This is a genomic window from Flavobacterium stagni, assembly GCF_004122105.1.
GTDB classification, from domain to species: Bacteria; Bacteroidota; Bacteroidia; order Flavobacteriales; family Flavobacteriaceae; genus Flavobacterium; species Flavobacterium stagni.
Map to the genome: position 1 here is coordinate 57,672 of NZ_SBKN01000001.1, position 57,671 is coordinate 115,342.

The window sequence follows — 57,671 nt, forward strand, 5'->3', positions numbered from 1 at the left end:
GCATTAAAGCAGGTGACCAACGCGCACTTGAAAAATTAACAAAAGCCAATTTACGTTTCGTTGTATCCGTAGCAAAACAATACCAAAACCAAGGTTTAACACTTCCTGATTTAATTAATGAAGGAAATTTAGGTTTGATCAAAGCCGCTCAACGTTTTGATGAAACCCGTGGTTTCAAATTCATTTCGTATGCGGTTTGGTGGATTCGTCAATCGATTTTACAAGCTTTGGCCGAACAATCTCGTATCGTTCGTTTACCGTTGAACAAAATCGGTTCGATCAATAAAATCAACAAAATGTACGCTTTATTAGAGCAATCTAATGAACGTCCACCTTCTGCAGAAGAAATTGCTAAAGAATTGGACATGACGGTCAATGATGTGAAAGAGTCGATGAAAAACTCTGGTCGTCACTTATCGATGGATGCTCCTTTAGTTGAAGGTGAAGATTCCAACTTGTACGACGTTTTGCGTTCAGGTGAATCTCCAAATCCCGACCGTGAATTGATTCACGAATCATTGCGCATCGAAATCGAGCGTTCGTTAGAAACCTTAACACCAAGAGAAGCAGATGTTGTGCGTTTGTATTTCGGTTTAGGCGACCAACATCCAATGACGTTAGAAGAAATTGGTGAAACATTTGACTTAACTCGTGAACGTGTACGTCAAATTAAAGAAAAAGCTATTCGTCGTTTAAAACATACTTCGCGCAGCAAAATTTTAAAAACCTATTTAGGATAAAAAAACTATATTTGGATTCTTGAAAATAAGACACTCCAAGTTTACGATAACAACAGTTTCAAACTGTTCGTTTTTTGATTGATGATTGAAACTCCGGCTGATTACCGGAGTTTTGTTTTTTGTAGGGCAAACAAAACCCGGTCTGTTCGCTTTCGCTCGAGTGCCCGGAGTTTTGTTTTTTGTAGGGCAAACAAAACCCGGTCTGTTCGCTTTCGCTCGAGTGTTCAAGGATTTGATTTGTATTTCTATCAACTCATATTTCATAACTCATAATTCATAACTATAATTAACTACTTTTGTACCACAACACAACAAATTATCTTTTCTCATGAAAAATACCCTAATTGCGCCTTCTGTTTTGGCAGCCGACTTTGCCAATTTGCAACGTGATATCGAAATGGTCAACGCCAGTGAAGCCGATTGGTTTCATATCGATATTATGGACGGCGTTTTTGTTCCCAACATTTCATTTGGTATGCCTGTCTTGGAAGCCATTCAAAAACATGCTAAAAAAACAATCGATGTCCATTTAATGATTGTCGATCCTGATCGTTACATTACCACCTTCAAAAAATTAGGCGCCGATGTTCTGACGGTACATTATGAAGCTTGTACGCATTTGCACCGTACTCTTCAAGCCATTAAAGCAGAAGGAATGAAAGCAGGTGTAGCTTTAAATCCGCATACAAATGTTGATTTGTTAGAAGATGTTATTCAAGACATTGATTTGGTATGCATCATGAGTGTGAACCCTGGGTTTGGCGGACAATCTTTTATTGAAAATACTTATTCGAAAGTGAAAAAGCTGAAAGCCTTAATTCAAAGAAAAAATGCGGCTACTTTAATCGAAATTGACGGTGGCGTAACCAATAAAAACGCAAAACAATTAGTCGATGCAGGCGCAGATGTTTTGGTCGCAGGCAGTTATGTGTTCGGGGCTGAAGATCCCATTGCAACGATTCAAAATTTAAAATCCATTACCCAATAAAAAAGGCTTCTTCGGAAGCCTTTTTCAATACTGTGCCAATAAATACTTAATTAAATCGGTGGTGGTGACAATACCTACCAATAATTCATCCATAACAACAGGCAGTGCATGAAATTCTTTGGTTGCTAAAATCTCAGCAACTTCTCTAATGGACGTTTCCGGTGAAACTTTTACTAAATTTCGAGCCATTACCTGCTCAACCGTAAACATATTATACACCGTAACATCCACTTCTTGAGCTTCATCATCAACGGCATCCGCGAAAGAGATACGTAACAAATCCGTTAAACTCAACATCCCAACGATTCGGTTCCCATTCACTACAGGGATATGTCGAATATGATGCTTCTTGAAAAGCGTTTCCGCCTTGGTCAAATCATCGGTAACATTAAGTTTGATTACATTTTTGGTCATTATAGAAGTGACCGGTACATGCTGTTTCATAAGGCATTATTCTTTAGTACTATAAAGTTACTGCCGAATAAAAAAGGAAAACATGACATTCATCACCTATAAGGATTGTCGCTCAATTAACCGACTCGGATTTTCTTCCTGAATGCGTTGTTGTTCCCAAACAAGTGTCGCCAAGCGTTGCCCCATCGCTGCAAAGTCAGTCGAAATCGTCGTAATTCCATTAGCTACAACTTTCTTTAACGGCGTATCATTATAAGAGATAATTCCAACATCGCTTCCGATTTTCCATCCTAATTGTTGTGTCTTTTCAACTACATCAACCAAATCACGGTCATCAGGGATAATATAAACGGTACCTTTTTCTGGTTGGTAGGCAGCAAATGATTGTAGAATTTGGTTCTCAAATTGATAATCGGTACAAAATCGTTCAAAACCATGCACCATCCCCAAAGGTTCTTTATTCCCGGGAAATAACAAGATAAGTCGGGCATACTTTTGAATTCGTTCCCAACCCAAAACCAATGCTTCATACATGGCTTGATCAAAATTTTGATAAATAGAAGGATAGTGTTGTAATGAATCCCGCATTTGATCCAAAATATACACCTCATTTTCGGGAAGCAATCCAATAACAGGTTCTACTCCTTCTAAATTGGAAGGCATGATAATATATTTGGAATAATTTCCCTGCGCATCATGAATCAATTTGCGAAACATTCCTAAATTAAAATGATGAAAGTAAATGTCAATTTGAGCTTTTCCTTCTAAAGCCGTCACAAAAGCATGATAAACATCTTCTTTAAAGGCATTTAATTCATCAAACAATAAAAAATACCGCTGTTCATAATCGAACTCCTCAGTCTTCACATAATACCCTTTTCCTGTAATCGCGTAAATCACGCCTTTCTTTTTTAACTCTTCGTAGGCCAACAGAACCGTATCCCGTGACAACTGATTCTCCAAACAAACTTTATTCACCGAAGGCAATCGATCATTTTTAAATAACTTCCGATTCATGATTGCTTGTTCAACCTGACCTACAATTTGCTTGTAAATCGGAGTAACTAATTGCTTATCAACCTGTATTATTCGCATGTTCTAAAAAACCGGTAGGATGTTTACGAAAACCGGTAGGTACTGGTATGCAATTTACAACTTTGTCGCTTACTTTTGATAAATCCAAAAAAAATTAGGGATGAAAAATGAAAATTCGCAATTAACCTCACACTCTATTGCTAGATTGTTTGGTTTCACCCAAAAAGAAAAAGAAGTGTATGTTCGCACGATTCGTAACCAAAACGGCATGGAACTAACTGTGAGTGATTTGGGGGCGACGATTACTTCACTAAAGATTCCGGTGAGCGACTATTCCAATGTCGATGTAGTCCTTGGCTTTGATAATGCAGAAGACTATGAAGCATCATTCTCATTACCGAGTCCACCCTTTTTAGGAGCTGCAGTTGGCTTGTATGCGGGCAGGATAAATAAAGGAATAGTGAAATTCAATGGCCGTGTAATCCAATTGGAGACCAACTTAGGCATGCACCATATTCATGGGGGCAATCGCAACTTGAGCAATCAGGTGTGGCGCTTTAAATCGGCAACTTTGGATGAAAACCCGAGTTTGACTTACACCTTTACCACGCCCGAAAATCATGGAAATTATCCCGGATCGACTACCGTTACCGTAACCTATCAATTGCTTGAAAACAATGCATTAAAAGTTACATTCCATGCGACTGCAACTGAAGATACGCCGATTAATTTGACCCAACATAGTTACTTTAATTTGAACGGACATGACCAAGCGGTGGAAGGTATGCAACTCAAACTGTATGCAGATACCTTCTTGGATACCGATTACGAACTTATTCCTTCGGGAAAATTTATTCCCGTTAAAGGTTCGATCCACGATTATTCCTCCATCGCCGAGTGTCCAAAATCAATCGACACGACATTTGTATTGAACCAACCGCTTGCCGCCACCCTTTTTAGCCCAAAAAATCAGTTGCGTATGGATGTTTTTACCAACCAACCCGCCGTCCATATTTATGTAGGCGGTAACTGCTTCAACCAAATCAAAGGAAAAGAACAATCCAATTATCACCCGCTGAGCGGAATTTGTTTTGAAACCCAAAATTTTCCCGACGCTCCCAACCATAAGCATTTCCCAAATGCCCTATTAAAAAAAGGAGAAGCGTACCTTCAAGAGACATTATTTCAATTTAAAAAAACTACGGCACTATGAAAAAGTTCTTTTTTATTCTAATAACCATTTCTCTAGTTGGTTGTTCAAAAAATGAAGAGTCAACCTCACCCACGCCAACGCCAACACCAACGGAAACTTTTATTCGGGCCGCCGACATGTCGTACCTCCCATTAATCGAAAGTGAAGGCACACAATACAAATACAACAATACCGTACAAGACCCCATTCTTACGCTTAAAAATGCGGGGTGCAATACCATTCGTGTTCGCCTTTGGCAAAACCCCTCTGACGGACATTGTGGGCTGAATGAAGTAAAGTCCTTTGCCCAACGTATTAAACAAGCGGGATTGAAAGTGTGGTTATCCGTGCATTATTCAGATACTTGGGCCGACCCAGGAAACCAAACCAAACCAGTGGCTTGGCAGTCGTTTGACTTTACTACCCTCAAAAATACGGTAGGCACGTACACTTCATTAGTCATGACCGAAATTCAGCCTGACATCATCCAAATTGGGAATGAAATCAACGACGGTATGCTGTGGCCAGAGGGTAAATTATCCACAAATGAATCGCAATACCTACAACTTGTTACTACCGCTTGTGCGGCGGTTCGGGCTAATTCGTCTACTACAAAAATCATGTTACACCATGCCGGCATGAGCGGTTCGGATTGGTTTTTTAGTAAAGTAGCAACAGTTGATTATGACTATATCGGACTCTCCTACTACCCCGTGTGGCACGGCACGGATATGAATGCACTTCAAACCAAAATGCAAAGTTTGAGTCAGTTGTATTCCAAAAAAATTCTCGTGGCCGAAACCGCTTATCCTTTTACCTTGGGTTGGAATGATTGGACAAACAATATTGTCGGACTCCAAAACCAACTCGTTCCTGGATATGATGCGACGGCTGATGGACAAAAGAATTTCCTTTTAGACCTTAAAAACAGAATCAAACAAGTGCCAAACGGTCTAGGATTTTGTTATTGGGGGGCCGAATGGCTTGCCTTCCGCGGACCAACTTCTACCAATGGCTCTTCTTGGGAAAACCAAGCGTTATGGGACTTTAATAATAATGCATTGCCCGCGATGAGCGTATTTAATGCGAATTAATACAATACAATGATTAAAAATTTTATTTTTCATGTTTTGCCACTGTTAATGGTAGGGCTTCAAGCCGCATCGGCGCAGCAATCGACTTTTGCTAAAGGTGCCGATGTGAGCTGGTTGCCCCAAATGGAAGCTAGTGGTGTTCAATTCAAAGATGAAAAAGGGAATCCGAAAGATTGCCTCCAAATTCTTAAAGAACTAGGTATGAACAGCATTCGTTTGCGAGTATTTGTCAATCCCAACGACGATAAAGCCAGCGGACATTGCAGTAAAGAGGAAACCGTTCAAATGGCGGTTCGCGCTCAAAAATTAGGCTTTCGTGTGATGATCGATTTTCATTACAGCGACTCTTGGGCTGATCCTGCCAAACAAAACAAACCGAAAGCATGGGAAAATCATAGTTTTCCTGAACTATTAAATGATGTGTATACCCATACTTTTGAGGTACTTTCTGCACTTAAAAAAGCAGGCGTTACACCAGAATGGGTTCAAATTGGGAATGAAATTCCGGGTGGGTTACTTTGGCCCGACGGTTGTACCCACAATTGGAAACAATTGGGCCAACTCTTAAACAAAGGCTATGACGCCACCAAAGCGGTGGATCCAAAAATCAAAGTGATTGTTCATGTGGATGAAGGGAACAACATCGATAAATTCAATGCTTTTTTTGATCATGTCACGCAAGAAAATGTACGCTATGATGTTATCGGACTCTCTTATTATCCTTTTTGGATTAAAAAAGACTACACCGAAACCATTGCTGATTTGGAAACAAATTTGATTAACTTGTCTAAAAAATACAACAAAGAAGTGATGGTCGTTGAAGTAGGCGGCGAAGTTTCTAAAGTGGAAAATACGTATAAATTACTAGAAGCAACCATCAATGCAGTGCGCAAAGTCCCCAACAACAAAGGCTTGGGCGTAATGTATTGGGAACCTCAAGGTATTGAGAGTTGGAGCCATTACAGCTTAAACGCATGGTTGGAAAACGGTCAACCTTCACCTGCCTTACAAGCATTTAAAAAATAATCGCATGAAAAAAATCGCGTTACTTTTCACTACCATTTTTTTGGTTTGCCTTTCGGCGAAAGCCCAATTCAAAACCAACCTTGATACGGATTGGCGCTTTCATTTAGGTCACGCTGCCAATCCTGAAAAAGATTTTAATTACAGTATTGCTACGATTTTTTCCAAATCGGGTGGCGCTACCAAAACGGCTATCGATCCAAAATTTGTTGACACTACTTGGACCAAACTCAACATACCGCACGATTGGGCTGTGGATTTGCCCTTTGTGTATTCTCCCAATTTTGATGTCGAATCCCACGGCTATAAACCCATTGGCGGCTTGTATCCCGAAACCAGTATTGGTTGGTACCGCAAACATTTTACTGTTACCCCAAAACCGGGTTTGGACCGTTACGAACTTCAATTTGATGGTATCTTCCGCAATGCTTCGATTTGGTTAAATGGATTTTATGTGGGTACGAATCAGAGTGGTTATGTAGGCGTTTCCTATGATGTTACGGATTACATTTTGACCGATAAAGAAAATATTTTGGTTGTGCGTGTGGATGCTACACAATACGAAGGTTGGTTTTATGAAGGTGCAGGCATCTATCGTCATGTTTGGCTTAATCAATTCAACAACCTACATGTTGCCGATGGCGATTTCTTTGTGCATTCTACCCAAAACGGCAAAAAGGCAACGGTCACCTTAGAAACCACGGTAACCAACAAAAATTTTTACCCCACTAATTGCACCGTTTCTACCTATATCAAATCCCGTGAAGGAAAAATAATTGGAACAACAAGCGAACAAAAATTGAGTTTGACCACCAATCAACAAAGTACGATAAAACAAAAAATAACCCTTTCAAACGCTACCCTTTGGGACATTGACAATCCGTATTTGTATCGAGCGGTAACCGTGGTCAAACAAAACGGAAAAATAGTAGACCAACAGGAAACCAAATTTGGTCTGCGCACCGTGGCATTTAACGGTCAAAAAGGATTTTTCTTAAATGGAAAACCGCTTAAAATCAAAGGTACCAATAACCACCAAGATCATGCAGGCGTTGGTAGTGCATTACCCGATGATCTTCAATATTTTCGTATAAAATTATTAAAAGAATTAGGTTCCAATGCTTACCGTGCTAGTCATCATGCGCCCACACGCGAACTACTCGAAGCCTGTGACAGCTTGGGAATGTTGGTTTTGGACGAACAACGTTTGTTAAATAGCAGTCCGGAGTACTTGGACCAATTTACCCGCCTAATCAAACGCGATCGCAATCATCCGTCCGTGTTTTTGTGGTCGATTGGCAATGAAGAAGGATGGATTCAAAAAAATGATTTTGGTAAAAAAATAGCGCTTACACTTTTGGCCAAACAACGCGAACTTGACCCGTCACGTACAAGCACCTATGCGGCCGATATGGGCAATGAATTTCCCGGCGTTAATGAAGTCATTCCCGTTCGCGGCTTCAATTACCGTCAGTTTGCGGTCGCCGATTATCATAAAGACCATCCCAACCAGCCATTATTGGGAACAGAAATGGGCAGTACAGTTACCACACGCGGTATTTATGAAAAAGATCCGATTCGGGCCTATGTTCCCGATCAAGATATCACCGCACCATGGTGGGCTAGTAAAGCCGAAGAATGGTGGAGCCTTGCCGCTGTGAACGATTATTGGATGGGCGGATTTGTGTGGACAGGCTTGGATTATCGCGGCGAACCCACACCCTACAAATGGCCGAATATCAACTCGCACTTCGGTATCATGGATGTTTGTGGTTTTCCAAAAAACATCTATTACTATTACAAAAGTTGGTGGACCAATGAGGATATTATTCATATTTCACCGCATTGGAATTGGGCTGATAAAGTGGGACAACCCATTGAAGTTTGGGTCAACACCAATGCCGATGATGTGGAACTCTTTTTAAATGGAAAAAGTTTGGGTAAAAAAGTCATGCCCCGAAACAGTCATTTGAAATGGTCGGTTCCTTATGAACCTGGCAAACTAGAAGCCGTAGGTATTAAAAAAGGTAAAAAAATCATAACCTCAGTAGAAACTACAGGCGCACCTTATCGCGTGATTGCTACTCCGAACCGCACAACATTAAAAGCCAACGGAACCGATGTGGTGATTGTTAACCTTTCTATTGTAGATGAAAAAGGACGTGAAGTTCCGGTGGCCGACAACCGTATTCAATTCCAACTTATGGGCGATGCCAAAATAATTGGTGTAGGCAACGGCGATCCGAGTTCGCACGAACCCGATCATTGTCCCGAAAGTGCTTGGCAACGCAGCGCCTTTAACGGTAAATGCCAAGTGATTCTTCAAGCGGGAAAAACCAAGGGCACCCTTACTCTTAAAGCGACCGCCAACGGACTTGCCTCAGAAACCATTACCCTCACTCAATCGAATTAATTTGCCATGAAAAAGCAACTCGTGCGTCAAACACGCGACCACTTTCAACAGATTTATCATCAAGCTCCCGAAGCTGTTTTTCTCTCTCCGGGGCGCATCAATATTATTGGAGAACACATCGATTATAACGATGGATTTGTACTTCCAGCTGCCATTAATAAATACGTTTGCTTTGCCCTTAGCAAAACAAACAATTCTACCATTTCCTTTCATGCCAAAGATTTAAACGAATCCTATACGTTATCAACGGAAGACAATTTAGTCCCTGTGGAAACCATGTGGGTGAATTACCTGTTGGGTGTTTTGGACGAACTCAAACGAAGCAATAAAATCGTTTCGGGATTTGAAATGACGTTTAGCAGTACGGTACCTATGGGGTCCGGACTTTCCTCATCGGCTGCTGTGGAGTGTGGTTTCGCTTTTGCGTTAAATTCACTTTTTGACCTTAACCTTTCGCGTCAAGACATTGCGCTGATTGGTCAACAAGCCGAACATCGTTTTGCAGGTGTAAAATGCGGGATTATGGATCAATTTGCTTCAGTATTTGGCAAAAAAAATAAAGTCATCAAACTCGACTGCACAACCCTTGATTACACCTATTACGATGCTCATTTGGGCGACTATAGCTTACTGCTTTTGGATAGTTGTGTGAAACATACCCACCTTACCTCTGGCTATAATGACCGTCGAAATGAAGTAGAAGTAGGTTTGAAAATGATCCAATCGCATTATCCTGAAGTAAGCACTTTTCGCGATTGTTCGTTGGATATGATCGAAAATCTAAAATCCGAATTGGGTGAAATCATCTACAAACGATGTCATTTTGTAGTCAAAGAAATTGCACGGGTTGACGTGGCTGCCCAAGCCTTAAACAATCATCACTATTCGTTGTTGGGACAAACCATGACCGAAACACATTGGGGTTTATCTAACGAATATGAAGTGAGTTGCCCCGAAATTGATTTTTTAGTGGAAACGATTCTAAAAAAAGAAGGCGTTTTGGGTGCTCGAATGATGGGAGGCGGATTTGGAGGTTGTTCCATTAATTTGGTCCCAAAAGAAAAAGAAAAAGAAATTATAGCCCAAATGAAAACCGCTTATTTTGAGCAATTTGGGATTACTTTAAACTATTATCCTATCAAAATTTCGAAAGGAACTACAAAATACGAAAAAGCATGATGCAGTTTGACCGCAATGACCACCCGCACCGTCGCTATAACCCATTGCTAGGGGAATGGATATTGGTTTCTCCGCAACGGGCAAAACGTCCGTGGCAAGGGCAAAAAGAAACGCCTGTAACCGTTACCTTACCCTCACACGATCCCGAATGTTATTTGTGTGCGGGAAATGTTCGCGCCAACGGAATTGCAAACCCAAATTATAGTGATTGCTATGTGTTTGACAACGATTTTGCGGCATTGTTAAATGACGAAGTGGCATTTACCCAACCTGAATCCAATTTCTTTACATTGCAACCCGAACGCGGGATCAATCGAGTGGTTTGTTTTTCTCCAAATCATAGTTTGACGTTAGCTGAAATGGATGTCCTTTCCATTGAAAAAGTGATTACAACTTGGCAAGATGAGTACCAAACCTTAGGGCAATTGGATTATATCAATGCTGTTCAAATTTTTGAAAATAAAGGCAGTGTTATGGGGTGTAGTAATCCGCATCCCCATGGACAGATTTGGGCTCAATCATCGCTTCCCACATTAGTCGCTAAAACACACAACCATTTATTGCAGTATTACCAACAACACGGAAGTACTTTGTTGTCCGATTATGTTAACGCCGAACTCCAAGCGAAGGAACGAATTGTGTTTGAAAATAATCATTTTGTTATCGTAGTTCCTTTTTGGGCGACATGGCCGTATGAAACGTTATTAATTTCTAAGCGTTCGATGGCGCATCTATTAGAACTTACTAAGGATGAAAAAGCGGCTTTTGCTGAAGCAATTCAAGCAATTACCGTGAAATACGATAACCTTTTTGAAATACCTTTCCCCTATTCGGCAGGAATTCATCAAGCGCCCACCGATGGTAACGATCATCCTGAATGGCACCTACACATGCATTTTTATCCACCCTTATTGCGTAGTGCTTCGGTCAAAAAATTTATGGTAGGCTATGAAATGTTGGCTGAAGCCCAACGCGACATTACTCCCGAACAAAGTGCCGCAGTTTTGCGTGACTTATCCCTTCAACACTATAAAACCCGCACGTTATGAAAACCTTAGCGACCCAAGATTATATTGTCTTCTTCCTGTATTTTGTCATCATTGTTGGCTACGGGTTATTTATTTATAGAAAAAAGAAAAAAACAGAAGTTGATAGTAAAGATTATTTCTTGGCCGAAGGTTCGCTGACCTGGTGGGCCATTGGTGCTTCATTAATCGCGAGTAACATCAGTGCCGAGCAATTTATCGGCATGAGTGGTAGTGGTTTTAAAATGGGCTTGGCTATTGCTACGTACGAATGGATGTCGGCACTAACCTTGATCATCGTGGCTGTGTTTTTTATTCCGGTCTATTTAAAGAATAAAATCTACACCATGCCCCAGTATTTAAATCAACGTTACAACGGGCAAGTTGCCATGATCATGTCGGTGTTCTGGTTGTTATTGTATGTCTTGGTCAATCTCACTTCGATTTTGTATTTGGGTGCTTTGGCCATCAGTAGTATATCGGGTTTAAACCTAACTCTATGCATGGTTTTTCTAGCTGTATTTGCGTTGATGATTACGTTGGGAGGCATGAAAGTCATTGGTTATACGGATGTGATTCAAGTTTTCTTCTTGATTTTAGGCGGATTGGTGACCACGTATTTGGCATTGAAATTGGTGGCCGAACAATTTGGTTCAACGGGGGTGATAGAAGGATTTTCACTAATGAAAAACAATGCTTCCGACCATTTCCACATGATATTTGATAAAACCAATCCCAACTATATGGACCTTCCCGGGTTATCGGTTTTAATTGGGGGGATGCTTATTATCAATTTGAATTATTGGGGCTGTAACCAATACATCACGCAACGGGCTTTGGGAGCCGACTTAAAAACAGCGCGTGGCGGAATTTTATTTGCTGCCTTTTTAAAACTTTTAATGCCCATTATTGTGGTTATTCCGGGGATAGCGGCTTATGTATTGTATCAAAAAGGGTATTTTGGCGCTGAGTTGATGCAAGACGGCAGTTTGAATCCCGATCGGGCTTATCCTACCTTATTGAACTTACTCCCTGTTGGTTTAAAAGGTTTGTCTTTTGCAGCATTAACCGCGGCTATTGTCGCTTCATTAGCAGGAAAAGCCAACAGTATTGCGACCATTTTTACCTTGGATGTTTATAATAAAAACCGAACCGAACCCGCATCGGAAGCACAATTGGTTAAAGTAGGCAAGCAAGTTGTTGTTGCCGCTTTGCTAATCGCTATTATTGTAGCCCCATTGTTAGGCATTGATAAAAAAGGAGGATTCCAATACATTCAAGAATACACGGGCTTTGTGAGTCCGGGCATCTTTGCCATGTTTATTTTGGGCTTTTTCTGGAAAAAAACCACCTCCAATGCGGCATTATTTGCTACGATTGGCGGATTCCTTCTTTCCCTGGGTTTCAAATTCTTACCCAGCATGGTGAATTTAGAATTCCTTTACAGCACGGGCTTTGCTGTTCCTAATGCGGAGGGAATTTATGAAATACCGTTTGTTGATCGTATGGGCTTTGTATTCTTAATTTGTGTTGTAGGAATGGCTGCCATTAGCCTTTATGAACACAAAAAAGGAGTGCCAACCAATGGTTTAGAAATCGATGCTACTTTATTCAAAACGACCCCATCCTTTACCGTTTGGAGTTTGATTATTTTAGGAATTTTAGCGGCTTTATATACGATTTTCTGGTAATTGAAGCGCGTGAGCACTATTGAGCATCCGACTTACTTTTTTAAAAAGATTAGGGAACTTTGCTCTAAATTCGTTTGGGGTTTCATAATAATGTTCGATAACCACCGCTAGAAACTCGTATTCATTGGTAAACGCATATTCCCGAAAATACTTGGATTCCACGATTTGATGTTGGACATTAGGGTGTTTTACAAATTCCATCAAAGCATCAAAATGTCGTTTAAATACGGAGGCTGTTGTATTCCCTTCTTGATAGGCGTTACGTTGCAGTACATGGGTAAATTCGTGAATTCCCAAATTGAGGTTGTCATTTTCAATAGAATGTCCTTCGAGTAAATCCGCCCAAGAAAAGACTACAGCACGTATTCCTGGATTAAACTCGCCTTTATGGTATTGTTCGGTAATATTGGAATAATAGACTTCAGGATAGACAATGACTCGTTCGAACACATCGGCAAGATAATCCCGAAATCCGAAAGTCAGCATCACATACGTGCCTGCGACTAACATTCGAACTTCCTCGGTAATTTCGAAATCCCTTCCATGAAATTCATATACTTCCAGAAAATGCGCCACGCGATGTTCAAATTCGATACGCCGTTTGGGCGATAAGCGTCGGTAAAACGAAAAATAGTGGTGCAATAAACTGGACTGTGAAAGGGAAAGTTTTTTGGTTTTCCAACGAAAGGGAATGCGCAATGGACGACCAAAAAGAGAGGCTAAAAAATAATCTAGAATATTGATGAAAAAATAAAAAATGAGTACGGCAAAAACCAGTACGATCATTAACAAAAGTAAAATTGCGATAACTTCTCCCATGTGCAGGTAAAATCCAAAGATAGGGAAATGGATTGGTAAAGCAGTACAATAAAAAATTTAGAATTCAAGAATGGGATTCAACTTCGTTGTTCCCTCAAAGCTCCGCTTTGAAAATAAAACGACTGAAAAGAAATTTTAAAATAAATCCAATACCACGAATGGGATTCAACTTCGTTGTTCCCTCAAAGCTCCGCTTTGAAAATAAAACAGCTGGAAAGAAATTTTAAAACGAATCCAATACCACGAAGGGGATTCAACTTCGTTGATCCCTCAAAGTTCCGCTTTGAAAATAAAACGACTGGAAAAAAATTTTAAAACGAATCCAATACCACGAAGGGGATTCAACTTCGTTGTTCCCTCAAAGCTCCGCTTTGAAAATAAAACAGCTGGAAAGAAATTTTAAAACGAATCCAATACCACGAATGGGATTCAACTTCGTTGATCCCTCAAAGCTCCGCTTTGAAAATAAAACGACTGAAAAGAAATTTTAAAATAAATTTTAATTTCTTTTCAGTCGTTTTATTTATTCGTGACCGCGGAGGGATTCGAACCCCCAACCCTCAGAGCCGAAATCTGATATTCTATCCAGTTGAACTACGCAGCCAATAATTGTATGCTTAAGCTAAAAGCTTTTTCACAATAGTAGAAATCGTTTTGCCATCGGTTTGACCTGCTAAGGCTTTTGAAGCAATACCCATCACCTGACCCATTGCGGCCATTCCTGAAAATCCGTTTTCAGCGATGATTTGTGCAACGGCAGCTTCAACATCAGCTTCACTCATTTGCGCAGGTAAAAACTTTTCAATTACAGCAACTTGAGCTAATTCCGGATCAGCCAAATCGGCACGACCTTGTTCCGTATAAATGGCAGCACTGTCTTTACGTTGCTTCACCAATTTTTGTAATAACTTAATCTCATCCTCTGGCGCTAAAGTATCCGAGGCACCTGCTTCGGTTTTCGCTAAAATGATACCTGATTTAATGGCACGCAAAGCTTCTAAAGCTACGGTATCTTTAGCACGCATCGCGTTTTTCATTTCGTCCATAATTTGGGTTTCCAAACTCATCGTCTTCAGAATTAAAGGATTAGTATACTAGTTTTCGCTTTTGCGATTTTTAGTGTGCCAAAGGTAAAAAAATAACCCGAAAGAAACAATTTCTTCCGGGTTACCCATCTTTAATTAACTTATGATTTAATCTACATTATCGTGTAAGAATGAATTGTTGGAACGCAATTGAATGTCATCATTGCTGTCTGTTCCTAAAGACATTCTGGACTGGTTATTAAAGTTGGCTGTATTATCCAAATCCACTCCCATACGTTTGTATGCTGGTTCTTTTTCCAACTCATCTACACGTGAGGGATTGTTGTGGAATTTATAATTGAAATCTTTTAATTTTCTGCGACGTTCATCTGCACGCATTTTCAAAGTCTCTTCAATACTCATTTCTACAGGCGAAATGTCATCTGAAGCAAACGTTGTATATTTCGGTTGTGCAGGTTCTGCCGCAACTTTGGTAGAGAAATTCAATTCTTCATCGATTTTCTCTTCTACCTTCGCTTCAGCAACTACAGGTTTAGCCGAGCCTAACAGTTCGTTTTCAATTTCCATATACTCTTCTAAAGAGTAACGAATTACGCCGTTATCAACCTCTGTAACCGGCACAAATTCTACGTGCTCATTTACTTTGATATTACGGGTTTCTTCTGTTAAATCAAAAACAATTTTATGGTCTTCTTGTGCTACAGGTGCAATCGGTTCGTTCACGGGTAAGTCAAACGTGAAAGTTGGTTGAACTTCCTCACGGAACGTCACTTGTTGCGGTTCATTCACAAAAATATCATTCACTACGGGTGTCGCTGTTGGTGCTGCTACTGGAGTAACAGGTGCCGCAGCAACGGGTGCTGAAAATGAAAAATCTAAATCTTTGATTGGTGATACGATTTCAAAAGTTACATCCAAATTACGGATAAACTCATTCATCGGAATCAACTCGTTTTCATTAATCGTAGGCGTCGTGAAAGCCACAGGTGCTTCATCTTCCAACAATTCAAAAACCACTTTTTCTTCTACAGCAGGAACTTCAACTACTGGAGCTACAAAAGTTGCTTCTACGGGAGTTTCGATACGATTTTCGAAAACTTCAACGGGTTTCTGACTCAAGTCGCGCACCAAACGTTGTTCATCTTCTAACGAGTGGATGATTTTACGTGGTTCTGTATTTACGATTTCCGCTTGTTGATCCGTTGTAAATCCGGTAGCAATAATAGTAACGGCAATCGCCTCACCTAAGGATTCGTCTTCACCAACCCCCATGATGATGTTCGCGTTATAACCCGCTTCCGTTTGGATATGGTCGTTGATTTCTCCGATCTCGTCAATCGTGATTTCGCTAGAACCTGAAACGATAAGCAACAATACGTTTTTAGCTCCGTTGATTTTATTATCATTTAAAAGTGGCGAATCCAACGCAGAAATAATCGCGTCTTTGGCTCTGTTTTCACCCACAGCTGTCGCCGATCCCATGATGGCAGTACCGCTATTAGATAAAACCGTCTTCGCATCTTTTAAGTCGATATTTTGTGTATAGTGGTGCGTAATAACTTCAGCAATACCACGAGAGGCTGTAGACAAAACCTCGTCTGCTTTGGAGAAACCGGCTTTAAATCCTAAGTTTCCATAGACTTCACGCAATTTATTGTTGTTGATCACAATCAAGGAATCCACTTGCTTACGCAAACGTTCTACCCCTGCCATTGCTTGTTCGGAGCGAACTTTTCCTTCAAATTGGAAGGGAATGGTTACAATACCAACCGTAAGAATATCGCGCTCTTTCGCCAATTGAGCAATCACTGGCGCTGCACCGGTTCCTGTTCCACCACCCATACCGGCAGTAATGAACACCATTTTGGTATTGCTGTCCAACATTTTTTCAATCTCAGCGATACTTTCGATAGCGGATTGTTGGCCCACTTCTGGATTGGCTCCTGCACCTAATCCTTCTGTCAAGCCTACGCCCAACTGAATTTTATTAGGTACTGCGCTGTTTTGTAATGCCTGTGCATCAGTATTACAAATCACGAAGTCTACTCCTTTGATACCTTGCTTGAACATGTGATTGATCGCGTTGCTTCCGCCGCCACCTACACCGATAACTTTTATAACATTTGATTGGTTTTTAGGCAAATCAAATGAGATGCTTCCAAATTCTGAGTTGCTCATCATACGATTTTGGTTTTGTTTGATATTGTGTTTTTGTCTACTTATTCTACGTTGTCTAAGAAATCTTTAATTTTATCTACATACCGATCGAAGAATGATCTGCGAATCGTACTTTCTGTAGTAATGGGTTCGTTCACTTGAGCTTTGGGCGTTTCTTGAACCACGGGCTCTTGTGGAATGGCAGGTTCGTCAAAAATCTGAACCGGCTGTGGTGTTACAGGTTGCTGATACACCGGTTGTGCAACGGGTTGAGGCACCTGTAATTCAATTTTGTAAGCGCTTTGTGTATTATTGGCTACACTATTCATCACCAAGCCAACAGCAGTGGCGTACATCGGACTCGAAATTTCTTCACTAGAGTTGCCCGCTAAATGCTCGTTAGGATAGCCTAAACGGGTATCGATGCCGGTAATGTATTCCACCAATTGTTTGATGTGTTTTAATTGTGATCCTCCACCCGTTAATACAATTCCTGCAATTAACTTTTTTCTCGGATTTTCATGACCATAGGCTTTGATTTCGGCAAACACTTGCTCGATAATTTCAACCACACGCGCATGAATAATTTTCGAAAGGTTTTTCAACGAAATTTCTTTCGGATCACGTCCACGAACACCCGGAATCGAAACAATTTCATTGTCTTTATTTTCACCAGGCCACGCTGAACCAAATTTTACTTTTAGCAATTCGGCTTGTTTTTCGATAATCGAACAACCTTCTTTGATATCTTCTGTAATAACATTCCCTCCAAAAGGAATTACCGCTGTGTGACGAATGATACCGTCTTTAAAGATGGCTAAGTCTGTCGTTCCACCCCCGATATCAATTAATGCTACTCCGGCCTCTTTTTCTTCTTGACTTAAAACCGCATCAGCAGAAGCTAAAGGTTCCAATGTCAAACCCGACAATTCAATGCCTGAACTTTGTACACATCGTCCAATGTTACGGATGGAAGAAGCTTGACCAACTACTACGTGAAAGCTCGCTTCTAATCGTCCACCATACATCCCGATGGGTTCTTTGATATCCGATTGACCGTCGATTTTGAATTCTTGAGGTAACACATGGATAATCTCTTCTCCAGGTAACATCGCCAGTTTACTTACTTGGTCAATTAACAATTGAATGTCTTTCTCCCCAATTACTTCTTCTGGATTACTGCGAATCAAATAATCGGTATGTTGAATACTACGAATATGTTGGCCCGCAATACCCACTACAACATCATTGATCTTGTAGCCTGAATTTTCTTCGGCCTCCAACACCGCTTGTTGAATGGATTGGATGGTTTGGGTAATGTTATTTACCACACCACGCGAAACCCCCAAACTCTTGGCTTTACCAACGCCTAAGATTTCTAGTTTCCCATATTCGTTTTTCTTTCCGATCATGGTTACAATCTTGGTTGTTCCAATGTCTAATCCAACGGCAATGTTTTCTTTCTGGTTCATAGTTTCAAAAATTGACACTTTCTGTTTGTTTATCGGGTGCATACCACTTGTTTTGTAAAACGTAAGTTGATGCGTTTGTATTTATTAATTGTACTGTCTAGAACTGCTTTTTGATAAAACGCCTTGTAATTTTTAAACTTCCGATCGATTCGAATCATTTTCCCGAATTCGATGGTATAGTTGAAATTACGACTGGTCAATTCCAAACTTTCATCATCCAACACTTTCACTCCCACAATATTCTTTTTCAAGAAATCATCTTTGTGAATTTGTTTTAAAACTTGAGTCAGCCTGGGAAGCATTTTTTTTGTTAATGAACCAACAACCAAAGGCACGCGAGCCGTATGATTATCTGACAAAGGCATTTCTTTGCCGGTTTGGTCAATGTAAAAAGAACGACTTTCCCCAAAATAGCGCGCTACGGGTGTGCGCGGTATCACTTCCGCCCGTAAAACGCCGTCAACACTCACGTAAACCTCTGATTTCTCAATCATTGGATTTTGGTTGACAGAAGACTCCAATTTATCCAAATTTAACTGCTCTAAACGAATGCTTCGCAGGTCTGTTTTATTTTCTATTAACAATTTATTAACCGTTTCCTGGCGGACAAAATTGGCGTTTTCACCCACAAAAACCACCTCCGTTTTTTTGAGGGTTCGCTGCCCATTTCGCACTTGTGCAAAAGCATACAAAAACCCCGCCAATCCTAGGATAAGCAGCAATCGAATGTTTGTCCAAGTCAAGATTTTCATCGCAAAGCTTTTTTAATTTCAGGCACCATTTCTCCAATATCACCAGCCCCTATGGTTACAATAACTGGCGCGTCGTTTTCCACTAATGTTTGAATCAATTGATCCTTTGCTATTAAACGCACATTCGGGTTGGTCATTTTACGCATTAACCATGTCGAATTCACCCCTTCCACTGGAAGTTCGCGAGCGGGATAAATCTCCAACAAAAGCACTTCATCAAACTGGGACAAACTGGCCGCAAATCCGTCAACAAAATCCTTTGTTCGGCTAAATAAATGCGGTTGAAAAACAGCAGTAACTTTTTTCCCAGGATACAATTCACGTACGGCTTGATACACTGCATTGATTTCTGTGGGATGATGGGCATAATCATCGATATATACTTTCGCATCGGTTTTGATTTGATACGAAAATCGACGTTGCACGCCTTGAAATGAAGCCAAAGCTTTAGCAATGGAACCGGTTGGGGTGCCGTACGTGTAAGCCATTGCTAAAGCGGTTAAGGCATTCATTAAATTGTGGTGCCCGGGTAATCCAAAGGCAATATTTTGCAAGGTTCCTGTCGGAGTTTTTACATCAAAGACATAGGCACTGTTTTCAATACGTATGTTATGCGCAACAAAATCAGCGTCTTCATCTATGGCCAAAGTAGTCCCGTCAAGCGGCAATCCTTTGGGAATAAACAAATGTTTTTTATCGGTTACTTTGGCAGCAAATTCGCGAAACGATTCCTCGATAGCAGTCGCATCGCCATAAATATCCAAATGATCGGCATCCATCGAAGTGACACACGCCAAATCGGGATGCAAATGCAAAAAGGAACGGTCAAATTCATCGGCTTCCACCACCGATATGGTTTTCCCTTGTCCGATTAAATTGGAATGATAATTTTCTACTATTCCGCCCAAAAAAGCAGTTACATCGGCCCCACTTTCGTATAAGATATGACCGAGAATACTGGAAGTTGTCGTTTTACCATGGGTTCCCGCCACTGCAAAACAGTAAGTGTCTTGGGTGATAATTCCCAATACTTCTGCTCGCTTTTTAATCGCATAACCTTGTTCCAACAAATAATTCCATTCCGAATGATTTTTGGGTATGGCTGGTGTAATGACTACCAAGGTGTTTTCTTGGGTATAGTCTGCTGGAATAGCTGCAATCGAATCTTCAAAATGAATGGTCATGCCGCCCGCAATCAATTCGTCCGTCAACATGGTCGGCGTTTTATCATAACCAGCTACATTCTTCCCGATAAATTGGAAATAGCGCGCCAGGGCACTCATTCCGATGCCACCGATTCCGATAAAATAGACATTTTGAATTTGATTCAGATTCATTTTTTAACGCATTAATTTTACGATTTCATCCACTATATCGCGAGTGGCATGGGGTTTTCCCAATTGCTTCATCGCAGTACTTAATTGTTTTTGTAAGCCTTCATTTTTCAACAAATCAGCAAAAGTAGCTTCAAACTTCTCCTCCAATTCTGCTTCTTTCAACAACAAGGCTCCGCCTTTGTCCACAATGGCTTTGGCGTTTTTGGTTTGATGATCTTCGGCCACATTGGGCGACGGAATAAAAACGGTTGGTTTTCCCACCAAACACAATTCAGACACCGAAGAAGCTCCAGCTCTTGAAATGACCACATCAGCTGCAGCATAAATCAAATCCATGCGGTCAATAAAAGCTGTTACCTGCACATTGGGCTTTTCATTCAAGTGTTGGTATTCTTCGAAATATAATTTCCCGCATTGCCAAAACACTTGCACACCTTGTTCCAACAAAAAATCAAGTTCTTTGGCGATCAATTGATTGATGCGACGCGCCCCCAAACTTCCACCCAAAACCAATAGCGTTTTTTTGGTAGGATCCAACTTAAAATAAGTCTGTCCTTCTTCGCGTTTGTGGGATAAATCAAGTAAATCTTGCCGTACAGGATTCCCCGTAAAAACAATTTTTTCTTTGGGAAAAAAGCGCTCTAAATTTTCATAAGCGACACAAATTGCATTCGCCTTTTTACTCAACAATTTATTGGTAATTCCGGGATAGGAATTTTGTTCTTGTACTACTGTTGGGATTCCTTTGCTATTGGCCACTTGCAATAAGGGTCCGCTAGCAAAACCTCCCGTTCCAATGACCACATCGGGTTGAAACTGGCGGATGATGCGACGTGATTTCCATAAACTGCTCAACAATTTGAATGGAAACATCATGTTTTGGAGCGTCAATTTACGCTGCAATCCGGCAATCCACAAGCCTTCTATGGGATAACCTGCTTGGGGCACTTTTTGCATTTCCATTTTATCTTGAGCACCCACAAACAAAAATTCCGCATCGGGAAAACGTTGCTTTAACTCGTTGGCAATAGCAATCGCGGGATAGATATGTCCACCCGTTCCGCCGCCACTTAAAATGAATTTATGCTTTTTCATGGTTTACTTATTTAACACCGCATTCATCGGATTATCCTCTTCATTTTCTTCATTGGCTGCAGCCAACTCCGCTTCCTCTTCCTCTTTGATTTGTTTATCGATTAATCGCTGTAAGGCTTCATCGCGACGTTTTTTATCTTCTTCTTCTGCAGCGATTTCTTCCTCTTTTTTGGTGACACTTAAAATAATTCCAATCGCGATACACGTCATCCAAACCGAACTCCCTCCCGAACTAATTAACGGTAAGGTTTGTCCCGTCACGGGCAATAATTCTACCGCAACTGCCATATTTATTAATGCTTGAAAAACGATAGGGAATCCCAAGCCGATGACGACTAGTTTTCCAAACAACGTATTGGCTTTGTGTGAAGCAATTACAAATCGAAACAATAGCAGGATATAGAAAAACAATACGGATAATCCGCCCACCAAACCATATTCTTCAACGATAATGGCGTAAATAAAATCGGATGACGATTGGGGTAAAAAGTTTTTCTGTACACTTTTCCCCGGACCCAATCCGTAGATTCTACCAGAGGCAATGGCAATTTTTGCTTTTTCAATTTGGTAATCGTCTTCATCGGGTTTATCGGACGTGAAATTTTCAATCCGACTCTTCCAGGTATCCACACGGTTAGGGAAAGCTTTCGGAAAGGCAACCACCAAGAGTATAAAGAAGGCTGCTGCTGCTACCGCCAATCCTAAAATCATGGCTATATATTGCAATGGATATTTTCCAATAAAGGCAATCATAATCACCATAGAAAATATCAAGGCAGCGGTAGAAAAGTTGGCCGGAAATATCAACCCCAATGTAATAAATACGGGAAGCCAAAGTTCGAACAACGAATTTTTAAACGTTAGTGGCGTCTCCCGTGTTTTCGACAAATAGCGGGCCACAAAGACATACAACACAATGGCTGCCAATGTTGATGTTTGAAACGAAACGCCGATAAACGGAATTTGGATCCAACGACTGGCATTGGCTCCTTCAATCACCGTCCCTTTTACCAAGGTATACAACAACAACGCCCAAACTATGGGAAGGGCAATGCGGGACAATCCTCGAAAATAATGGTACGGTACTTTATGAACTTTATATATGATGAAAAATCCAATCGAGATGTGTAAGGCGTGTTTGATTAAATAGGTCAAAGCATTCCCCGAACCGTGACGCATATACGCTAGGTTGCTACTCGCACTAAACACCGGCATAAATGAAAATACCGCCAAGAAGGCCACTAAGGCCCAAATGACTTTATCTCCATGTAAACTGCTGATTAGCTTTTTCATTTTTTAATTTAAAATTTAGAGTTTAGAATTTAGAATTACTATTCTTAAAATCTATAAATTTCTTACGGCGTCTTTAAATTGACGACCTCGGTCTTCGTAGTTTTCGAACAAGTCAAAACTCGCACATGCTGGAGACAACAAAACGGTATCGCCTTTTTCAGCAATATGTTTGGCGGTATTGACTGCATCGCGCATATTGTCAACTTCAACCATCATGTCTACGATATTTCCGAAGGCATCGATGATTTTTTTATTATCCACCCCTAAACAGATAATCGCTTTTACTTTTTCATTCACCAAAGCCATCAACTCGGTGTAGTCGTTTCCTTTATCGACACCTCCGACAATCCAAACTGTAGGCGTTGTCATACTTTCTAATGCGAAGAAAGTAGCATTCACATTAGTGGCCTTACTGTCGTTGATGTACTGCACATTTTGAATTTTCAACACTTTTTCCAAACGGTGTTCTACCCCTTGAAAGTTGGATAAACTCTCGCGAATCGTTTGTTTGCGAATACGCATCAATTGCGCCACCGAAGTCGCAGCCATCGCATTCTTCAAATTGTGTTTTCCTTCTAAAGAAATTTGAGCAGTTTCCATCATGAACTCCTCTTGATTAATGTTGATCTCCATAGTTTTGTCGTTTAGGTAGGCTCCTTCTTGCATTACTTCTGTAATTGAAAAAGGAATTTGTTTTGCTTTGATTTTATTATTGTTGAGCCAATTGCGAATGGCTTCGTCGTCATTGTCATAAATGAGGAAATCCTCCTCGGTTTGATTCATCGTGATTCGGAATTTAGATGCGATGTAATTTTCATATTTGTATTCATAGCGATCCAAATGGTCCGGACTGATGTTGGTGATGATGGCAATGTGCGGTTTGTAATGCACAATTCCATCCAACTGGAAACTACTTAACTCCAACACATAGCAGTCGTAGTTTTCTTCAGCCACTTGCCAAGCGAAACTCTTACCGATGTTTCCGCCGAGTCCGACATTCAACCCGCCTTCTTTTAATAAATGGTAGGTTAACATCGTTGTGGTGGTTTTCCCGTTGCTTCCCGTAATTCCGATGGTTATTGCATCCGTAAAGGGGTAGGCAAACTCGATTTCAGAGATTACCGGAATTCCTTTTTCTACCAACTTCTTTACGATGGGCGCTTTGTCTGGGATGCCCGGACTTTTCATTACCACATCGGCGTTTAGAATCAAGTCTTCCGTGTGTTGGTTATCTTCCCACGGAATGTTGTATTGTGTAAGAACGTCTTGATAATTTTGTTTGATGGCTCCGAAATCCGATACAAAAACTTCGTATCCTTTCTTTTGCCCTAGTATGGCAGTTCCCACGCCACTTTCACCGCCCCCCAACACTACGAGTCGTTTCATCTTAGCGTAATTTTAAGGTTACAATGGCTACAATGGCCAACATAATCGTCACAATCCAAAAGCGGGTTACGATTTTACTTTCGTGGTATCCCTTTTTCTGATAATGGTGGTGCAACGGTGACATCAAGAAAATGCGCCGCCCTTCGCCAAAGCGTTTTTTGGTGTATTTGAAATAGGAAACTTGTAAGATTACAGAAGCACTTTCGGCAAAGAAAATTGCACACAATACGGGCAACAACATTTCTTTACGAACAGAAATAGCCAAAACCGCAATGATTCCACCAATGGTCAAACTTCCGGTATCGCCCATAAATACTGAAGCGGGATAGGAATTGTACCACAGGAATCCAACCAATGACCCAACAAATGCAGCGATAAAGACGGTCATTTCCCCCGAATTCGGAATGTACATTACATTCAAATAGCTGGATAAAATGATGTTCCCCGAGATGAAGGCAAATATTCCAAGTGCCAGCACCGATATTGCTGAAGTTCCAGCAGCCAATCCATCGATTCCGTCGGTTAAATTGGCGCCATTGGACACCGCTGTAATGATAAAAATTACAATTGGAATGAATACCAACCACGCCCACTTGTGGTAATCGTCGGTAAACGGTTTTAAGATCTGTGCATATTCCAATTCGTTATTTTTCACAAATGGAATTGTCGTTGTCGTTGATTTTATCTCTTTCGCTTGCTCTGAAATCACACTTTGTGACTGATTGAAAGTAATGGGAGTTGTCGATTTTTCGCGAACGGTCACCCCAGGGTGGAAGTATAACACTGACCCTACAATTAAACCCAATCCGACTTGACCGATAACTTTAAAAATTCCTTTTAAACCTTGTTTGTCTTTTTTGAAAATTTTGATGTAATCGTCAATAAATCCAATCGTTCCCATCCACAAGGTGGTTACAATTAAAAGAATGACATAAATATTGTTCAACTTGGTAAACAAAAGCACCGGAATAAGTGTGGCAATAATGATGATTAAACCACCCATAGTTGGCGTTCCCGCTTTTTGTGTTTGTCCTTCTAAACCCAACTCACGAATGGTTTCACCCACTTGTTGATTGCGCAAGAAATTGATGATTTTTTTACCATAAATGGTCGAAATCATTAAAGACAAAATCAACGCCATCGCCGATCGAAAGGTGATATATTGAAACACACCGGCTCCTGGGAAGTCGAAATGCTTATCGAGATAGTCAAACAAATAGTAGAGCATGGTTTATTTATTTAATAGTTCGAGTAATTCTTTTACAATTTGCATGTCGTCAAAATCATGACGCACACCGTTTATTTCTTGATAGGTTTCATGGCCTTTTCCCGCAATCAGGATAATGTCATTGGCTTGTGCCATTTGACAAGCGGTTTTTATCGCTTGTTTACGATCCAAAATAGAAACCGTTTTTTTGAAATTCTGGGGTTCGACACCCGCTTCCATCTCCACTAAAATCTGTGCAGGATCTTCGGTACGTGGATTATCCGAAGTGAAAATCACTTTGTCACTTAATTCAGATGCGATTTGCGCCATCACCGGACGTTTGGTTTTATCGCGATCACCACCACAACCCACAACGGTAATCAGTTGTTCGTTTTTGGTTCGGATATCAGCAATTGTTTTTAAGACATTTTCCAATGCATCGGGTGTATGGGCATAATCGACAATGGCGGTGATTTTTTCTTTGGAAACAATAAATTGAAAACGACCCGATACACTTTCCAATTCGGACAGTAAGCGCAACGCTTCCATTTTTTCCAAACCTAACTCAATCGCTACTCCATAAATGGCCAATAAATTATAGGCATTGAACGAACCGATTAATTTCACCCAAACTTCGTTATCGTTCACTTTCAACAACAAACCCGACAATTGGTTTTCTAAAATTTGCGCTTTATAATCGGCCATCGATTTCAAAGCATAGGTCAGTTTACGTGCCGATGTATTTTGCAACATCACGGGGCCGTTTTTGTCGTCGTTATTGGTTAAAGCAAATGCGGTTTTGGGCAAATGATCGAAAAACGATTTTTTTACATCGCGGTATTCGGCAAATGTGGCGTGGTAATCCAAATGATCGTGGGATAAATTGGTGAATACTCCGCCTTCAAACACCAAACCTTCAGTGCGTTTTTGGTGTACCCCGTGCGAACTCACTTCCATAAAGCAGAATTCACATCCTATTTCGGTCATTTCATTCAAATAATAATTGATGGTCAACGAATCTGGTGTGGTGTGTGTGGCTTTGTACTCGATATCATCCACCATTATTTTTACGGTAGAAAGCAATCCTACTTTGTAACCCGCTTTTTTGAACATTTGGTACAACAAGGAAGCGATAGTGGTTTTCCCATTCGTTCCCGTTACACCCACTAATTTTAACTTTGACGAAGGATTTCCGTAGAAATTATTCGCCATAAAGGCTAAGGCTGCATTGGTATCTGCCACTTGGACATAGGTCACACCCTCTTTGATATCCGCTGGTAATGCATCACAAACTACTGTTGTGGCACCCAATTGGATGGCTTTTTCAATAAAATCATGTCCGTTGGAAACCGAACCACGGATGGCTACAAAAGCGTCATTTGCTTCAATTTTTCTAGAATCAAATTCGATTTTGGCCACGGCTTTATCGGTCGATCCGTGAACCGACTCCAGCGCTACTTTATATAATAAATCGCGTAATTGCATTAGGATAATTCTAGTGTAATTAGTGTATTCTTTCTGAGTGCTTCTCCTTGTTTAACCGATTGGGTTTTTACCTTCCCTGAACCCGTTACTTTAACTTTCATTCCCATATTTTCCAAAAGGGAAACAGCATCCATTCCGGGCATTCCTTTTACATTCGGCATGGTATTTTTGGCCTTGTGCAATTGGGTGTAATACTTATGGTAACTCGACTCTTGCACGGGGATTTTCTTGTCTACATTTTTCACTTCATTGGTGGAAGGGGCATCCGTAAAAATCTTTTGCGCAATTCGTTTGAATACGGGTCCGGCCACATCCGCTCCATAGTAATTGTTATTGGAGGTGTTGGGTTTATGAACAACAACAATGCACGAGTATTTCGGATTATCCGCAGGGAAGAAACCTACAAACGACGAAATGTAATGTTTATCGTTACCGTCATTTTTTCCATAATTGGCTTGTGCAGTTCCCGTTTTTCCTGCCATTGAAAAATCTTTGGAATACAATTTTGATCCTGTTCCGCGTTTCACCACGTTTTCCATTACTGCTTTTAACTTTTTGATGGTAGCGTCCGAACAGATTTTGGGATTAATTACTTCCTTGTTGTATTTTTTAATGGTGTTGTTCCACTCTTTAATTTCTGACACAAAAAGCGGCTTGATCATTTCACCGTTATTGGCAATGGCATTGTATAGTGTTAGGGTTTGCAAGGGTGTCACGGAAACGCCATACCCAAAGGCCATCCATGGCAAGGAAATCGCACTCCACTCGCCTTTTTTTCCAGGTTGTGGAATAATCGGAACTCCTTCTCCTTTAAAGGGTAACCCTAATGGTTTATTCAAGCCCATACGATCAATACGATCTACAAATTGTTTGGGATTATTTTTATAATTTTCATAAACAGCTTGAACGAGAACCGTATTGGATGACACTTCAAATCCGCGCCCCAAAGAAATCTTTCCATAACCACCCTCATGGGAATCGCGCACTTTACTCCCGTGATAAGAAATTATACCTCCGTGACTGTCATATACCTGACTCGTATCTACTTTTTGATCATCCAAAAGAGCGATCATGTCAATGAGTTTGAAGGTCGATCCCGGTTCATGGGATTCCGCAACAGCATAGTTGATGGTCTCGTAATAGTTCCCTGATTTTTCATCCAAACCTAAATTGGAAATCGCACGTACATAACCTGTTTTGGTTTCCATTACCACCACACAACCGTGTTCGGCACCGTATTCTTCCAACTGCTTTAATAAGGCATGGTGAGCAATATCTTGAATGAATACATCGATGGTGGAGATTACATCGTAACCATCGCGCGGTTCTTTTTCATTTTCATCGCGAATGGGTTTCCATTGCCCTTTTGCGATTTTTTGTTTTAAAATCTGTCCGTCTTCACCTTTCAGGTATTTCCCGAAAGCGCCTTCAATTCCGATTTTACGTACCGTTCCGTCTTCAAGAACGCGCTCATACCCGATGGTACGTTCTGCAATTTTTCCAATAGGATGTTCACGCACCGTATGTTGGTCCACGATAATCCCGCCCTTGTACGCCCCTTTATTGAAAAGCGGCATATTTTTCACTTCCACATATTGTGTATAGGTCAAATCATCAGCGATTAACAAGTAGCGGTTTTTATTGGCGCGGGCTTTACGCAGCACATCTTGATAATGGTAAGCGGGTTTACCAAACATTTTGGAAAGTGCTTTGGAGAGATCCCCTAAATTTTCTTCAAAATCCGATTGTTTGGGAGCTACCGCATCAAAACGAATGGTATAATTGGGAATGGATGTTGCCAACAAACTCCCGTCAGCGGAATAGATATTTCCTTTATTGGCGGGAATTACAAAGGTTTTTACAGTGCGTTCTTTGGCCAATTTTCGGTAATACTCGCCTTCTACCCATTGGATATTGGTGAGTTTCACGGCAATAGCTAAGGCAATAAAGAAGATGCCCACAGCCGTCAGGTAGGTACGGTACGAAAGCGCTTTATCTTTATCTTCTACTCCCATAATTTGGCAAAAAATCCTTTTTCTTCTTTTTGTTTAACGGTTATTTTCTGAGGTGGCACTTGTGAAGGATAGATTTGTCGTGTTTCCATTTTTTTAGAAACCGTAGATTCCATACGTAACTTCATCAATTGAGAACGGCGATCCACAAAACGGGAACGCAATTCTTTCACCTCATTATTCAATTCGGCTATGCGAAAAACCTTTTGTTCATAGCGGTGTGTATTGGCAATCATGATAATGGCCAACAGTATAAGAAACAGAATAAAGCGCCAGTTTTTGGTGGCATCTTCATTCACTAGAAAACGTGCTTTTAAAACACTGTAAACCCCTTGTTTCATTAATTTTTCTCTGCTATTCGCAATTTGGCACTTCGAGCGCGGTTATTTATTTTTATTTCCTCTTCCGAGGGCACTATCAATTTCCCAATGTTTTTGAATGGAACGCTGAAATTCCCGAAGAAATCGCGTTCAGGCTCACCTTCAAACATGCCATTCTTCACAAAGCGTTTCACCAACCGATCTTCCAAGGAATGGTAGGAAATCACACTCAAGCGTCCACCCGGATTTAACAGTTCATTGGTTTGTTCCAAAAACTCTTTCAACACTTCCATTTCTTGGTTCACTTCGATGCGAATGGCTTGATAGATTTGAGCTAAAATTTTATTACTCAAGTGACCTGGCAAGTATTTAGCCAATACCACTTTTAATTCTTCGGTAGTTTGAATTGGCTTTTTGGAACGCGCTTCTACGATGGTGCGCGCCAAAGCAGGAGCCTGTTTCAATTCGCCATAATCCAAAAACATCTGTTTCAAAGCCACGTCGTCGTATTCATTGATGACACGATAGGCATCCAATTCGTTTTGTTGACTCATGCGCATATCGAGTTTGGCTTCAAATCGGGTTGAAAATCCGCGCTCTGGCACATCAAACTGATGGGATGAAACCCCTAAGTCTGCCAAAATCCCATCAACTTTTCGCACGCCGTGAAAACGGAGAAAGCGCTTGATGTAGCGAAAATTCTCTTGAATGAGTGTAAATCGATCGTCGTCAATAGCATTCGCCCAAGCATCTTCATCCTGATCAAAAGCAAACAGCTTTCCATGAGGACCGAGACGTCTTAGGATTTCTTTGGAATGGCCGCCACCTCCGAAGGTAACATCCACATAAATTCCATCCGATTTGATATTGAGACCGTCAACTGTTTCTTTCAGCAATACTGGGTTATGATATTCCATTGTCATCGTCGTTTACATTTCCCATTACATCTTCGGCCAAATCTGCAAAGTCAACGACAGAATCATCAATTGCTTTTTCGTATAAGTCTTTATCCCAAATTTCAATGATATTGACCGCTGAGGACAGTACCACATCTTTAGAAATTTGAGCAAAAGTGGTGAGGTCTTTGGGGACTAATAAGCGGCCCAAGTTGTCGATTTCTACCACTTTTACCCCCGCCGTAAAGCGTCGGATGAAGTCGTTATTTTTCTTTACAAATCGGTTAAGCTTATTGATTTTTTGCATCATTTGATTCCATTCTGCCATCGGATACAATTCCAGACAAGGCTGAAATACCGAGCGCTTCAGCACGAAACCGTCCTGAAGAGAGGCCGTCAGTTGCTTTTTCAAAGGCGCGGGCATGAGAAGCCGTCCTTTGGCATCAACTTTACACTCGTATGTACCGATTAATGAATTCAAAATGGGTATTCGATATTGGTTTGAGCAAAAATATAAAACTTTTTACCACATTTTACCACATTCTACCACTTTGTTGATAAGTTTTACCACTTCATTCGCAAATGCTTAGCCGTTAACCCACTTTTGATTTTTAACTATTTTTAGGAACTGTGGAAAAAGTTTGAAAATCGTAAATCAAATCGTGCATTTTATCGAGATTGAATTCATTTTTCTTATCATTTTAACAAAAATCGAATTCAAATTATTTTCGAAACCACTTGACTATCGGTGGGTTAGCATTTCCAAACAAGAAAACAAGCTTATTCACAGTGGTTTGTTCTTAAATTATAAAAGGCGACTCGCGTTATTGTTTTGAAAAAACTATATTTGTAACAACTCAAAAACACAGCATTCACTATGGATGTAAGCGCAAAAAAAGAAGGAAAATACCAGTATTACGAAGCAGGAGAAGGCACACCAATTGTCGTGTTGCACGGCTTAATGGGCGGCTTGAGCAATTTTCAAGCTGTTGCCGATCATTTCTCCAACAATGGCTACAAAGTGGTCATTCCCGAATTGCCATTGTACACCCAAAACATTTTAAAAACCAATGTAAAAGCGTTTGCGAAATACGTCAAAGACTTTATCACCTACAAAGGTTTTGACCGTGTAATCTTACTCGGGAATTCCTTGGGCGGACATATCGCTTTGTACCATACGAAAATGTATCCTGAAAAGGTGGCCGGACTCGTCATCACAGGTAGTTCGGGGTTGTATGAAAGCGCCATGGGCGACAGTTACCCAAAACGAGGTGATTACGAATACATTCGCAAAAAAACAGAAGATGTGTTTTTCGACCCAAAAATGGCAACCCAAGAATTGGTAGATGAAGTGTTTGGTATTGTGAATGACCGAATCAAGGTTTTGAAAACATTGACTATCGCTAAAAGTGCCATTCGCCATAACATGGGGAAAGATTTGCCCAAAATGCACGTGAAAACCTGTATTATTTGGGGAAAAAATGACCGTGTAACGCCTCCTGAAGTTGCCGAAGAATTCCACAAATTAATGCCGAATTCCGACTTGTATTGGATTGATCAATGTGGTCATGCGGCAATGATGGAACGTCCAGAAGAATTTAATCAGCATTTGGAAACCTGGCTGAAAAAAGAACATTTATAATATGAAAGTTACCTCAGCCGAATTCATCATCAGCAACTCTGTAGTGAGCAAATGTCCGCAAGAACCCTTGCCGGAATATGCTTTTATTGGGCGTTCTAACGTAGGGAAATCCTCGTTGATTAATATGCTGACGAACCATAAGAATTTGGCCAAAACCTCTGGAAAACCCGGAAAAACACAATTAATCAACCACTTTAAAATCAACCACAACTGGTTTTTGGTGGACTTACCCGGCTATGGTTATGCTCGCGTATCCAAATCGGCTAAAGAAACCTTTCAAAAATTCATTACCGATTATTTTGAAAAACGTGAACAATTGGTTTGTGCTTTTGTATTGATTGACGTCCGACTCGAAGCCCAGAAAATCGACTTGGAATTCATCAATTACTTAGGGGAAAGTGGTGTTCCTTTTTGTATGATCTTTACTAAAGCCGACAAACTTACCCGCGTGAAAGCTGAATCGAATGTAGCGGCCTATCGCAAAAAATTATTGGCCAACAATTGGGAAGAAATGCCACCCTATTTCATCACTTCCTCAGAAAGTGGTGTTGGGCGTGACGAATTGCTTACATATATTGACCAAATCAACGAAGAAGTTAGAAAAACATTATAAAAAAAAATCCGGAGCATTACACTCCGGTTTTTTTAGGCTTTTAAATTTAATTTTTCAGCAAAGAAATCGGTGAAATCCCGCATGGTATCTGCCATCTTATCATCTTGCGTCGCCCGTTGATAGGTGTCGGCCAAGGCCACTAAGGTTTGATGAAAAAACACTTTCATTTCATCAACAGGCATGTCTTTTGTCCACAAATCAATACGTAACGTTTCTTTTTGTTGGTTATCCCAAATGGATAACAACACTGCTTTGGCTTGGGCTTCACGAACACCACCGTCTTCGGCGGTCCAACTCAAATTCTCCGGAATTCGGTTTTCATCGAGTTCGACATTAATTTTTATTTCTGAGGTAAAGGTATTTTTACTCATTTTTCTTGGGTTTGTATTTTGAGCCTTCAAAGATACGATGTGCATCCATAGCCAACAATTCTTTGGGCGTTACTTTTTCATTATTTTCCACAAAAGAACGAATGATTTGCCATCCCACCCATTGCCCGATACGTCCCGGCGTTTCGTTATCGATTTCCAAATAGAACTTTGAAAACGGAGCCATATTGACAAAGCGATTGGCTAATTTTGAATCGGTGCTGTATAAATACTTATTTACAATAAAATTCTCCCAAACGTAGCCTTCGTTTTCTTGACAAAATTTCAATTGTTCGGGGGTATACCCCATTTTTTCAGCATCGGTATAGCTAGGAATCAAAAGGTCTTTCAAATACATTTCTTTCCCTGCATCAATCATTTGACTGATAAAATCATCGTGCTTGGAGCGCGGAATTACGGTAAATCCGATGGCAGCCACCACATCGGGCATCATTTGTCGGGGCTCAAAATTTTCACGGATATATTTATCTATCCCTGTATAAAACTTATGGTTTTTCCCGAGATACATTTCCAATGCAATCACCAATTCATTGTTGATATAAATCGCCTTGGCCATGTGGTCCATACTTCCAATACAGGTGTAAATTGTGGGCTCTTTTACCTTTGGAAAATAATATTTTACATGTTTAAAAATATCTTCGATTTCGGTTTGCTCCGAACTGAAATCCTTGTATTTGGCTTCAACTTCTTGATAAAGCGCCTGCCAATCTTTATTTTTCAATTTATTCACCCAAACAGAATCCGGAATATCACTAGGAAAAAACTTTGGATAGGTCGCTTTTACTTTTGCTAAGTCATTGGGATTAGTTTCAAAAAAAGCCTGTTCAAAACGAACCAATTTCATATTTACGGGAATCGCTTCAACCTCTTTTTCAATTTTTGATTTCTGATCACAACTCCAAAACAGAATTACAGCAACACAAAAGCCTAATACTCTTTTCATTAAGTAAATTTTAATTTTTCGTTAGTAAATAAAACCTTACCTTCGTTTTGTTCGTATATAATTGAAACGTTCTAAAATGGTTAATTTCTTTGTCAATTAATAAAAAACGAAGAAGTGTGATTATTCGTATAAATTAATATTTTTGCAAATATACGTTAGTTAAAACACTTTTCGGTATAACACAACAAATGACAAAAATTAGCACACTTCGAGTGGCCCAAGTGAATGAGCACATTGTTTCCTGGCTCAAATCCTATGCTGAAAAAGCAAACGTTCAAGGATTTGTGATCGGAATTTCGGGCGGCGTTGATTCAGCCGTAACCTCAACACTTTGTGCGCAAACGGGATTGCCTACTTTATGTGTAGAAATGCCAATCCACCAAGCCAGCAGCCAAGTAAGTCGTGCGCAGGAACACATTGCACAATTGATGCAACGCTATCCGAATGTTTCGGAAACGCGCGTGGACCTCACCCCCATTTTTGAAAGTTTTAAAAAGGAAGTACCCCAAAGTGGTGATGAGAAAGCCTACTTCTTATCATTAGCCAATACCCGGGCACGACTTCGAATGACTACTTTGTATTATTTAGCAGGCATCCACGGCCGTTTGGTCGCAGGAACCGGTAACAAAGTAGAAGATTTTGGCGTCGGGTTTTACACCAAATACGGTGACGGGGGCGTGGATGTGAGTCCGATCGCCGATTTGATGAAAAGTGACGTATATGCACTTGGAAAGTTTTTAAACATTCCTGAATCAATTCAGCTGGCCGCTCCTACGGATGGATTGTTTGGGGACAACCGAACCGATGAAGATCAGTTAGGTGCCAGCTATGATGAATTGGAATGGGCAATGCTCGAAGATGCACAAGGCCGGCAAGCTGAAGAATTTGAAGGAAGACAACGCGAAGTTTTTGCGATTTACAAACGCTTAAACCGAGCCAACAAACACAAGATGGACCCTATACCCGTGTGTTTGATTCCCGACGAGTTCCGATGAGACGAATCTTCAACGTTTAAAGAGAATTTATTAATCAAAAATAAGTTAACCCAACCACACTCTAAAAACGTTTATTTATGATTACAGTTTGTCTTGCCGACAATTTACCCGTAGTTCACTACGGTGTAAAATCCTATTTCAGGGACCATCCTGAAATATCGGTAGTTTCCAATGTAGGTAGCTTCTACATGGTTCCGGATGCTTTGCGCAACCGTGAAATCAATGTGCTAGTTATTGACCTGGAACTCGATGGTTTAAAAAGTATCTATGAACTGAAGGCCATCATTAAAAATTTCCCTAACACCAAAGTTTTGGTTTTCTCAAGTCTTAATGAGCAAGTGTATGCTCCCAATGCCATCAAAGCTGGTGCAGCTGGGTACGTACACAAAAGTTCAAAACTAGAAACGTTAGGAACCACCATTATCCGTGTGCACCAAGGACTAGTAATGATGAGTGAAAACATCAAGAAAAACTTGGCCTTGATTGCCAAACAAAACAAAACGGAACGCGTGTACCGTAAATTATCCAACCGCGAAATTGAGGTTTTACGTTACTTATCGGATGGTAAGAAAAACAATGAAATCTCTAAAATTTTGAATCTTAACGAAAAAACAATTAGCACCTACAAATTACGCTTGTTGCAGAAGTTAAACGTAACCAATCTTGTAGACCTTGTGAACAAGGCGAAAACTTTGGATATTGTTTAATTCAATCGGTGTCTCGAGATTACACGACCCAATTTTTTAGAAAATACGTTCGTGAGACCCAAATAATCAACAATCATTTCTAACGTGCTTGTATTATCAGAATCAGCCTCCGGGCTGATTTCTTTTTTTAGTTCATCGATAATTTGGTTGACCCAATACCATCGCAACGTCAATATCGTCTCAGTAACATACTGACCAATCGACTGGTCTTTTCCTTTGACCAAAATATTTTTCGCTTCCCAATTGTGCAATACTTCCCGCTCTTCATTCATTAAAATTCCGGTAACCTCCTGCGAGAGTTCGGGCGGCAATTGGGCAATATATTGGTCCAATTCAAAATTTTCATTACTATAAAAATACTGAATGACATCGTCGTAAATCTGCTTGAATCCCGTATGGGCCAATTCAATTTCGTCTTCTTGCAAACTCAAATAAATGCGGTGAAAAACTTTGTAACGGTTCATTTCCTTGACCTCAACCATTTCCCCATTCTCATCAGCTTTTATCAGTACGTCTTCAAAATCATCTTCGCTATCGCCATACAACAACAGCATCTCAATGATTTTGCGTTCCAATAATAACTGAATATTGACACCTTCTACCGGTTGGTTGGGTGTTTCATTGCGGTGGACTTCAAACGCTTTCTGTTCTTCCTTCTGCTTTTTGCCCAACTCTTCCAAATCCTTTTTGAGCAATTGGGCCAACGTATTGAACAGCACATCTTCTGAAATGTCCATAATGCGAGAACATTCTTGAATGTAGACTTCCCGCTTGATACGATCCGGAATTTTGGAAATACTCACGACCATGTCCCGAATCAAATCCGCTTTTTTTATAGGGTCGTTCTTGGCCTCATTCATCAACAACGAAGCTTTGAACTGAATAAAATCTTTGGCATTGGTATCCAAATACGCCACTAAATCCTGCAACGGTGTTTTCTTGGCAAAACTGTCCGGGTCGTCACCATCAGGAAAGGTGCAAACTTTGACGTTCATTCCTTCTTCCAAAATCAAGTCAATCCCGCGTAAAGACGCCCGCAAACCTGCCGCATCGCCGTCAAACAATACGGTAATGTTTTTGGTTAACCGACTCACCAATCGAATCTGATCGGGTGTCAATGCCGTACCCGACGAAGCCACCACGTTTTCGATACCTGTTTGGTGCATTTGTATCACATCCGTATAACCTTCGACTAAATAGCAATTGTCGTTTTTGGCAATCGCTTGTTTGGCATGCGAAATTCCATACAACACCTTACTCTTGTGGTACAAATCACTCTCGGGGGAGTTTAAGTATTTGGCCGCTTTTTTATCATTGGTTAAAATACGCCCACCAAATCCGAGTACGCGACCCGACATGCTTTGGATGGGAAACATCACCCGACCTTTGAACCGGTCGAACGTTTTGTCTTCGCCAACAATAGTCAAACCTGTTTTTTCGAGAAACTCCAATTGATAGCCTTGGGCTTGGGCTTCTTTGGTTAATGCATCCCACACATTGGGCGAATACCCCAAACCAAACTTTTTAATGGTATCGTTGGTAAAGCCGCGCTCTTTGAAATAGGTCCATGCAATGGCTTTCCCTTCTTCCGATTCCCACAGTTGCTTTTGGAAGTATTGGGAAGCAAACTCGGTCACCAAGAACATACTCTCGCGCTCGTTTAACGCTTCTTTCTCTTCATCGGTGCGCTGGGTTTCTTCAATTTCGATATTGTATTTTTTGGCCAAATACCGAATGGCTTCCGGATAGCTGAAATGCTCGTGCTCCATCAAGAAGGCAATCGCGTTACCGCCTTTTCCCGTACTGAAATCTTTCCAAATTTGCTTGACGGGCGAAACCATAAACGACGGCGTGCGTTCGTCAGAGAACGGACTCAAGCCTTTGAAATTACTACCCGCACGTTTGAGTTGGACATAGTCGCCTATGACTTCCTCCACGCGAACGGCGTCGTATACTTTATCGATGGTTTCTTTGGTAATCAAAATGGATATACTTTCATTTTTGAACTGGTAAAAATACAAAAAAAGACGCCCTAAAAAAGACGTCTTTTCTCCTCAACAAAATAAATATGAAATACTCCTGGGATTAATTGAAATCGAAGCGTACACCCAAGGAAATATTGTTCTGTTTTACGGCGTTGTTTTGGAACAACGGATTCAAATCGTATTTCAAATACAAGCTGGTTTGTTTGTAACCAATGTAGGTACTCAACCCATAAACAAAGTCGGATGCATTGAAATCTCCTTTTACTTTGGATTCATACTCCATATCGTTCAACTTGTATTCTGTTTTTTGTTTGGACTTGATGCGCAATCCAGCGTAACCTCCTACGCCTAAACGGAAACTATTGTGCGTACGGAAGATGGTTTTATCGTTTTTCATTTCTTTTTTCGAAAAATCAAATTCCAAATGTACGGGTGCAACCAAATACACATTGCGGAAACGCGCATTTTTCAATTCGACCGGACTCGTCACCAACACTGTTTGATCACCTTGTTTTTCAAACACCCGATTGTTGGTCGGACGCAAATCGTTGTACATTAACGACAACCCGTATTTGGCGTGCAATAAATTATCGTTTTTGAAAATACGTGTGTTATACGCCAATCCCCACTCATAGAAGCGCGAACCGGGATAACGGAAATCCGAATCTTCTACCGAACCGTCGGTTACCACATTGTTTAAACCAATGGCAAAAACAAATTGTGAGGTAGTGCGGCGTTCACCATTAAACTCGTATTTCTTGCCTTTAAGATCTTTTCTCTTTATTGAAAAAATATAGGTATGATTACCTTTTGTAGTATCAGAAGCGGCAATACGTCCGTCGACTTTGTCTTGCACCAAGGTGCGCAATTCGTCGTTTAAGCGATTTACTTCGGATTCAATTTTGGCAGCAGTAGCTTTCGCTAACGCTTCTTTCTCGGCAGCCGCTTGTTGGGCGTTGATTTCGCCTTTGTCCACTTTAACATTGACTGCTTCCACAGCGACTTTTAAAGCTTCTTTCTCGTCTTTAGTGACTTTCTCAATCTTTTCAGCGATGTTTTTCGCTTTGGATTCAAAGGTTTCTTGAGCGTGTACTTTGGTCGCAAGAGCGCATAAGGCTACGGCCAAGTAAAATGTAAAATTTCTCATGACTTCGTGATTTTTGTTTTTTGATGAATGATTGTTACTCCTGATTTCGGGTAGCTAAAGCGGATTTAGCCGATTGATAATTGCGGTTGAGGCGGTCAAACATGCGCTCGCGAAACGACTGATTGAGTTCGCCATCCACCTGATTCAACAAACTAGCGGCGTCCACTTTGATGTTGGTTTTGGCCAACTGCGGCTGGGCCATCGCTACGTCTGTTTTTGGGTTGGAACCCGTACTGTTTTGTGTATTCACAGTTGGGTTTTGTACTACCGATTGTGGCGCAGGCACTGCAGTTGCTGCATAACTTTCGGTAGTGGGTATTGCTTTTTGATTGATGATGCGTTTTTTCGGTGAAACCGTGTTCGACTTCTGACTGTCTGCTGTGCTTTTCGATTCTGTAGGTTGCACAGCTACGGCTTCTGTGGGTGCGGGTGTTCCAACAGGTAATTCGTTTACAGTTGTACCTGTGGGCTGACTTTGGGTCTCACTCCCTTCTTTTTGAGTGACTCCGGTTTGGGTATTCGCATCCGGCTCGGGCAGGTCGGAGGTGAAATAAAAGCCTAACGAAAGGAAGACCAAAACGGACGCCGCAATAGCCATATAGCGAAAGTAAACGCCAAACGGACGCTTGGTTTTTTTTTCTTCGGCTACGGTCAACATCGCATCCAAGCGATCCCAAGCTTGGGCTGTAGGCTGAATTTCCCGGCCTTGCAGTTGTTGTTTGATTTGTTCTTCCCAGTTATTCGGTGCCATTGGTGTACTGTTTTTGTTGGTTAAGTTGCTGTTGCAACATTTTTCTTGCGTGCGACAATTGCGATTTGGAGGTGCCTTCACTGATGTTTAGTAGTTCGGCGATTTCTTGGTGTTTGTACCCTTCAATGCAGTACAAGTTGAACACCATTTTGTAGCCCTCCGGCAACTGATCGATGAGGAACTGAATTTCATCTAAGGTCAGCTGACTCTCGATGCTGTTGTGTGTTTCCTCAAAGTAGTCTTCATCGTCCATGAAGCGCACTTTCTTTTGAACCCTGAGAAACGAAATGCATTCGTTGACCATGATGCGCCGAATCCATCCTTCAAAACTGCCTTTTTGTTCGAAGTGCTTCAAATTCGTAAACACTTTCATAAAAGCGGTGATCATCACATCTTCGGCTTGGTGGAGGTCTTTCACATATTGGCGACAAACTCCCAACATCTTCGGCGCAAACTTCGAATAGATTTGATGCTGCGCGTGACGGTTGTTGTCTTGCGCTAATGCGATCCATTCGTTTTCATCTTTATGGAGGTTAATGACCTTCATGTTTTGTTTGTTCCTAAGGGTTTCTATTGGGTAAGACGCCTCAACTTCAAAAAGGGTTGCATGAGGAAGTAAAAAAAAGTGATTTTTTTTGCAATTATTTTTTAAATCACTGAAAAACAGCAAGATAAAAATAGTTATTTTTTTCGTTCAGTAACGTAATTCACCATCAATTGAAGGCTTTCTTTATAGGGTGAATGGGGAAAATGGGTTAAAAGTGCCAAGGCTTCTTCTTTAAATTCCATCATTTTTTGCTCGGCAAAAGCCAATCCGTTCTTGTCTTTCACAAATTGGATGACTTCTTTGACGCGCTTTTTGTCTTTGTTGTGGTTTTTAATCGAATTGATGCACCAGCTCTTTTCTTTTGACGAACAGTTATTCAACGCATAAATTAACGGTAAGGTCATTTTTTGCTCCTTAATATCAATTCCGGTGGGTTTGCCAATGGCATCGTCGGTATAATCAAACAAGTCGTCTTTGATTTGAAATGCCATGCCGATGAGTTCGCCAAACTTCCGCATCCGCTCCACAACTTCATCGTCATCGGAAACCGAGCGCGCACCCAAAGCACAACAAGCGGCAATTAAGGTAGCGGTTTTTTGACGGATGATTTCGTAATAAATAGCCTCGGTAATGTCGAGACGGCGAGCTTTTTCAATTTGCAATAATTCGCCCTCACTCATTTCGCGCACAGCGACTGAAATAATGCGCAACAAATCAAAATCACCGTGATCGATGGACAGCAATAATCCTTTGGACAACAAATAATCCCCCACCAAAACGGCAATTTTATTTTTCCATAAGGCATTAATGGAGAAAAAGCCCCGGCGGCGGTTGCTATCGTCGACCACATCATCGTGGACCAAAGTGGCGGTGTGAATTAATTCGATGACACTTGCCCCGCGGTAAGTACGTTCTTCCACCCGACCGTTGTTGAGCATTTTCGCGGTGAGAAACACAAACATAGGTCGCATTTGCTTCCCTTTCCGATTCACAATGTAGTGGGTGATTCGGTTTAACAACGCCACCTGAGACGACATGGAATCCCGAAACTTCTTTTCGAATAATTCCATTTCATCCTGAATGGGTTGTTTGATTTGTGCCGTAATATTCATGGACTCCAAAGATACAACAATCCCTATAGTGTGAAAATTTTTTGAGGCGGCATTAAACTTTTTTTAACTTTCAGATTCTAACGGTTATAACCGAAAAATTAAAACCTATGAAAACAATGAAATGGCTATTGAGCGCCTTCGCCGTAACCTTAATGGTAAGTTGTTCCAAAGACGATAAAACCGCCAACTTCTCTGCAGAAGAAGCGACCGTAAATGCGAAAATGGATATCGCCAACAATGATGTAACCGACATCGTTGAAGAACAAGAACGCAGTACGTATGACAATACGTTAACCGGTAAAACCACCGAACCCACTACACAGAATTTACCTTCTTGCGCCACAGTTACCCGTGTCCCTGCTTTTGGTACGGCCATCACGCCGGGTACACAAGTAACCAAAACCATTGATTTCGGCACCACCGGCTGTCCGCTACCTAATGGCAATGTGGTTAAAGGTCAAATCATCATCACCTTTGTTTTTGATCCAGGAGCTACCAGTCATACCATCAATTATCAATTTGTAGATTTCTACCACAATGCGATTAAATACGAAGGGAACAAAACGTTTACCCGCACGATGACCACCGCTACAGCAACGTCTCCAAGTCACCCGATTGTAACCATGAACATGGACATGACGGCTACCTTCCCGAACGGCAACAGCTACCACCGTGTGGGTCAGCGCGTGCGCGAAATTATTGCCGGATTTGATACGCCTGCCCTATTAGCCGATAATGTGTACCAAGTAACCGGAAGTTGGACCACTACCTTCCCGAACACTACGATTCAAACCAGTACAATCACCACTCCGTTACAAGTGAAAATGAGCTGTATGGCGGTGAACAAACCACTGATTGTAAGCGGCGTAATTTCTATTGTTCGTAACGGCAACACCGCTACTTTGGACTATGGCGACGGTACTTGCGACAATACGGCTTTGTTTACCTTCAATGGCACCACCGTTACCATCATCATTGGCAATTAAATAAAAAAGGTTAGTTATAAAAAAAAACGTCCCGAGATTTTCGGGACGTTTTTTGTTTAGGATTTGTTGGCCAACTGACCGCAGGCAGCATCGATGTCTTTGCCGCGGCTGCGTCGGACTTTCACCACAATATCATTTTTCTCCAAAGCAGTAATGTAGGCCTGAATGGCTTCCTCCGACGCTTGTTGGAATTCTCCGTCGTCGATGGGGTTGTATTCAATGAGGTTGACTTTACACGGTACGTATTTGCAAAACTTCACCAAGGCATCCACCGCTTCACGGTTGTCGTTGATGCCGCGCCACACCACATATTCATAGGTGACTTTGCTTTTGGTAGTTTTGTACCAATATTCCAAACTTTCTCGTAAATCGGTAAGCGGGAAATTGGTCGTAAACGGCATAATCTTGTTGCGCGTACTTTCAATCGCTGAATGCAAGGAAACGGCCAAATTAAACTTCACGCCGTCGTCGGCCATTTTTTTAATCATCTTCGGAATCCCAGAGGTGGACACGGTAATGCGTTTGGGCGACATTCCTAAGCCTTCTTCGGAAGTAATCTTCTCGATGGCTTTCATCACATTGGGGTAATTCATTAAGGGTTCGCCCATCCCCATAAACACGATGTTGGAGAGTGGGTGGTTATAGTACAACCGACTCTCGCGATCGATTGCCACGACTTGGTCGTAGATTTCATCGGGTTGCAGGTTTCGCATGCGTTTGAGGCGCGCGGTGGCACAGAAGTTGCAATCGAGACTACAGCCCACCTGACTCGACACACAGGCGGTAGTGCGGGTTTCGGTAGGAATCAACACGCTTTCTACCACCAAACCATCGTGGAGTCGGACCGCATTTTTCACCGTCCCGTCGGCACTGCGTTGCATCTGGTCCACCTGAATATGGTTGATGACAAAGTGCGTTTCCAACAACGCGCGGGTCTCCTTGGCGATGTTGGTCATGTCTTCAAACTGGTGGGCACCTTTGGACCACAGCCATTCATAGACTTGATTTCCGCGAAAGGCTTTATCGCCTTGTGCTACAAAAAAATCACGCAATTGTTCTTTGGTCAGCGCTCGAATGTCTTTTTTGTCTTCCATGGGGCAAAGGTAGATAGGAATTGTAAATTATGAATTATAAATATAGAAGTTTCAGGTTTCAAGTTTCAAGTTTAAGGTTAGGTTCTGGTAAACTCACGTTAGGAATTTCTCAGAAGCTCAGCGGCTCAGCCTTTAAGGAGCTTTAAAAGGTTTCAAGTTTCGTACGCTAGAAGGGGTGACGCAGTTTTCAGTCGCAGTATGCAGTGGGTGTAGAAGTTTATGGTTCTAGTAAACTCACGTTAGGAATTTCTCAGAAGCTCAGCGGCTCAGCTACTCAGCGGTTTTCTTTTGGTTTCCTTCGAATTTCCTCCCATTTCAAAGCCATTCATGTTACCTTTTACATAAGGTTTAGTGGCACAACTGTGGCACAACCGTGGCACAACCCCGAACCAAACCGCAACCAAACCGGAAGATGAGTCGGAGAAAGTGTACAGTAATCAGTGAACAGTATACAGTATACAGTGTTCAGTATTTCGTAAATGTTTCAGGTTGGGAGTATGGGCAATTTTTTTTAAAATTTAGAATTTAGAATTTAGAATACTAAAAAATGGGTGGTGCGGAATCCCGTAAAATTCCACTCCTTGCCTATTGTACCTTTGGAATGGAAAAATACCTGCGGGAATTCGGAAAAACCCTAGTAGGTGTTTGTAGAGGAATGTTTAAATTGCCGCTTAATGATGATTTATAGAAATCAAGTATTCGGATCCTCTCATTTAAGTTAAACAGTAAAGAAATCATATATTAATGGAATATTTTTTTGGAAATATAAATTCCCCTTTTTCAAATGAAAAAATCGAATCAGTAAGATTATTGCATACTGAGAAGAAAATTGAAATTGAATTTCCATCTGAAAGTAAAGAAAATGTAAAAATAGAGGCAATACATGGCTACTTCAACGGTTTAGGAAAAATTACACTTTTAGATTGTTATTACTCAGGTATGGAAATTGGATCTGGTGGAGCAACTGTTAAATTCAGTGCCAAATATATATTGAAAGGTGATTTTGTTTTAAATCTCAACCATTCGCAATTCAGTACATTAAAATTTGAAATGAATGGATTATTGGGTTGGACCAAACTATCTCAACTAAACTACGATTTTTTCAAGAATAGGACAATAAAATTAAATGAAATAGAGAATATTGAAATATACAATTCTGATGAAATAAAAATAGAATTGTATGTCACACTTAACTTAAATTCTCAGAGAGAATTTAATGAGTTAAGATTACGCGAAAATGTTGGTATTAAGGTAATATTTAAAAATAATTTAAGGTCAATAAATGATACATTAAAAATAATAAATGCTCTTCAAAAATTATTCAAAATTATCGGAAATATTTATACAGGATTAGAATCCATATGTTTATATAAAGAAGATGATTTAGAATATGAAGCTATTCTGATATGCAGTGATTTAATCAATTTTGGAGAACCAGAAATTTACAGTCCAAGTCTTAATTTCATCGAACTTAAAGATAATTTTCAAAAAATAATTGGTAATTGGTTAACAAATGAAGATTTAAAAATAAGTGTTGACTTAATTTTAGAAAAATCAATTAATTCTAAGCTAAGTATTGAAAATTATTTTTTAAATAATTGTTTTTCAATAGAAACCTTACACAGAAGATTTAACAACTATAACCCTTACGACAAAAGAATATTAGAAAATTATAAAAGAGAAATTTTAAGCCTAATTTCTGAAAATGAAATAAAAGAATCAATAATTAACAGCTTTGCTCACATAAATGAGCCAAACTTCAAAGGAAGACTTTATCAATATATTGAAGATTTTAAATCTATTTTACCTAATGATATTGATGTGGATGATTTTATCACAAGAATTGTAAAAACAAGAAACTACTTGGTTCATAGAAGTTCAAAGAAAAAAATATTTAATAACATTGAAATGCTTTATGCTTCATTTTACATTGAATCTATAATTAAGATAAATATTTACAGGATTATTGGTGTTGATGAGAATCTTTTAAAAAAATCTATATTAAAACCAAAAGATTTAATTAAATCAATGTTTGATTATAATAATACAATTGAATAATTAAACCCCGATAGCGCGGATTTACTTCGTCTGTTCGGCTAAAGCCTTGAGTGCAATCCGTGAAAGCAGTAATGAGTAGGAATTGAAAACTAAATTATTAAATCAAAGCACGGTTTGAAAATCTGGAATATGAAAACTGACACAAAACTTAAACTGCTGTTTGTTTGTACCATAAATAGAATGAGAAGTGCAACAGCTCATAAAATTTATGAAAATGACGACCGTTTTGAAGTTAAGTCGGCAGGGACAGACAAGTCAGCAAACACCGTTCTAACAGAAGAAATATTGCATTGGGCAGACAGTATTGTAGTAATGGAAAAACACCATAGAAATCATATACGTAAACATTTTCCCGAAATCTATAACAACAAGAGAATTGTTTGTTTGTACATTCCTGATGACTTTGATTATATGCAGACAGAACTCATCGGAATATTAAAAGACAAAGTGGAAGATGTTTACAGCAGAAAACTTATTTGACAGACGCCCTATATCGGATTTACAACCCATGGAAGAAGTATTGCATAAGAATTAAAAACCAAATCATCAAAGTAAAGACTAGATTGCATATCCACACTATCAGAAAAATACCTGCGGGAATTCGGAAAAACCCTAGTAGGTGTTTGTAGTGAAATGTTTAAATTGCAGAAGGATACAAAAACGTAAACCAAAAATAAATTTTAGATTTAAAAACCACTTAAAATCTGCATTTGAAGGTATAAAAGAACGTGCTTCAAATCCATTTTCTGAAAATAATAAAAATAAAATAAGATGAGAAAATACTTTATATTATTGATTGGTTTACTAAGTTGGAAAATTAGCTTTTCTCAAATTTACTATTCTAATTATCTGGACACTACTTCGGAGTGGCGTATCATTCAGCATAATGCAGATGCTACAGAACATGAATTTTTCTTCAGAACACTATTTTTTGATGGTCTTGAAAATATAAATGGGTACACGTATTACAAAATGTATCAAACCTACTTTTCTATTATTTATAATATCGATTACACTTCTATTTTTACACCTCAAACTTCACCCAACACCCAATTTATTGGATACCTAAGAGAAGACATAAACGGCACTTTTTATTTATTCAACAATGGACCCCAAGCTTTTTATTTTAACGAACAAATTTTCCCAACAGGTACTGAGACGGTCTATTTTGAGAATCAAGCGGTACTGAACGCACAATTAGGTGATCCTTATTTCTCCAATTGCAATGTAGAAAATATTGATACGTATACGATGTCAACGGCTAATTATAAGAAAATTTCCGCTGCAACGGGAAGTATTCCAACAAAAGGATCAGCTTTGGAGGGTGTTGGAACCCTCCTCAACTTCTGCAGTCCCCAAGGTAATTTAGATTTAACATTGATTAATTACAATAGAATTCATTGCTACACCAAACAAGGCCAAACCTATAATTTCTTTCCAAATTATTATTTACCCGATTTCACGTTAGTGGAGTGTTCTTTCTTTGCCAATGCTAACAGACAAAATTTAAACACCGTTAGCGTAACAGCTGCAGATTTTAAAATCTATCCTAACCCTGCAAAAACTGGGGTACAAGTAACTAGTGATACTAAAAACATCGCATCAATCGCTCTATTCGATATGCAAGGAAGGATATACAAAACGGTTACTGTAAATTCGCTACAAGCTTTTCTTGATTTAACTGAATTGCAATCTGGTAATTACATTTTGAGCCTAACAACTGAAAATAACACCTGGAATTATAAGTTAATTATTGAGTAATACAATACATGCAAATTTGTATTCCGTACTCCCTAAACTCAAATAAGGAAACCACCTCTCTACGCTATAGTTCACCCACGATTGCTAATGTAACCCTGCTTTAAGCTGTGTAATACTGAGCATGATGCTGGGTAATACTAAGCATGATGCTGGGTAATACTATACCCGATAGCGCATTTGCTATCCGTATTAGCAGTAATGCATAAGAATTAAAAACCAAATCATCAAAGTAAAGACCGGATTGAAAATCAGTGTTGTTGGTTAAAAATTACAATTCCAACTCTTCAAATTATTAGTATATTCACATTAACATTTATGAATCAAAGCCAGAATAATTTAAACTCATGGAAATACTCTATTTACAACAATTGAGAGACGAAGGCAATTCGATATCTCATTGGCCTATGCAACCCATATCATTATCAGAAATAGAACATTTGGAACAATTATATAATAATGGCAATCCGTTTCCAAAGGTTTTGAGAGAGTTTTTGTATATCGCAGGCAATTATTGTCCTGTAATCGATATGGGTATTGAAAACACGCAAGAGGAATGCCAAGAAAGGTATAGGGAACTTCTGTTAAATGAAGGAAAAGTACTTCCAAGACCTTTTTTTGGTATTGATGTTTGGAACGGAGATAGTTTTTTATATATGTATTTAGACGAAGGTGACAATCCTTTGTTAAGAACCGTTTACTACATTGACGAAGCTGCTGGATTAATGCCTGTACATGAAATAACACAATTTACATTACAAAGTATAATTGAGTTAAGAATCGAATTACGAAAAGAAGGGTTTTAATAAAAAAAGATGCGGAAAAACAGAGGAAAGAGTGCTGAAGATGAGGGTTTATTTGGTTTGGTGAAAGAAATTGATAAACTCAGGATAGCTTTAGAAGATATGAACTATCTATTAAGTAGAGGCTATGCGGCCAAATCATCCTTGGAACTTGTAGCTCGGAAATATCGATTTAAAACAAAACAAACCATAGCCTTACAAGGAATGTCATGTGCAATACACGATGTTGAGTTACGAAACCTGAAGCAATGCAGCGTATCACAAATGAAGGATAAAAAAGTATACATCGATGGTTTTAATCAATTGATTCTGCTTGAAAGTCTTTTATCAGGAGCTTATGTATTCAAAGGAACAGATGGAGTATACCGTGATACATCATCGATTTATGGTAATTACAGACTTGTGAACCAAACGGAAGAAGCATTATTCATCATTGGTACTGTTTTAAAAAAATTAGAAGTTAAAAAGGTAGTTTGGGTTTTTGATGCTCCTGTATCAAATAGTGGTAAATTAAAAACCGTTTGCCACAAAATTGCAGAAGTGAATAATTTTGATTGGGAAGTTATCTTAGAAATGGCTCCTGACAAGTACCTTTCAAGTACGGAGGATGTAGTTGTTACTTCAGATGCTTTGATACTTAATCAATGTCATCGTTGGTTTAATTTATTTCAATTTTTAATTGAAAATGAAAATTTAGTTGATTTGAATGTAATAAATATTGTGGATTAATAGTATCCTCGTTCCCACGCGCATTATGAAATTCGAATGAGTCAACTTGATAGCCGTTTTACAATCCGTGCAAGATGTAATGAGTGAGAATCTAAAACTAAAGTAGTAAAGTACTGCCTGAAAATCCACGCTATCGGGAAGTTCAATTCAAATTATATCCCAAAAGCATTTAAAAATCCGTTTTGTGTCATTATAAAAAAGTAAATATATGAAAGTAAATGAACTGATGATTGAAATCAACAATTTACTACTTCATCCGATGGGTCGCTATGAAATCGATGGATATTTTTGGAGGGCCCATAAGATTTTGGAAACTTTTACCAGTCAGGATTGGGAAGATTTAAAAATTGACTTACCAAAATGGAGTCAAAATCAATTAGACTTTTTAGTTGAAACGTTATTTAAGGGTGATGGGTTGAATGATCCTATGGATGATAATTTTTTTATAGGATACATTTTTACACTATCAGAAAATCAGTTAGCAAGTTACATTTTGTCAGAAAGATTACACTATTTTTTAATAGAACAAAACATTACATCAACCGTATTATTACAAAGTATTTTAAATAGAATAAACCAATTACAAAAGACAGAATACCGATGCGAAGAAAACATTTATGCTTTTTATGTCAACAAGATAAACGAAATAATGAAAGACCTATAACGCGGATTTACTTCGTCTGTTCGGCTAAAGCCTCGAATGCAACCCGTGAAAGCAGTAATACGCAAGAATTAAAAACCAAATTATCAAAGCGAAGTAATGATTGAAAAGCTACGCTATCAGATTGAAATCAAATGAGTATATCGATTAAATATAATAATGAACTTGGTAAAGAAATTAGTTATTCTAAAGCAAGTAAACTTCAAGAATATTTTAAAGTATTTTTAGAAAATAATACACCTATAAAAGAAGAAAGATATCAAAAAGGATTATTGGTTGATACTTCCTTTTATGTAACTTCTCAATCTCAAATAGATACTATTTTATTAACAAACCCTGGGGTTTCATTTGAATATGAGTATCTAGTTAATGGCCATAGGATTAAGGAATATTTAAGTTATAATGATAATGTATTGGCAGATAAAAGAGTTTTAGTTTATAATTCACTAGACGAAACTATTTGCTATTGCAGATATAAATTAGAAGGTACTATTTTTATTCCTGAAGAGACAGAAAAATACTATTACGAAAATGGAGAGCTGAAATATAAATTTGATTACCTCAATAATGACGGGACTTTATATATGATATATGATGAGGTATTCTATCAATCAGATATTTATCCTGAAGACATCGGTAATACTGAGATTACCAATTTTTCATGGGCAGGTTTTGAGTACTATCAAAATGCCTTACCAATACTACCTTTATAATAAAAAACAAATGGCAAAAATCTTAGATAAAATACTTATAGTTGACGTAGAAGCAACTTGTTGGGAAGGTAAACCACCACATGGTATGGAAAGTGAAATTATTGAAATTGGAATTTGTCTATTAGATGTAAAATCAGGAGAAATATCAGAAAATAGAGGTATTTTAGTAAAACCTGAAAAATCTGTCATAAGCCCTTTTTGCAAAGAACTTACATCAATTACTCAAGAAATGATCGATGCAGAAGGTATTTCTTTCAAAGAAGCTTGTAATGTATTGAGGAATGAATATAAAAGTCAAAGTAGGGCTTGGGCTAGTTTTGGAGCTTATGATTTTAATCAGTTTCAAAAACAGTGTAATTTAACTGGATTACCTTATCCATTTAATAGTTCTCATATTAATGTTAAAACACTTTTCGCTCTAAAAAAGAAATTGATTCACGAACAAGGAATGGCTGGAGCATTAGCAATTTTAGACATTCCTTTAGAGGGAAAACATCATAGAGGTGTTGATGATGCAAAGAATATTGCAAAAATTATGAATTGGATTTTAACTAATTAGTAAATAGCCTCAATTGCGCAAAGTCCCGCGCTCTGCGAATTCTCCTGACTTCGTAGCTCGTAAACCACCTAAAAATTATTATTTGTTACCACACGAAAGATTCGCGCGGCAGTAGGGGAAGTAAACCCACGCTATCAGGGTCAAACAATAGCCTTCGCAAATTCCAGTTTCTATTCGTACTTTTGCCGAAAATTCATCCTTATGCATTTCATCTCTGAAGAACTGGAATTGTATGTCGAACGGCATTCGCAAAACGAACCGGAATTGTTGGTGCAACTCTTTCGCGAAACGCACCAAAAGGTATTGCAACCGCGCATGCTCAGTGGGCATTTCCAAGGCAGGGTGTTAAGTATGCTATCGAAAATCATTCGCCCCAAACACATTCTCGAAATTGGAACCTATACCGGATACGCTGCACTTTGCTTGGCCGAAGGTTTAGCCCCTGAAGGCACATTGGACACCATTGACATCAAAGAGGAATTGGTGGGCATCCAACACAAATACTTCAACCTTTCCCCTTGGAAAGACCAAATCACCGCGCACTTGGGCAATGCCCTAGAGGTGATTCCGACGCTGGATAAAAAATTTGACTTGGTGTTTATCGACGCCGATAAAGAAAACTACATCGCCTATTTCCACCTCATCGTCCCGATGATGAATCCGGGCGGGATTATTTTATCCGATAATGTATTGTGGAGTGGAAAAGTCTTGGAGGAATTGGATCCACGAGATACGAGTACGAAAGTGCTGCTGGAATACAACGCGCTTTTGAAAAACGATCCGCGCGTAGAAACGGTCTTACTACCCATCCGCGATGGATTGACCGTGAGTCGGGTGCTGTAATTATTGTTTTAAAACGAACTTGCGAAACAAGCGGTAAGCGCCATAGCCGTAGAGCGCTCCAAAAAGATAGCCGGTCAAAATATCACCGGGGTAATGCAAGCCCAAATAAATACGGCTGTACGCAAAAATCAGCGGAAACAAAAACAACAGTGCCGCGTATTTGTAATACGAGCGCAACAGCGCAAAGACCAAAACCGTTGTCGCCATGGAATTGGTGGCATGTCCAGAATAAAAGCTATAGGTATCACTGCATTTCACTACACGTATCAAACCCTGTAAAGCGGGTTCGTTACACGGTCGCAAGCGCATGAAATAATTCTTGAATAAATTGGCTGATTGGTCGGTGACCACCAACAACAGTGCCGTACACAACAGCAAATACAGAAAGTTGGTTTTGCCTAATTTTTTATACGCCAAAAATAAAATGACGGCAAAATAAGGCGCCCAATGCAGCTGTTTGGTTATAAACAACCAGAGTCCGTCATACGTTGACGAACCCAGGTTATTTAAAAATATCATCAGGGATTGGTCCCAAGCTATGAGTTGGTCGATCACTAGCGTTTGCGTTTTATAGGTCCGGTCATGGACTCAATATCTTCTTCGACTTGTTGCACAGGATTGGGTAAATCCAACAACGATTCGTCTCCTAAATCAATATATCCGGCGGGGCCAACACTTTCCTTGGCTTGATCAACCTCTTTGGTAAAGGTTTCGGTCAATTCCTTCATGGAGTCGGTTATCCCTTCGGTTTGCGCACTTTTCTGAATTTCGTGTTTGATTTCGTTGGTCGTACTTTTCAAATTGGCCATGAACTTCCCAAACGTGCGGGCAAATTCAGGGATTTTATCCGTCCCGAAAAGCATCAACGCGATAAAGATGATGAAGATTAATTCGCCTCCTCCTATTCCAAACATAATTCTTGTATTAGTGTCGCAAAGGTACGAAGTAATTAGTCAAATTTCGACTTCACTTCTTGTTTTGGCCACACGTTATTTTGTGTATCAATATCGGCCGTTTCCTCTTTGGGGTCTACGGTAATTTTGGTAATCGCTTTGGTTGTGGCAAACGTACGGCTCACTTCCTTGTCGTTCATACGCCAGATTTGTGCTGGAAATTGGTGCATTTCAGTCGTTCCGTCTTCAAAGGTGAGCTCGACCAACAACGGCATTACCAATCCGCCCGGCTTATCAAACGTTACTTGATAGAAGAACTTCGGTTCTTTTAATTTTGCACGTTCTTCGGCGGTAAAATGTTCGTTAACATAGGTGTCCAAAGCTTTGAAATCCTTAATCACAAACGGTTTGTTCAATTCGGGTTTGTAATCACTGCTGCCTTCTTCGATCATATAGACCATCGGACCCACATCTGCATTGCGACGGCGGCGTTTTTTCATAAACTCCTCCACTTCTTTCGAAGGTTCGTTGCTGACAAAATACTTCTTCACTTCTTTGATGCCAATGTCGTTGTAATCGGTGGTAAAGAACCATCCTCTCCAGAACCAATCCAAGTCAAACGCCGACGCATCTTCCATGGTACGGAAGAAATCTTCGGGCGTTGGGTGTTTGAACTTCCAACGGTTGGCGTAAGTTTTAAAGGCATAATCAAACAATTCACGCCCCATAATGGTTTCGCGTAAAATATTCAATCCACAAGCGGGTTTGCCATAGGCATTATTCCCAAACTGACGGATGCTTTCCGAATTGGTCATGATAGGCTCTAAGTTTTTTTGGTCACCACTCATATACGGTACTATATTTTTGGCCGGACCACGTGTTGCAGGGAATTTAGGATCCCACTCCATCAAGGCCATGTATTCCATAAACGAGTTCAATCCTTCGTCCATCCACGTCCATTGGCGCTCGTCAGAATTGACAATCATTGGGAAGAAATTATGTCCCACTTCGTGCACAATCACGGAGATCATACCATTCTTTACACGGTCAGTATATTTTCCATCGGCATCCGGACGACCCCAGTTCCAACAAATCATGGGGTATTCCATCCCTTGGTCTTGGGCATGCACCGAAACCGCTTTGGGATAGGGATAATCGAAAGTATGGCTGGAATAACTTTTTAAAGTGTGCGCCACGACACGGGTTGAATATTCACCCCACAACGGATTTCCTTCTTTGGGATATACAGAAACTGCCATGACATTTTTTGTGGCTAATTTCACCGCCATCGCGTCCATGATAAACTTACGGGAAGTGGCAAATCCAAAGTCGCGTACATTATCCGCTTTAAACTTCCACGTTTTCTTTTTGTCTGAAAATCCTTTTTCGGCAGCTGTAGCTTCTTCTTGGGTTACAATTACAACGGGTTTGTCAAACGACTTTTCCGCTTCCGCATAACGCGCCAATTGAGCGGGTGTGAAGATTTCGTTACGGTTCATCAGGGTACCTGTAGCTTCCATGATATGGTCAGCAGGTACGGTGATTTCTACTTCGAAATTCCCAAACGGTAAAGCAAACTCTCCCGAACCCCAGAACTGTTGGTTTTGCCACCCTTCCACATCGTTGTACACGGCCATACGCGGATAGAATTGGGCTACAATGTACAGGTTGTTTCCGTCAGCATCAAAGTGTTCGTAACCCGAACGGCCGCCATCCAATAGGTAATTGTTGATGTTGTACCACCATTTGATGTTCAAACTAATCTTTTCACCATGGGCCAAAGGCTTGGGCAACTCCACGCGCATCATCGTTTGGTTGACGCTATAGGCCATCGGTTTACCCGCAGCATCTTTGATATATTCGATATTGAAGCCGCCATCAAAGCGTTCTTCCAAATATTTACGTGAGAATTGTTGCGCGCCCAACGCCGGTTCGGTACGGTCACCGTTTTGCAAGGGAGACAACGACTTGCGGCTGTGTTGGTTTTGATCCAATTGAATCCAAAGGTAATCCAATGCTTCTTTGGCGTTGTTGGTATAGGTAATGACTTCCGAGCCGTACACTTTTTGGTTGCGGTCGTCCAATTCCACTTTGATTTTGTAATCGGCTTGCTGTTGGTAGTACTCAGGCCCCGGTGCTCCCGATGCCGTACGGTACATATTGGGCGTAGCCAACACATCATACATTTGCTTGAACTTATCCGGATTGCGGTAATTCGGATCGGGTTTTGGCGTTTCCTGAGCCACCACAAGAGCGGTAGTCAACAAACTTACAAGTAGAAAATTGGATTGCTTTGTCATTAGTGTTTGTTTTTTAGGGTCATAAAAATACTTTTTTCTCGTTGGAGGCCAAGTATTCCCAAATTATTTTAACATTCCTTTAGTTTTTTCAGCATCCAACACAAGTGTCTGTTTTCCTCCATTGAATTGAAAATGCATCATATTTTCTTGTTCGTCAAAAACCTCCGTCAGGATAGTATTGGACACTTCGATTTGAGTTACCTTGGCTACATCGGCACAATTCAAATAGCAAACCAATACGTTTCCATCGAGTTCGCTGCTCTTAAACGTGATCGGCTTTCCTTGGTGGTTGACCGTGATTTTGAGTTGGTCCAAAAGGTATTTTTTCAAATCTTCGGTATCGGTAGATGATTGTTTGTCCGTTCCTAAAAAATGTTTGGTTTTGTATTTTTTATCCAATGCCGAATTGAGGTCATCGACAAAAATACGGGCGGTAATTTCCAATCGTTTTTTGGCCACATTGTGATTGACCTGATAAATGGCCATGTAAAATTTGTGTAGGGTAAAACTGGAACACAGCACCCATACCAAAAGGAAAAGGACATTATTTTTTTTCATCGCTTTCTTTGGGTTTTAAAAATTCGACGAGCAACTGACTCAGTTTAAACTTTAACGGGATTAAGTTATCGGATTTGACCAATGCGCGCACCTCAGCGTTTTCCACAGCATAGTATTGAAACGCTTTAACCTGATCGGGCGCCAAATGCAATTGGTCGGCGAAATAAAGCGAATCCAGTTTAGTGGTCAAGGCGGCTAACGCCAATTCTTTTCGTTCGACTTCCAACTCTTTTTTAAGCATGGCGGTACGACCGGTAATCGCGTTAATCATGGGATCGAGCGGCATTCCTCCTAACGGAATCATCAGAATTTGCCAGGGAGAAAACTGGCCTGCAGTACGCAATTTCCGTTCGGCCGGCGTATAGTGTTTAGGCTTGTAGTCGATGATTCCCATTTTTTGCGCATCGAGTTTGACCACACGCACTTCGTCCAAATTATAGACGGCAGCTCTTAGTTTGACTACCAATTGTTTTTTCTTGTAAAGGGCTTCGTCAATTTTCACAAACTGTTCTTCATAGCCAACGGCAGAAATTTTGAGCGCTTCATTGAGTTGTACGGGAATGCGAAAGCGCCCCGTTTCATTGGTCATGACGGTGGCATTGGTCACAATATTAGACACGTTGATGTTTGCGAGTTCGTTGCGCAGTTCCGACACAACAAGTCCTTCGAGCCAAACGGGTTCGTTCTGACTCCAACTGCATTGGATCACGAAAAGAAGAAAAAGCCATTTCCGCATGGGGTAAAAATACCGAAAACCAAAAGGTTGTTTCCAACCATCAGTCTAAATTTTTGTTAATTGTTACCTTTGTGCGAATTGAAATCGGATTTCCATGAAAAAAATGATCATCGCTAGTACGTCGACCTTACACGGCGGCACCTATTTGGAGTATTTGTTACCAATGCTTGAACACCATTTTTCCAACGCCAAAACGATTGTTTTTATTCCGTTTGCCCGACCTGGCGGAATTTCCCATGATGAGTATACCGCCAAAGTGAGTGACGCTTTCGCAAAAATTGGAAAATCCGTGGTGGGCTTGCATACGTTTGCCGACCCGAAACAAGCGGTCATGGAAGCTGAAGGAATTTTTACCGGCGGAGGCAATACGTTTCAGTTGGTTTCCCAATTGTATGCCTTAGATCTTTGGGACAGTTTGCGTGCGGCATTAGAAAAAGGCACTCCATATTTGGGTTGTAGTGCAGGCAGTAATATCACAGGAGTGTCGATGCAAACCACGAACGATATGCCAATAGTGTATCCGCCATCGTTTCAAACCTTGGGTGCGATTCCTTTCAATTTGAATCCGCACTATTTGGACCCGGATGCAAACAGCACCCACATGGGCGAGACGCGGGAAACCCGAATCAAAGAATTTCATGTATACAACCGTTTACCCGTTTTAGGGTTACGCGAAGGGAGTTGGCTGGAAGTTCACGGGGGCACAATTACTTTACGTGGCGCTTTAACCGCACGTTTATTTCTACAAGGGCAAGAACCCGTGGAATTGGAATCGGGAACGAATTTGAGTGATTTATAAAAAACAAAGCCTTCTTGAAAGGCTTTTTTTTGGGCATAAAAAAAACCTCCAGAATCATCTGAAGGTTTTTGGTGGAGCGGAAGACCTACCTTAGGCAGGCAGGCGAGTTTGCTCGAACTTCTTTCGCTTATGTGTTTTTTATGATAAAAAATGGCATAAAAAAAACCTCCAGAATCATCTGAAGGTTTTTGGTGGAGCGGAAGACGAGGCTCGAACTCGCGACAACCAGCTTGGAAGGCTGGAGCTCTACCAACTGAGCTACTTCCGCTTTTGTGAGTGCAAATATAAGACGATTGTTTTTACTTGTGCAAGTTTTTTTTAAAATTTTTTTGTCGGAATTTTAGACTCGATTTCCCGTAAACGCTAACGTTTTTAGAATTAATCCCTTACGGTCATCGCTTATGACATTGCGCATTCAAAAAATAGATTCGGCTACCACCTACCCCCTACGGCAGGTGGTATTACGACCGGGAAAGCCGCCGGAAAGCTGTCTATTTGCGGGAGATGATTTACCTTCAACAACCCATTGGGGGGCTTATGTTGGGGAAGAATTAGCAGGAATTCTTTCGGTATACGAACAATTCCATCCCTCCTTTTCGGAAAACTACCAATTCCAATTGCGCGGCATGGCTGTTTTACCAAATTACCAAGGTCAATCGATTGGTAAACAATTACTTTTGGCGGTGGAAAATGCTATGTTTACAACACAAGATGTGCGAATTTGGTGCAATGCCCGTTCGAGTGCCGTCGGTTTTTATGCGCTTTTGGGATACGAAACGGTAGGCGATGAATTTGAGATTCCATCGGTAGGTCCTCATTTTATAATGACTAAAAAACGATGAAAACAGGAATCCTTTGGTTGTTGAGTTTACCCCTACTTTTTGTCATTCTGTATGGAAAAAGCGGGCGTCATAGCATTGCGCCAAACGAAGGCACACCTATTGACTCTACCCTTACTTTGTTTCAAAAGAATCCGTTACTTAAAGAATTTTACCGTTTGAATCAATACACGTCCCAATGGAACGACACGTTGATTCGAAAAGAGCTGTTGGATCATCTTGCCCGTGCCGAAGAAGAAGGTTTACAACCCAAAGATTACGAATACGAAACCTTACGAGACAGGGAAAATCACTACACCGAATTATCGGATTCCTTAAAAACAGATTATGAGGTGCGTCTGAGTCGGAGTGCCTTACGCTGGTTGCGGCATTTATCAGACGGTAAACTCAACCCCTATTTGATTTATGATGACTGGGATTTGCGGCGCACGCCTACCCAA

56 protein-coding genes and 2 tRNA genes (2 of these 58 cut by a window edge) are annotated in these 57,671 nt (G+C 40.3%); 26 read left to right on the forward strand and 32 right to left on the reverse strand.

Annotated features, from left to right (window positions below; all coding sequences use genetic code 11):
- Both EQG61_RS00295 and rpe read left to right on the forward strand, forming a co-directional pair.
- Nucleotides 1–740 carry the 3' portion of a sigma-70 family RNA polymerase sigma factor gene (locus EQG61_RS00295; RefSeq protein WP_073363102.1) on the forward strand. The gene continues 124 nt to the left of window position 1, outside the view, so 740 of the gene's 864 nt are visible here — the last part of the coding sequence; its start codon lies off the left edge, out of view; the stop codon is at nt 738–740.
- Nucleotides 741–1,068: 328 nt separating this feature from the next.
- A complete protein-coding gene (gene rpe, locus EQG61_RS00300) occupies nt 1,069–1,728 on the forward strand; it encodes a ribulose-phosphate 3-epimerase (RefSeq protein WP_129459880.1) in 660 nt (219 codons plus the stop codon).
- Between the two features lie 24 nt (nt 1,729–1,752).
- Here rpe and EQG61_RS00305 read toward each other — a convergent pair whose 3' ends face one another.
- Nucleotides 1,753–2,172, reverse strand: coding sequence for a CBS domain-containing protein (locus tag EQG61_RS00305; RefSeq protein ID WP_129459881.1), 420 nt, complete (start codon nt 2,170–2,172; stop codon nt 1,753–1,755).
- Nucleotides 2,173–2,238: 66 nt separating this feature from the next.
- Nucleotides 2,239–3,237: a GntR family transcriptional regulator gene (locus EQG61_RS00310; protein WP_129459882.1), complete on the reverse strand. Its 999-nt coding sequence runs from the start codon at nt 3,235–3,237 to the stop codon at nt 2,239–2,241.
- A gap of 100 nt (nt 3,238–3,337) precedes the next feature.
- On the opposite strand from EQG61_RS00310, the gene EQG61_RS00315 reads away from it, so the two are divergent.
- From EQG61_RS00315 to EQG61_RS00345, 7 genes are read left to right on the forward strand one after another with little or no spacing between them, the layout of a single operon-like run.
- Nucleotides 3,338–4,390 carry an aldose epimerase family protein gene (locus EQG61_RS00315; protein ID WP_129459883.1) on the forward strand — a complete coding sequence of 351 codons (1,053 nt, stop codon included), beginning with the start codon at nt 3,338–3,340 and terminating at the stop codon, nt 4,388–4,390.
- A complete protein-coding gene (locus EQG61_RS00320; RefSeq protein ID WP_129459884.1) occupies nt 4,387–5,463 on the forward strand; it encodes a glycoside hydrolase family 53 protein in 1,077 nt (358 codons plus the stop codon). The genes EQG61_RS00315 and EQG61_RS00320 overlap by 4 nt, the downstream gene beginning before the upstream one ends.
- 9 nt (nt 5,464–5,472) lie before the next feature.
- A complete protein-coding gene (locus EQG61_RS00325; protein ID WP_235829005.1) occupies nt 5,473–6,489 on the forward strand; it encodes a glycoside hydrolase family 53 protein in 1,017 nt (338 codons plus the stop codon).
- A gap of 4 nt (nt 6,490–6,493) precedes the next feature.
- The gene (gene galA, locus EQG61_RS00330) at nt 6,494–8,899 is read left to right on the forward strand and encodes a beta-galactosidase GalA (RefSeq protein ID WP_129459885.1); all 2,406 of its coding nucleotides are present in this window, start codon (nt 6,494–6,496) and stop codon (nt 8,897–8,899) included.
- Between the two features lie 6 nt (nt 8,900–8,905).
- Nucleotides 8,906–10,078 (forward strand): galactokinase, encoded by a 1,173-nt coding sequence (gene galK / locus EQG61_RS00335; RefSeq protein ID WP_129459886.1) that lies wholly within the window; start codon nt 8,906–8,908, stop codon nt 10,076–10,078.
- On the forward strand, nt 10,075–11,127 hold the full coding sequence (locus EQG61_RS00340; RefSeq protein ID WP_129459887.1) for a UDP-glucose--hexose-1-phosphate uridylyltransferase: 1,053 nt from the start codon (nt 10,075–10,077) through the stop codon (nt 11,125–11,127). Before galK ends, EQG61_RS00340 begins: the two co-directional genes overlap by 4 nt.
- Nucleotides 11,124–12,794 carry a sodium/sugar symporter gene (locus tag EQG61_RS00345; protein WP_129459888.1) on the forward strand — a complete coding sequence of 557 codons (1,671 nt, stop codon included), beginning with the start codon at nt 11,124–11,126 and terminating at the stop codon, nt 12,792–12,794. Before EQG61_RS00340 ends, EQG61_RS00345 begins: the two co-directional genes overlap by 4 nt.
- Here EQG61_RS00345 and EQG61_RS00350 read toward each other — a convergent pair.
- The 16 genes from EQG61_RS00350 to mraZ all read right to left on the reverse strand — a co-directional run bounded on the left by EQG61_RS00350 (nt 12,774) and on the right by mraZ (nt 30,552).
- The gene (locus EQG61_RS00350; protein ID WP_129459889.1) at nt 12,774–13,613 is read right to left on the reverse strand and encodes a zinc-dependent peptidase; all 840 of its coding nucleotides are present in this window, start codon (nt 13,611–13,613) and stop codon (nt 12,774–12,776) included. The genes EQG61_RS00345 and EQG61_RS00350 overlap by 21 nt on opposite strands.
- A 530-nt stretch (nt 13,614–14,143) precedes the next feature.
- A tRNA-Arg gene (locus tag EQG61_RS00355) sits at nt 14,144–14,217 on the reverse strand.
- A 13-nt stretch (nt 14,218–14,230) separates the two neighbouring features.
- Nucleotides 14,231–14,680, reverse strand: coding sequence for a GatB/YqeY domain-containing protein (locus EQG61_RS00360; RefSeq protein ID WP_129459890.1), 450 nt, complete (start codon nt 14,678–14,680; stop codon nt 14,231–14,233).
- Nucleotides 14,681–14,806: 126 nt separating this feature from the next.
- Nucleotides 14,807–16,840, reverse strand: a complete 2,034-nt coding sequence (gene ftsZ, locus EQG61_RS00365) for a cell division protein FtsZ (protein ID WP_129459891.1) — start codon at nt 16,838–16,840, stop codon at nt 14,807–14,809.
- 38 nt (nt 16,841–16,878) lie between these two features.
- The gene (ftsA, locus tag EQG61_RS00370; protein WP_129459892.1) at nt 16,879–18,288 is read right to left on the reverse strand and encodes a cell division protein FtsA; all 1,410 of its coding nucleotides are present in this window, start codon (nt 18,286–18,288) and stop codon (nt 16,879–16,881) included.
- Nucleotides 18,289–18,317: 29 nt separating this feature from the next.
- Nucleotides 18,318–19,040, reverse strand: coding sequence for a cell division protein FtsQ/DivIB (locus tag EQG61_RS00375; protein ID WP_129459893.1), 723 nt, complete (start codon nt 19,038–19,040; stop codon nt 18,318–18,320).
- Nucleotides 19,037–20,377, reverse strand: coding sequence for a UDP-N-acetylmuramate--L-alanine ligase (gene murC, locus EQG61_RS00380; RefSeq protein WP_129459894.1), 1,341 nt, complete (start codon nt 20,375–20,377; stop codon nt 19,037–19,039). Before murC ends, EQG61_RS00375 begins: the two co-directional genes overlap by 4 nt.
- Nucleotides 20,378–20,380: 3 nt before the next feature.
- Nucleotides 20,381–21,472, reverse strand: coding sequence for an undecaprenyldiphospho-muramoylpentapeptide beta-N-acetylglucosaminyltransferase (gene murG, locus EQG61_RS00385; protein ID WP_129459895.1), 1,092 nt, complete (start codon nt 21,470–21,472; stop codon nt 20,381–20,383).
- A 3-nt stretch (nt 21,473–21,475) separates the two neighbouring features.
- Nucleotides 21,476–22,765, reverse strand: a complete 1,290-nt coding sequence (locus tag EQG61_RS00390; protein ID WP_129459896.1) for an FtsW/RodA/SpoVE family cell cycle protein — start codon at nt 22,763–22,765, stop codon at nt 21,476–21,478.
- Between the two features lie 51 nt (nt 22,766–22,816).
- Nucleotides 22,817–24,151 carry a UDP-N-acetylmuramoyl-L-alanine--D-glutamate ligase gene (murD, locus tag EQG61_RS00395; RefSeq protein WP_129459897.1) on the reverse strand — a complete coding sequence of 445 codons (1,335 nt, stop codon included), beginning with the start codon at nt 24,149–24,151 and terminating at the stop codon, nt 22,817–22,819.
- Between the two features lies 1 nt (nt 24,152).
- A complete protein-coding gene (gene mraY, locus EQG61_RS00400; protein ID WP_129459898.1) occupies nt 24,153–25,379 on the reverse strand; it encodes a phospho-N-acetylmuramoyl-pentapeptide-transferase in 1,227 nt (408 codons plus the stop codon).
- A 3-nt stretch (nt 25,380–25,382) separates the two neighbouring features.
- On the reverse strand, nt 25,383–26,843 hold the full coding sequence (locus EQG61_RS00405) for a UDP-N-acetylmuramoyl-L-alanyl-D-glutamate--2,6-diaminopimelate ligase (RefSeq protein WP_129459899.1): 1,461 nt from the start codon (nt 26,841–26,843) through the stop codon (nt 25,383–25,385).
- Nucleotides 26,843–28,858, reverse strand: a complete 2,016-nt coding sequence (locus EQG61_RS00410; protein WP_129459900.1) for a penicillin-binding protein — start codon at nt 28,856–28,858, stop codon at nt 26,843–26,845. Before EQG61_RS00410 ends, EQG61_RS00405 begins: the two co-directional genes overlap by 1 nt.
- Nucleotides 28,849–29,196, reverse strand: coding sequence for an FtsL-like putative cell division protein (locus tag EQG61_RS00415; protein WP_129459901.1), 348 nt, complete (start codon nt 29,194–29,196; stop codon nt 28,849–28,851). The genes EQG61_RS00410 and EQG61_RS00415 overlap by 10 nt, the downstream gene beginning before the upstream one ends.
- Nucleotides 29,196–30,092: a 16S rRNA (cytosine(1402)-N(4))-methyltransferase RsmH gene (gene rsmH, locus EQG61_RS00420; RefSeq protein WP_129459902.1), complete on the reverse strand. Its 897-nt coding sequence runs from the start codon at nt 30,090–30,092 to the stop codon at nt 29,196–29,198. The genes EQG61_RS00415 and rsmH overlap by 1 nt, the downstream gene beginning before the upstream one ends.
- Nucleotides 30,079–30,552 (reverse strand): division/cell wall cluster transcriptional repressor MraZ, encoded by a 474-nt coding sequence (mraZ, locus tag EQG61_RS00425; protein WP_129459903.1) that lies wholly within the window; start codon nt 30,550–30,552, stop codon nt 30,079–30,081. The genes rsmH and mraZ overlap by 14 nt, the downstream gene beginning before the upstream one ends.
- 396 nt (nt 30,553–30,948) lie before the next feature.
- Between mraZ and EQG61_RS00430 the strand changes: the two genes are divergently transcribed.
- On the forward strand, nt 30,949–31,713 hold the full coding sequence (locus EQG61_RS00430; protein ID WP_129459904.1) for an alpha/beta fold hydrolase: 765 nt from the start codon (nt 30,949–30,951) through the stop codon (nt 31,711–31,713).
- 1 nt (nt 31,714) lies between these two features.
- Nucleotides 31,715–32,326 carry a ribosome biogenesis GTP-binding protein YihA/YsxC gene (gene yihA / locus EQG61_RS00435; protein ID WP_129459905.1) on the forward strand — a complete coding sequence of 204 codons (612 nt, stop codon included), beginning with the start codon at nt 31,715–31,717 and terminating at the stop codon, nt 32,324–32,326.
- Nucleotides 32,327–32,358: 32 nt separating this feature from the next.
- Here the strand turns inward: yihA and gldC are convergent, their stop codons facing one another.
- Both gldC and gldB read right to left on the reverse strand, forming a co-directional pair.
- Nucleotides 32,359–32,697 (reverse strand): gliding motility protein GldC, encoded by a 339-nt coding sequence (gldC, locus tag EQG61_RS00440; protein WP_129459906.1) that lies wholly within the window; start codon nt 32,695–32,697, stop codon nt 32,359–32,361.
- Nucleotides 32,690–33,658, reverse strand: a complete 969-nt coding sequence (gldB, locus tag EQG61_RS00445) for a gliding motility lipoprotein GldB (RefSeq protein ID WP_129459907.1) — start codon at nt 33,656–33,658, stop codon at nt 32,690–32,692. The genes gldC and gldB overlap by 8 nt, the downstream gene beginning before the upstream one ends.
- A 188-nt stretch (nt 33,659–33,846) precedes the next feature.
- Between gldB and nadE the strand changes: the two genes are divergently transcribed.
- Together nadE and EQG61_RS00455 are read left to right on the forward strand one after the other, a co-directional pair.
- Nucleotides 33,847–34,653, forward strand: coding sequence for an NAD(+) synthase (gene nadE / locus EQG61_RS00450; RefSeq protein ID WP_129459908.1), 807 nt, complete (start codon nt 33,847–33,849; stop codon nt 34,651–34,653).
- A gap of 77 nt (nt 34,654–34,730) precedes the next feature.
- A complete protein-coding gene (locus EQG61_RS00455) occupies nt 34,731–35,360 on the forward strand; it encodes a LuxR C-terminal-related transcriptional regulator (RefSeq protein WP_129459909.1) in 630 nt (209 codons plus the stop codon).
- Here the strand turns inward: EQG61_RS00455 and dnaG are convergent.
- From dnaG to EQG61_RS00480, 5 genes are all read right to left on the reverse strand, one after another.
- Complete coding sequence (gene dnaG / locus EQG61_RS00460) at nt 35,357–37,342, reverse strand: DNA primase (RefSeq protein WP_129459910.1); 1,986 nt, start codon at nt 37,340–37,342, stop codon at nt 35,357–35,359. The two genes, EQG61_RS00455 and dnaG, sit on opposite strands and share 4 nt — an antisense overlap.
- Nucleotides 37,343–37,445: 103 nt before the next feature.
- Nucleotides 37,446–38,492, reverse strand: coding sequence for a hypothetical protein (locus EQG61_RS00465; protein WP_129459911.1), 1,047 nt, complete (start codon nt 38,490–38,492; stop codon nt 37,446–37,448).
- A gap of 34 nt (nt 38,493–38,526) precedes the next feature.
- Nucleotides 38,527–39,243, reverse strand: coding sequence for a hypothetical protein (locus EQG61_RS00470; protein ID WP_129459912.1), 717 nt, complete (start codon nt 39,241–39,243; stop codon nt 38,527–38,529).
- Entirely contained in the window at nt 39,230–39,790 is a 561-nt protein-coding gene (locus EQG61_RS00475) for an RNA polymerase sigma factor (protein ID WP_129459913.1), read from the reverse strand. Before EQG61_RS00475 ends, EQG61_RS00470 begins: the two co-directional genes overlap by 14 nt.
- Before the next feature lie 134 nt (nt 39,791–39,924).
- Entirely contained in the window at nt 39,925–40,902 is a 978-nt protein-coding gene (locus EQG61_RS00480) for a polyprenyl synthetase family protein (protein WP_129459914.1), read from the reverse strand.
- A gap of 107 nt (nt 40,903–41,009) precedes the next feature.
- On the opposite strand from EQG61_RS00480, the gene EQG61_RS00485 reads away from it, so the two are divergent.
- Nucleotides 41,010–41,888, forward strand: coding sequence for a hypothetical protein (locus EQG61_RS00485; protein WP_129459915.1), 879 nt, complete (start codon nt 41,010–41,012; stop codon nt 41,886–41,888).
- A 56-nt stretch (nt 41,889–41,944) separates the two neighbouring features.
- Here EQG61_RS00485 and rlmN read toward each other — a convergent pair whose 3' ends face one another.
- Entirely contained in the window at nt 41,945–42,982 is a 1,038-nt protein-coding gene (rlmN, locus tag EQG61_RS00490; protein ID WP_129459916.1) for a 23S rRNA (adenine(2503)-C(2))-methyltransferase RlmN, read from the reverse strand.
- 744 nt (nt 42,983–43,726) lie between these two features.
- Here rlmN and EQG61_RS00495 point away from each other — a divergent pair.
- From EQG61_RS00495 to EQG61_RS00535, 9 genes are all read left to right on the forward strand, one after another.
- Entirely contained in the window at nt 43,727–45,040 is a 1,314-nt protein-coding gene (locus EQG61_RS00495) for an ApeA N-terminal domain 1-containing protein (RefSeq protein ID WP_129459917.1), read from the forward strand.
- A gap of 180 nt (nt 45,041–45,220) precedes the next feature.
- Nucleotides 45,221–45,520, forward strand: a complete 300-nt coding sequence (locus EQG61_RS00500) for a phosphotyrosine protein phosphatase (protein ID WP_129459918.1) — start codon at nt 45,221–45,223, stop codon at nt 45,518–45,520.
- A gap of 291 nt (nt 45,521–45,811) precedes the next feature.
- Complete coding sequence (locus EQG61_RS00505) at nt 45,812–46,801, forward strand: T9SS type A sorting domain-containing protein (protein ID WP_129459919.1); 990 nt, start codon at nt 45,812–45,814, stop codon at nt 46,799–46,801.
- 344 nt (nt 46,802–47,145) lie between these two features.
- The gene (locus EQG61_RS00510; protein WP_129459920.1) at nt 47,146–47,604 is read left to right on the forward strand and encodes an SMI1/KNR4 family protein; all 459 of its coding nucleotides are present in this window, start codon (nt 47,146–47,148) and stop codon (nt 47,602–47,604) included.
- A 9-nt stretch (nt 47,605–47,613) separates the two neighbouring features.
- The gene (locus EQG61_RS00515; RefSeq protein ID WP_129459921.1) at nt 47,614–48,330 is read left to right on the forward strand and encodes a DUF434 domain-containing protein; all 717 of its coding nucleotides are present in this window, start codon (nt 47,614–47,616) and stop codon (nt 48,328–48,330) included.
- Nucleotides 48,331–48,538: 208 nt separating this feature from the next.
- Nucleotides 48,539–48,994, forward strand: coding sequence for a hypothetical protein (locus tag EQG61_RS00520; RefSeq protein ID WP_129459922.1), 456 nt, complete (start codon nt 48,539–48,541; stop codon nt 48,992–48,994).
- Nucleotides 48,995–49,125: 131 nt separating this feature from the next.
- Nucleotides 49,126–49,704: a hypothetical protein gene (locus EQG61_RS00525; RefSeq protein WP_129459923.1), complete on the forward strand. Its 579-nt coding sequence runs from the start codon at nt 49,126–49,128 to the stop codon at nt 49,702–49,704.
- A 10-nt stretch (nt 49,705–49,714) separates the two neighbouring features.
- Complete coding sequence (locus EQG61_RS00530) at nt 49,715–50,263, forward strand: 3'-5' exonuclease (protein WP_129459924.1); 549 nt, start codon at nt 49,715–49,717, stop codon at nt 50,261–50,263.
- A gap of 201 nt (nt 50,264–50,464) precedes the next feature.
- The gene (locus tag EQG61_RS00535; RefSeq protein ID WP_129459925.1) at nt 50,465–51,106 is read left to right on the forward strand and encodes an O-methyltransferase; all 642 of its coding nucleotides are present in this window, start codon (nt 50,465–50,467) and stop codon (nt 51,104–51,106) included.
- On the opposite strand, the gene EQG61_RS00540 is transcribed toward EQG61_RS00535, so the two are convergent.
- The 5 genes from EQG61_RS00540 to EQG61_RS00560 all read right to left on the reverse strand — a co-directional run bounded on the left by EQG61_RS00540 (nt 51,107) and on the right by EQG61_RS00560 (nt 55,593).
- Complete coding sequence (locus EQG61_RS00540) at nt 51,107–51,661, reverse strand: phosphatase PAP2 family protein (protein ID WP_129459926.1); 555 nt, start codon at nt 51,659–51,661, stop codon at nt 51,107–51,109.
- Nucleotides 51,661–52,020 carry a Sec-independent protein translocase subunit TatA/TatB gene (locus EQG61_RS00545; protein ID WP_129459927.1) on the reverse strand — a complete coding sequence of 120 codons (360 nt, stop codon included), beginning with the start codon at nt 52,018–52,020 and terminating at the stop codon, nt 51,661–51,663. Before EQG61_RS00545 ends, EQG61_RS00540 begins: the two co-directional genes overlap by 1 nt.
- Nucleotides 52,021–52,055: 35 nt before the next feature.
- Nucleotides 52,056–54,299: a M1 family metallopeptidase gene (locus EQG61_RS00550; RefSeq protein ID WP_129459928.1), complete on the reverse strand. Its 2,244-nt coding sequence runs from the start codon at nt 54,297–54,299 to the stop codon at nt 52,056–52,058.
- Nucleotides 54,300–54,362: 63 nt separating this feature from the next.
- Entirely contained in the window at nt 54,363–54,857 is a 495-nt protein-coding gene (locus EQG61_RS00555; protein ID WP_129459929.1) for a DUF6702 family protein, read from the reverse strand.
- Nucleotides 54,844–55,593, reverse strand: coding sequence for a carboxypeptidase-like regulatory domain-containing protein (locus EQG61_RS00560; protein WP_129459930.1), 750 nt, complete (start codon nt 55,591–55,593; stop codon nt 54,844–54,846). Before EQG61_RS00560 ends, EQG61_RS00555 begins: the two co-directional genes overlap by 14 nt.
- Nucleotides 55,594–55,687: 94 nt before the next feature.
- Here EQG61_RS00560 and pepE point away from each other — a divergent pair, with 94 nt between their 5' ends.
- Nucleotides 55,688–56,392 carry a dipeptidase PepE gene (gene pepE / locus EQG61_RS00565; RefSeq protein ID WP_129459931.1) on the forward strand — a complete coding sequence of 235 codons (705 nt, stop codon included), beginning with the start codon at nt 55,688–55,690 and terminating at the stop codon, nt 56,390–56,392.
- Between the two features lie 192 nt (nt 56,393–56,584).
- Here pepE and EQG61_RS00570 read toward each other — a convergent pair.
- Nucleotides 56,585–56,660 (reverse strand) — tRNA-Gly (locus EQG61_RS00570).
- A 133-nt stretch (nt 56,661–56,793) separates the two neighbouring features.
- Between EQG61_RS00570 and EQG61_RS00575 the strand changes: the two genes are divergently transcribed.
- Together EQG61_RS00575 and EQG61_RS00580 are read left to right on the forward strand one after the other, a co-directional pair.
- The gene (locus EQG61_RS00575; protein WP_129459932.1) at nt 56,794–57,234 is read left to right on the forward strand and encodes a GNAT family N-acetyltransferase; all 441 of its coding nucleotides are present in this window, start codon (nt 56,794–56,796) and stop codon (nt 57,232–57,234) included.
- Nucleotides 57,231–57,671 carry the 5' end (the start) of a L,D-transpeptidase family protein gene (locus tag EQG61_RS00580; RefSeq protein ID WP_129459933.1) on the forward strand. The gene runs 1,239 nt beyond the window's last position, so only the first 441 of its 1,680 coding nucleotides appear in the window; its start codon is at nt 57,231–57,233; the stop codon falls past the right edge of the window. The genes EQG61_RS00575 and EQG61_RS00580 overlap by 4 nt, the downstream gene beginning before the upstream one ends.

Coding starts and splice junctions, on each gene's coding strand:
- EQG61_RS00455 (WP_129459909.1), top strand. CDS start 34,731: ATGATTACAGTTTGTCTTGCCGACAATTTACCCGTAGTTCACTACGGT.
- gldB (WP_129459907.1), bottom strand. CDS start 33,658: ATGAAAAGAGTATTAGGCTTTTGTGTTGCTGTAATTCTGTTTTGGAGT.
- EQG61_RS00550 (WP_129459928.1), bottom strand. CDS start 54,299: ATGACAAAGCAATCCAATTTTCTACTTGTAAGTTTGTTGACTACCGCT.
- nadE (WP_129459908.1), top strand. CDS start 33,847: ATGACAAAAATTAGCACACTTCGAGTGGCCCAAGTGAATGAGCACATT.
- EQG61_RS00305 (WP_129459881.1), bottom strand. CDS start 2,172: ATGAAACAGCATGTACCGGTCACTTCTATAATGACCAAAAATGTAATC.
- EQG61_RS00500 (WP_129459918.1), top strand. CDS start 45,221: ATGAGAAGTGCAACAGCTCATAAAATTTATGAAAATGACGACCGTTTT.
- EQG61_RS00470 (WP_129459912.1), bottom strand. CDS start 39,243: ATGGCACCGAATAACTGGGAAGAACAAATCAAACAACAACTGCAAGGC.
- EQG61_RS00315 (WP_129459883.1), top strand. CDS start 3,338: ATGAAAAATGAAAATTCGCAATTAACCTCACACTCTATTGCTAGATTG.
- EQG61_RS00415 (WP_129459901.1), bottom strand. CDS start 29,196: ATGAAACAAGGGGTTTACAGTGTTTTAAAAGCACGTTTTCTAGTGAAT.
- EQG61_RS00475 (WP_129459913.1), bottom strand. CDS start 39,790: ATGAAGGTCATTAACCTCCATAAAGATGAAAACGAATGGATCGCATTA.
- galK (WP_129459886.1), top strand. CDS start 8,906: ATGAAAAAGCAACTCGTGCGTCAAACACGCGACCACTTTCAACAGATT.
- galA (WP_129459885.1), top strand. CDS start 6,494: ATGAAAAAAATCGCGTTACTTTTCACTACCATTTTTTTGGTTTGCCTT.
- EQG61_RS00390 (WP_129459896.1), bottom strand. CDS start 22,765: ATGAAAAAGCTAATCAGCAGTTTACATGGAGATAAAGTCATTTGGGCC.
- EQG61_RS00505 (WP_129459919.1), top strand. CDS start 45,812: ATGAGAAAATACTTTATATTATTGATTGGTTTACTAAGTTGGAAAATT.
- EQG61_RS00310 (WP_129459882.1), bottom strand. CDS start 3,237: ATGCGAATAATACAGGTTGATAAGCAATTAGTTACTCCGATTTACAAG.
- ftsA (WP_129459892.1), bottom strand. CDS start 18,288: ATGAACCAGAAAGAAAACATTGCCGTTGGATTAGACATTGGAACAACC.
- EQG61_RS00430 (WP_129459904.1), top strand. CDS start 30,949: ATGGATGTAAGCGCAAAAAAAGAAGGAAAATACCAGTATTACGAAGCA.
- murG (WP_129459895.1), bottom strand. CDS start 21,472: ATGAAAAAGCATAAATTCATTTTAAGTGGCGGCGGAACGGGTGGACAT.
- EQG61_RS00530 (WP_129459924.1), top strand. CDS start 49,715: ATGGCAAAAATCTTAGATAAAATACTTATAGTTGACGTAGAAGCAACT.
- ftsZ (WP_129459891.1), bottom strand. CDS start 16,840: ATGATGAGCAACTCAGAATTTGGAAGCATCTCATTTGATTTGCCTAAA.
- EQG61_RS00375 (WP_129459893.1), bottom strand. CDS start 19,040: ATGAAAATCTTGACTTGGACAAACATTCGATTGCTGCTTATCCTAGGA.
- EQG61_RS00325 (WP_235829005.1), top strand. CDS start 5,473: ATGATTAAAAATTTTATTTTTCATGTTTTGCCACTGTTAATGGTAGGG.
- rsmH (WP_129459902.1), bottom strand. CDS start 30,092: ATGGAATATCATAACCCAGTATTGCTGAAAGAAACAGTTGACGGTCTC.
- EQG61_RS00405 (WP_129459899.1), bottom strand. CDS start 26,843: ATGCAATTACGCGATTTATTATATAAAGTAGCGCTGGAGTCGGTTCAC.
- EQG61_RS00485 (WP_129459915.1), top strand. CDS start 41,010: ATGAAAACAATGAAATGGCTATTGAGCGCCTTCGCCGTAACCTTAATG.
- EQG61_RS00320 (WP_129459884.1), top strand. CDS start 4,387: ATGAAAAAGTTCTTTTTTATTCTAATAACCATTTCTCTAGTTGGTTGT.
- EQG61_RS00495 (WP_129459917.1), top strand. CDS start 43,727: ATGGAATATTTTTTTGGAAATATAAATTCCCCTTTTTCAAATGAAAAA.
- EQG61_RS00520 (WP_129459922.1), top strand. CDS start 48,539: ATGAAAGTAAATGAACTGATGATTGAAATCAACAATTTACTACTTCAT.
- EQG61_RS00410 (WP_129459900.1), bottom strand. CDS start 28,858: ATGGGAGTAGAAGATAAAGATAAAGCGCTTTCGTACCGTACCTACCTG.
- EQG61_RS00360 (WP_129459890.1), bottom strand. CDS start 14,680: ATGAGTTTGGAAACCCAAATTATGGACGAAATGAAAAACGCGATGCGT.
- murD (WP_129459897.1), bottom strand. CDS start 24,151: ATGAAACGACTCGTAGTGTTGGGGGGCGGTGAAAGTGGCGTGGGAACT.
- EQG61_RS00510 (WP_129459920.1), top strand. CDS start 47,146: ATGGAAATACTCTATTTACAACAATTGAGAGACGAAGGCAATTCGATA.
- EQG61_RS00350 (WP_129459889.1), bottom strand. CDS start 13,613: ATGGGAGAAGTTATCGCAATTTTACTTTTGTTAATGATCGTACTGGTT.
- EQG61_RS00465 (WP_129459911.1), bottom strand. CDS start 38,492: ATGAGAAATTTTACATTTTACTTGGCCGTAGCCTTATGCGCTCTTGCG.
- EQG61_RS00480 (WP_129459914.1), bottom strand. CDS start 40,902: ATGAATATTACGGCACAAATCAAACAACCCATTCAGGATGAAATGGAA.
- EQG61_RS00525 (WP_129459923.1), top strand. CDS start 49,126: ATGAGTATATCGATTAAATATAATAATGAACTTGGTAAAGAAATTAGT.
- yihA (WP_129459905.1), top strand. CDS start 31,715: ATGAAAGTTACCTCAGCCGAATTCATCATCAGCAACTCTGTAGTGAGC.
- EQG61_RS00345 (WP_129459888.1), top strand. CDS start 11,124: ATGAAAACCTTAGCGACCCAAGATTATATTGTCTTCTTCCTGTATTTT.
- EQG61_RS00535 (WP_129459925.1), top strand. CDS start 50,465: ATGCATTTCATCTCTGAAGAACTGGAATTGTATGTCGAACGGCATTCG.
- EQG61_RS00340 (WP_129459887.1), top strand. CDS start 10,075: ATGATGCAGTTTGACCGCAATGACCACCCGCACCGTCGCTATAACCCA.
- EQG61_RS00575 (WP_129459932.1), top strand. CDS start 56,794: ATGACATTGCGCATTCAAAAAATAGATTCGGCTACCACCTACCCCCTA.
- EQG61_RS00555 (WP_129459929.1), bottom strand. CDS start 54,857: ATGAAAAAAAATAATGTCCTTTTCCTTTTGGTATGGGTGCTGTGTTCC.
- mraY (WP_129459898.1), bottom strand. CDS start 25,379: ATGCTCTACTATTTGTTTGACTATCTCGATAAGCATTTCGACTTCCCA.
- rpe (WP_129459880.1), top strand. CDS start 1,069: ATGAAAAATACCCTAATTGCGCCTTCTGTTTTGGCAGCCGACTTTGCC.
- EQG61_RS00515 (WP_129459921.1), top strand. CDS start 47,614: ATGCGGAAAAACAGAGGAAAGAGTGCTGAAGATGAGGGTTTATTTGGT.
- murC (WP_129459894.1), bottom strand. CDS start 20,377: ATGAATCTGAATCAAATTCAAAATGTCTATTTTATCGGAATCGGTGGC.
- EQG61_RS00560 (WP_129459930.1), bottom strand. CDS start 55,593: ATGCGGAAATGGCTTTTTCTTCTTTTCGTGATCCAATGCAGTTGGAGT.
- pepE (WP_129459931.1), top strand. CDS start 55,688: ATGAAAAAAATGATCATCGCTAGTACGTCGACCTTACACGGCGGCACC.
- EQG61_RS00545 (WP_129459927.1), bottom strand. CDS start 52,020: ATGTTTGGAATAGGAGGAGGCGAATTAATCTTCATCATCTTTATCGCG.
- rlmN (WP_129459916.1), bottom strand. CDS start 42,982: ATGGAAGACAAAAAAGACATTCGAGCGCTGACCAAAGAACAATTGCGT.
- gldC (WP_129459906.1), bottom strand. CDS start 32,697: ATGAGTAAAAATACCTTTACCTCAGAAATAAAAATTAATGTCGAACTC.